Genomic DNA, 57671 nt, shown 5'->3' with positions numbered 1-57671 from the left:
GTTGCCGAGACCGCCTGCAGCTCGTCACCGACCGTGGCGTACGGGCGCTGCGTCAGCGCCAGCCCTTCAGCGGCCTGCTCCAGAGTCTCGTGGATGATGCGCTGCGCACGCCTGCGATCAGGGAGCTCGCGCGAGCGGATGATGTCTGCGATGAGTGCGTAAGAGGCATTCACGGCTTCACGATAATGCTTGTAATACCCCGAATACAAGGAATATCTCGGAGCGAGGGATGTTTCCTGGCACCCTCTCCTCGATCAGCCTTGTACTCCCGCCAGCACAAGCACAGTCCCGGAGCCCGGATCACCGGCCGGGAAGCCTCCCGCCTGCGGCGAGGTAGCACTGACCGCACAGCGACTCGTATGTGATGTCCTCGGAGTCGATGGCCACCTGATCGCCATCGAAGACGAAGGACTCCCCCACCTTGCGGGCATTGAAGACGGCCTTGCGCCCGCAGCGGCATATGGTCTTGAGCTCCTCGAGGGAGTGGGCGATCTCCAGCAGCCTCCGCGACCCGGGAAAGCTGATTGTGCGGAAGTCAGTGCGGATCCCGTAGGCCAGGACGGGCACGTCGTCCATCAGTGCGATCTCCATGAGCTGGTCCACCTGAAGGGCCGTGAGGAACTGGGCCTCGTCGACGAGCACGCAGTCAAGAACCTCTCGCAAGGACATGGTCCTCCGCGGAGCGGCGCCCTCGTGGCAGACGGGCCGCACACCTGCCAGGGCCCGGCGGTGCACCAGGGCGCGTAGGTCGTCGTCGGTGTCGACGAGAAGGTCAACGCGGCGCGACACCCCGAGCCGGGAGACCACTGAGTCCTCACCCTTGGTATCGACCACCGCCTTGAGGAGCAGGACGCGCTGACCGCGTTCCTCGTAGTTGTAGGCGGTCTGGAGAAGCCCGGTGGACTTACCGGAGTTCATGGCGCCGTAGCGGAAGTAGAGCTTGGCCAAGCGGGTCCTCCTGAGCCGGGTCAGATCACTCGGGCCGGATGCTACCCGCCGAGCGCCCCGGGCGCGGACAGGACGTGACGACGCCGCTCAGCCGCTCCATGGCGCACGCATAGCCTCATCCAGACCAGCCCGGATAACCTCCCCCTCATGCTCTCACTCGACCACCTGCCTCACACTTGGCGCACCAGGCAGGCCGGTGCACTGGCCGCGACCGCCGTCATCACACTGTCACTGTTCTCCTGGCTGGCCCTGACCACGAGCTCCGGGACGGGTCTGGCGCCTCATGACCAGAGCGTCACCACCTGGGCCGTGGATGAGCGCCACCCGGCTCTGACCGTCATCATGCAGGTGTTCACCGCCCTGGGATCCACCGTGGGACTGACGATACTGACCGCGATCTGCGCCGCTCTCCTCTTCATGCGGGACCACCGCGTGCGCGCACTGGTCCTGACCCTCACGATGGTCGGCTCCAGCCTGTTGACGGTAGCGCTCAAAGAGATTTTCAGGCGTACACGCCCCTCGACCGACACCCTTCTGGGCACCCCCGCCTCAACCACCTCCTTCCCCTCGGGGCACTCCTTCAACACGGCCGTCTTCGCCGGCATGCTGGCGGGGATGGTTCTGACATCAACTGCGGTGACCCTGTACCGGGCCTTGGCGATCATGGCGGCGGCGGGGGCGACCCTGCTGGTGGGAACCTCCCGCGTCTACCTGGGCTACCACTGGATGACCGACGTCCTGGCCGGCTGGTCCCTGGGGGTGGCCTGGCTGTGCCTGGTGACGCTGGCACTCCTGTGGCTGAAGGGACGACGGCGCCCGATCTCGATCCCTGCAGCCGGGCCATCCGATAGCTCCTCAGGAGTAGACGGCATCGAGCCACCACCGGCCTGATCGCACCAGCAGGCGGGGCGGCCCGACCTCAGTGACCACCTGGAGGTAGGCGCGACGCGAAGGCCCTCGAGAGGTCCACCAGCCCTCGTCGACCGGCCAGGGGCCGGCCCACAGGAGCACGGACTCCATCCGGGGCACGCTCTCAACAGCATCATCCTCAGCGTCATCCGCACCGTCGTCGACGCTGAGGAAGCCGGGGACACCGTCGAGCTGACCGTGGATGTCGACGCCGAGCTCTCTCCCCTGAATGTCGGTGAGGCACGCGGGAACCGGCCGGGGCAGGACGATAGAGGGCGAGGGCTCAGGCAGAGCCCCGCTCCAGGGCGCCGGTTCATCACCCGTGGAGTCACCTACGCCTCCGCTCTCACCCCAGGGAATCAGACGCACCCGTGAGCGCGGGTCTCGCCCGGGAATGACCTGGGGAACCTGGATGCTTCCGGCTCCGAGGAGGGACTCCACACGCTCGGCGGTGCGGCGGGCGCGTGCCTGGCCCTGGTGACCCGGCGCTTGCCACAGTCCCGTCTGGGAGGTCGTGGCCGGGCTCAGCTCGAGGGCCGTCAGGCTCAGGTGGGTCAGTCCGGAGGAGGGTGGGCGCCCGGAGCGTCCGGAGAGCCACCCCTCGAGCTGCCAGCGCACGCGCTCGGTGAGCTCGGTGGGGGTGGGAATGGCCTCCAGCATCCAGCTTCGGGCCAGGTCGGTGCCGTCCTCGCAGCGGGCGGCAACGCAGAGGCGTCCGACGGCGAGCCCTGCGGACAGGAGGCGGGCCGCCAGGTTCTCGGCGAGGTGGCGGGCGGCGAAGGCCGCGGTGTCCGCGCGCTCGACGGGAGGGTCGAGCTCGGAGGTGACGGTGATGTCCTGAGCCGGCCGGGGCATGGCGGGGGCCTCGTGGTGGGTGCCGGCGGCCAGCTGGTGGAGCCTGCTCCCCAGGGGGCCGAAGCGAGCGGTGACGTCTTTTCTGGGCAGGGCCGCCAGGTCCGCCAGGGTGCGCAGGCCGAGTCGGGTGAAGGTCTCCAGCAGGGGGCGGGCGTCGCGTCGTAGGCGGCTGAGGGGCAGGCAGGTCAGGAGTGCGTCCAGGGGCCAGGGGGCGAGGAACTCCGGGGTCCGTCCTGGTTCGACGATGATGCCTTGGCGGGCGGCCAGGACGGCTCCGGACAGGGAGTCGGCGATGCCGATCTGACACTCGACGTCGGCCTCCTGGGTGACGGTCTCCACGAGGGCCGAGGCGAGGGGCTCTTCTCCGCCGATCCAGGCGGCGGGTCCTCTGGCGCTGGACAGGGCCAGCCCGGGGCGGGCCACCGTGGGGTCTGCCAGGAGGGAGCCGAGGGCCTCCATGACGGTTTCGAAGGCGCGGCTCTGGCGTTCCTCCTGGGGAGGGAGAACGGTGAGCTCAGGGCACAGGGACCGGGCAGTGCGCAGTCGCATGCCCGTGGTGATGCCGGCGCGGCGAGCCGGGGCGGAGGCGGCGAGGACTCCGCGAGCGCCGACGACGGCGACGGGCTCGGTGGCCGGGTCCGGCAGGTGAGGGGCTCCTTGGCGTGCACGGGCGTGTCGACGCTGTTGGCGGGTCTCCAGGGTGAGGGCGACGACGGGCCAGTCGGGGACCCAGATGGCCACGAGTCTGGAGGCGGGCGGGTCGGACGGCGGGGTCGGCTGTGGCGGGTTCATCCGGTCGCCTCCTGCGGATTGGGGGCCGAGTCGACGGCGTTGCGAGAACCTGTGCGCAGTCCTTCGGCGGACAGTGAGAGCGTGAGCTCTTCGGTAGCGGTGAGCCGTGGGCGCTGCGGGTCGGTCAGGGCCCAGGTGAGGCGTTGGAGGTATCCGGCTGGCATCTCGATGGCTCGCACCGGGGAGGGTGAGCCTCCTCGCCCGATGGGAATGACGACGCCGTCGGCGGAGGGCCTTCCGGGGGCCTCCACCGGGTCCTGAGCGGGAGGTGTGTTCCCGGTTCCGGTGTCGGGGGCCAGGGGGCCGGCCTGGAGGATGCGGGCGCCTTCCCAGCGGGCGGGGGTCAGGATGAGGCGGCCGCGCTCGCGCGCCCGGGCCAGCAGGCGTCTGCGGTGCTGGGGGCGCAGGCGTTCGGCGACGGGGGCGCCGATGAGGAGGACATCGACGCCGTCGAGCAGGGCGGCGGTGACCGTCGGGGTGGAGGCGTCATCGAGGAGGGAGGTTGGGACGGTGAGGACCCGGTTGAGGTCGAGGCCGACCTCGGTGGCCGCGCACCAGCCCAGCTCGTCTCCCCCGATGACGCCGCACCAGCCGGTAGCGCCCTGGCGCAGGGCGAGGGCGGCCAGGAGGACGGTGGTGGATCCTTGGAGGGTGAGGACACCGGAACCCTGCCAGGCAGAGGGCGCCGCGGGGAGGGCGCGCTGCACTGTCAGGGCTGCGCAGTCGCGTAGTCCGGTGCGTTCCTCGGCCAGTCTCAGGGCGAGGCGGGCCTGGTTGAGGCGGTTCTGGGTGTCCGATGGCGCGCGCGTGGTCGAGGCTCTCATGACACCCCTCCTTCTGTACATAGGTTCGATGCCTGTCGTTCAGGATAACGCTGCGCTGCGACATCAATCGGGGGCGCCGGCAACAAGGAGGTCTCACAGCATGACGAGTCTGCGAAGTTCTCCCACAGGAGATCCACAGGGACGGGTCTGCGGAGTGGCGTCTACAGTGGGCCTGTGCCCTCATGGAAGGCCACCACCCCTATCCATCACCTGCCTGGAGGTACACCTATGACAGCCGACCTCACTCGCCCCCGCCCGCCGGCCCCTACCGGCCTCCTGCCCTCGGTCCCCTCCTTCACGCTGACCTCTGCGGACCTGACCGAGCGGGGACGGATCCCGGACATCTTCACCGGTATCCACGACAACGTCTCCCCCGCCTTGAGCTGGTCGGGCTTCCCCGAGCAGACGCAGTCCTTCGTCGTGTCCTGCTTCAACCCGGACGCTCCGACCATGTCGGGCTGGTGGCACTGGACCATCGTGGACCTGGACGCCTCGGTCACCTCGCTGGAGCGGGGCTCGGGGGCCAGCGACCTTCAGCTCGACGGTGCCGCCTTCCACCTGGCCGGGGACTCGGGCGACCACGCCTGGTTCGGCCCCTACCCGCCGGCGGGCGACGGCGACCACCGCTACGTCTTCACCGTCTCCGCCCTGGACGTGGACACTCTGGGCCTGAACGACGAGGCCAGTCCCGCCAAGGCGGCCTTCACCCTGGCACCTCACTGCATCGCCCGGGCCACGCTCACCGCCACCTACTCCGTGCCCGGGGAGCTCGGGGCCGCCGCCTTCCTCAGGGACGGCCAGTGAGTCCACAGATCGCCCAGGTCGACGCCTCGGCCTCCAAGGCCGGCCGACGTCGTCGTCAGGGGGAGTCCGTCCCCTTCACTCCCGCTCATGGATTCACGCGCGCCGGTTCCGGCCGCCACCAGCGCCGCCCCATCGCCCTGATCACCGGGGCGACCTCCGGGATCGGCCTGGCCGTGGCCAGGGACCTGGCCCGGGATCACGACCTCATTCTGTTGGCCCGCTCCGTCAACGACCTGGAGGAGCTGGCGCTCGCACTGGAGGAGGAGTCCAAGACGGCAGTCCTCATCTGTCCGGTCGACCTGACCGACGACACGGCCCTGGCGAGGTTGGTCAGCCGGATCGATATTGAGAGCCTCGACGTGCTGGTGCACAGCGCCGGCATGGAGGCACCCGGTGCCGTTGACAAGATCACGCCCACGCGCTGGCGGGCGGTTCTGAACCTCAACCTGGTGGCGACGGCGTACCTGACGAGCCTGCTGCTGCCGGCACTGCGAGAGGCCCGTGGGCTGACGGTGTTCATCAACTCCGGCGCCGGAGTGAGCCCCCGGTCGGGCAACGCCCTCTACTCCGCCTCCAAGGCGGGGCTGAAGTCCTTGGCTGACACGCTGCGTCAGGAGGAGACGGGCAAGGTGCGGGTCACCTCGATCTACCCGGGTCGGGTGGACACCCCTATGCAGGAGCGGTTGCACGCCTTCAATGCGGCGCGCCTGCGCACCGAGGGGATCATGGCCACCCCCGCCTACCGGGCTGCGGACCATATGGCGCCGCAGTCGGTGGCAGCGGCCGTGCGCCTGGCCGTGAACACCCCGATGGACGCGGTCGTGGAGGACCTGGCGATCCGCCCCGCCGGCATGCTCTGAGAAGGCGGTTGAAGCAGGAGCTCAGGCTCCTCCGACGAAGCCCAGGGACCGCCAGGCCTCGTACAGGCCGATGGCGGCGGAGTTGGCCAGGTTGAGGGAGCGGTTGCCCTCCACCATGGGGATGCGCAGGTGGGCGCTCACCCGCGGGTGGTCGAGGATCTCCTGGGGCAGGCCGGTGGGCTCGGGGCCGAACAGGAGGGCGTCGTCGCCGTGCCAGTCGACCTGGGTGTAGAGGCGCTCGGTGTGGGAGGTGAAGGCGAAGATGCGTCCGGGGATCTGCTCGAGGCACTTCTGCCAGGTAGCGTGGACGCGCGTGCTGGCCAGGTCGTGGTAGTCCAGGCCGGCGCGGCGCAGCTTGGCGTCATCCATGTCGAACAGGGGGTCCACGAGGTGGAGCATGGCACCGGTGTTGGCGCTCAGGCGGATCGCCGCCCCGGTGTTGCCCGGGATGCGCGGGGAGAAGAAGATGACGTGCAGCACGGGGACAATGAGACCACATACTGAGGCGTCCCGACGGCGACTGCGCCACGGCTGCCATGCTTGAGGCATGAGCACTACCGAGTCGCACACCCCCTCCCCCGTTCTGACCTGTGGCGTGCTGAAGGGCGACATCGTGCGCCTGGAGCCACTGCAGCCCCAGCACGTGCCGGGGCTGCAGCAGGCCGCCGAGGCAGCCGCGACCAGCCCTTTCGCCACGGTGCCGGCACCGGAGACGGTCGAAGACTATGTGGCTCATAGCCTGGCCCGCCGGGACACAGGTACCTACGCGCCGTTCGCCCAGGTGGAGGTCGCCACCGGCCGCGTCGTCGGGCACACCGCCTACCTGACACCCCGATGGATGCCGGACGGGCGGCTCTTCGCCGTCGAGGTCGGCTCCTCCTGGCTCTCGCCGGCTGTTCGCGGCACCGCCGTCAACCCGGCCGCCAAGCTCCTGCTGCTCACACAGGCTTTTGAGGAGTGGGGCGTGGACCGCGTGGACATCAAGACCGATGCGCGCAACGAGCTGGCTCGCGGTGCGATCGCGGCGCTGGGCGCGACCTTCGAGGGGATCCTGCGCGCCTGGCAGCCCTCCCTGGCTCCCGGCGAGGAGGGGCGCACGCGCGACACAGCCATGTTCGCCATCACCCCGCAGCAGTGGCCCGGGGTCAGGACCCGTCTGGTGGAGCGCATCGAGAGGCGCTCGACGTCGTCGAAAGGATGAGAGGAATGAGTGTTCTGCGCGACCCGGCTGAGGTCTTCGCCGCGGAGATCGGCTGGCAGCCGGCTCTGGAGCGTACCGATCTGCTCGCTGAGCCGGTGGCCGCCGCGCTGCGGGCGCTGGAGGCGGCCTCGCCCGAGGGCGCGGACCTGGTCCGTCAGGCGCAGGTGGTTCCCATTGACCCGGCCCACTCCGACACTGACGCCCTCAACGCGCACTATGACCTGGACCCCGAGGCGACCGGGAACTGCGTGCTCGTGGCCGGTAAGCGCACCGGCCAGGAGCGCATCGCCGCCTGCGTCGTGCGCGCCACCGACTTCGCTGACGTCAACCACGTCGTCAAGAAGCGCATTGACGTGCGTAAGGCCTCATTCCTGCCGGTGGAGCGGGCAGTGGAGATGAGCGGCATGGAGTACGGCGGGATCACACCGGTCGGTCTGCCAGAGGACTGGAGGCTCTTCATCGACGGCGCCGTGGCGGACCGGACCACGGTGCTCATCGGCTCGGGTGTGCGCCACTCCAAGCTACTGGTGCCCGGAGCACTGCTGGCAGCACTGCCGGGGGCCGAGCGCGTCGAGAACCTGGGGGTGCGCCCCGCCTGAGCGGGTCGGTCAGACCGTTCAGGCGGGGCCCGGCCTCAGGCTCTCAGCCCAGGGAGTCCAGGACGATGTTGAGTCCCTCGCTCATGGTGGGGTGGGTGATGACGGCGTCACGCACCTGCTGCCACATCAGGCCACCCAGCATCGCCATCTGGATGCTGGTGACGACCTCGCTGGCCTCGGCACCGATGATGGCGGCGCCCAGGATGAGGTCGGTGCGGGCGTCGATGATGACCTTGAAGAAGCCCTCGGTGCGGCCCAGGGTCTTGGCGCGCGGGACGGCCGCCGTCGGGGTCTTGGCGACGCGTACCTCGTAGCCGGCCTCGCGGGCCTCGGTCTCGGTCAGGCCCACGTGCCCGAGCTCGGGCGTGGTGAAGACGGCCCAGGGGATGAGGCGTCCGGTAGTGGATGCCTCCTTGCCGGCGAAGAGGTCGCGCAGGACGCGGAAGTCGTTCCAGGAGGCGTGGGTGAACTGGGGCGTGCCGGCCACGTCACCGGCGGCGTAGACGTTCTCGGCGGTAGTGCGCAGGTGGTCGTCGACACGCACGAAGCCGCGCTCGGTCAGCTCCACGCCCGCGGTCTCCAGGCCGAGGCCGGCGGTGACGGGGGTGCGTCCCAGGGCGACGAGCAGGTGGGATCCGCTCACCTCGTGACCGTCGGCGGTGGTGACGACGACGCCGTTCCCGTCAGCCGCGGCGGCGACCTTCGAGGCGGGCGCACCGGTCAGGACCGTGACTCCCAGGGCCTTCAGGCCGGCGGTCACCTCAGCGGCGACGTCCTCGTCCTCGCGGTCCAGGATGTGCGGCCCGGCGTGGACGATGGTGACCGGGACTCCGAGGAGCCCCATGAGGGAGGCCATCTCGACGCCGATGACGCCGCCGCCCAGGACAGTGAGGCCACTGGGAAGCTCGGGCAGGGTGAGCAGGTCCTCGCTGGTCCAGTAGCGCACGTCGGACAGGCCCTCGATCGGGGGAACGGACGGCGTGGTGCCGGTGTTGATGAGGACCTTGGCGCCGCGCACGCGCCGCAGGCCGCCGTCGTTGAGGGCGATCTCGACGGTGCGCTCGCCCACGAAACGTGCGGTTCCCTTGACGAAGTCCATGCCGGAGGCGGGGAACATCTTCTCGTGAGCGGCCACCATGCCTCCTACGATGGCCTCCTTGCGGGCGCGGAAGGAGGCCAGCTCGATGCGGGCCTGGGACAGGGTGTCGGCGCCGCCGTCCTGTTCGGGCAGGGTGACGCCGTAGGCCTGTGAGCCCTGGACCTCACGAAGGACGCGGGCGGCGGAGATGAGGGTCTTGGTGGGGATGCAGGCGACGTTGATGCAGGTGCCGCCCACCTTGTCCCGCTCCACCATGACGACCTTGTCTCCGGCCTTGGCGCGCAGCATCGCCAGGGACTTGCCTGCCTTGCCGCCTCCGACGACGAGAAGGTCGACCTCCTCGACCGGGACGTCTGTCTGGTTGGTCGCGTCACTGTTGACGGTGGGCTGGGACATGAGTGCGCATCTCCTTCGGCGGTCGCCGCTCGGCATGATCTGAACGCCAGGGCAACGGGAAGCGCAGGGCCGCTATTCCGGGGCGACTGCCCAAGGTCTCAGCGGATCACCGACAGCAGCCGGGAAGGCCTCACGCAGCTCTCCCCTCCCAACCGGTCATTGGGGCGACTTATCCTTTCGTCCTCACTGATACCTGGCAGCCCTACTGCTCGCCGAGAGCAACCAGGGCGGCGTCCAGCAAGTCGACGAGCGTGTCGAAACTCACGTCAATGGGTGCGGCCATGGCAAAGCCCCCGTGGACGGCGGCCGACCAACACAGTGGAATCGACCACTGGACTTCCGAACACGATCCGAATAGCATGTTCGTATGGCACTCACCGTTGATTCCCCACTAGCTGTGCGCCGCTCATCCGACCTGAGCAAGCATTCAGCTGAGGTCTTCGCCGAGGCGGAGAACCACCCCGTCACTGTGACCCGCCGCGATGGGGAATCCCTTGTCCTCATGTCTCAGCGCGAGGCAGATGCTCGAAATGAGCTCTTGAACATCGCCGCCACCCTCATCACGGTGTCCCTTGAGGATGGCCCACTCACTGATCGGATGGCCAGCCGATACCCGTGGATGTATGCACTGACGCCTCAGGATCAAGAACAGTGCGCCCGCGACCTCATCGACGCAGCGCGAGCCTCCTTCTCAACACTCCAGCCGCACCTGGCGATCGCCAAGTTGACCAGCTGGCGTGAGACAGCCGCGGCAATCGCTGCAGGTCTGAGCCCACATCCGGTCGAGTGGCTCGACGACGATGACGAAGCAGTCGTCAACCGACCCTGACCATGTCCAAGGAGAGCCTCGTTCCACGGCCGACGAAGAAGTCGGAGTTCCTGGTGAAGTTCGCCACGAAACAGTCCGAGAAAGGGTGGCGTGACCTGGTAGCCACCATGAGGAATCCCATGAGCGACACCTGGGACTTCCTGACTCACTCACCTCTCGCGATGACCCCGACCAATTACCCGCTCGAGGGGTCGCTACGTGCGGTAACCCGAGGTGGTCGCACTTTTCAGCGATGGCAGCACAAACCTACTGCCAAGGGTACTGCCCGCATCTGGTTCTATATCGATGGCAATACCGTCTACCTGGAGCAGGTTCACACCGCTCATCCCAACGAGACCAAGTAGTCCCGTCGCCCCGCTCAGGAGCTGGCGAGCTGGCGCAGCACGTACTGCAGGATGCCGCCGTGGCGGAAGTAGTCGGCCTCGCCGGGGGTGTCGATGCGCACGACGGCGTCGAAGGAGGTCTCCGAGCCGTCGGCCCTCTGCGCCTTGACCGCGACGGTGCGCGGGGTGGTGCCCTCATTGAGCGCCGTCAGGCCCGTGACGGAGAAGATCTCGGTACCGTCCAGACCGAGCGACTCGGCGCTCTGGCCGGCCGGGAACTGGAGGGGCACCACGCCCATGCCGATGAGGTTGGAGCGGTGGATGCGCTCGAAGGACTCGGCGATGACGGCCTTGACGCCCAGCAGGGCCGTGCCCTTGGCGGCCCAGTCGCGTGAGGATCCCGAGCCGTACTCCTTGCCGCCCAGGACCACCAGCGGGATTCCGGCGGCCTGGTAGGCCTGGGAGGCGTCGAAGATCGACTCCTGCTCGCCGGTGAGGAAGTTGCGGGTGTAGCCGCCCTCGACGCCGTCGAGCAGCCGGTTGCGCAGGCGGATGTTGGCGAAGGTGCCGCGGATCATGACCTCGTGGTTGCCGCGGCGCGAGCCGTAGGAGTTGAAGTCCGCGCGGGCCACGCCATGCTCGGCCAGGTAGCGCCCGGCCGGGGAGTCGGCCTTGATGGCACCGGCCGGGGAGATGTGGTCGGTGGTCACCGAGTCTCCCAGCAGGGCGAGCACCCGGGCGTCCTCGATGTCGGTGACCGGGGTGAGCTCCATGGTCAGCCCCTCGAAGAAGGGGGCCTTGCGCACGTAGGTGGACTCCTCATCCCAGGCGAAGGTGTCCCCCTCGGGAGTGTCCAGGCCCTGCCAGCGCTCGTCACCGGCGAAGACGTCGGCGTAGTCGCGCGTGTACATCTCGCGGTCGATGGTGGTGTCGATGACGGCCTGGACCTCCGTCGGGTCGGGCCAGATGTCGGACAGGAAGACGTCGCGGCCCTCGGGGTCCTGGCCCAGCGGCTCGGTGGCGAAGTCGATGTCCATGGTCCCGGCCAGGGCGTAGGCGATGACCAGGGGCGGGGAGGCCAGGTAGTTCATCTTGACGTCGGGGTTGATGCGCCCCTCGAAGTTGCGGTTACCCGAGAGCACCGAGACCACGGCGAGGTCGGCGTCGTTGACCGCCTGGGAGACCTCAGCCGGCAGGGGCCCGGAGTTGCCGATGCAGGTGGCGCAGCCGTAGCCGACAACATTGAAGCCCAGCTCATTGAGGGCGGGCCACAGCCCGGCCTTCTCGTAGTAGTCGGTGACGACCTGGCTGCCCGGGGCGGTGGAGGTCTTCACCCAGGGCTTGGAGCGCAGGCCCCGGGCCACGGCGTTGCGGGCCAGCAGGCCGGCGGCCATCATCACCGAGGGGTTGGAGGTGTTGGTGCACGAGGTGATCGAGGCAATGGCGACGTGCCCGTGGTCAAGCTCGGTGGCGGTGCCGTCGGCCATGGTCACCGGCGTCGGCTCGGAGGGCTGGGCCGCGTAGGTGGGCAGGACCTCCTGGAAGGACTCCTTGGCCCGTGACAGGACGATGCGGTCCTGGGGGCGCTTGGGGCCGGCGATCGAGGGCACCACCGTGGACAGGTCCAGCTCGAGGTACTCGGAGTAGACGGGCTCACGGGCCGGGTCGTGCCACATGCCCTGGGCCTTGGTGTAGGCCTCCACGAGGCGCACGCGCTCCTCGGAGCGGCCGGTCAGGCGCAGGTAGTCCAGGGTGACCTCGTCGATCGGGAAGATCGCAGCGGTGGAGCCGAACTCGGGGCTCATGTTGCCGATGGTGGCGCGGTTGGCCAACGGCACCTCGGCGACGCCCTCCCCGTAGAACTCGACGAACTTGCCCACCACCCCGTGGGCGCGCAGCATCTCGGTGATGGTCAGGACCACGTCGGTGGCGGTGGCGCCGGCGGGGATGGCGCCGGAGAGCTTGAAACCCACCACCTTGGGGATGAGCATGGAGACGGGCTGGCCCAGCATGGCGGCCTCGGCCTCGATGCCGCCCACGCCCCAGCCCAGGACGCCCAGACCGTTGACCATGGTGGTGTGGGAGTCGGTGCCCACGCAGGTGTCGGGGTAGGCCTGGGTGACGCCGTCGGCCTCATGGGTGAAGACGATGCGCGCCAGGTACTCGATGTTGACCTGATGGACGATGCCAGTGCCCGGCGGGACGACGCGGAAGTTGGACAGCGCCCCCTGCCCCCAGCGCAGGAACTGGTAGCGCTCGGCGTTGCGCTCGTACTCGCGCTCCTTGTTGCGCTCCAGGGATCCGGGCAGACCGAAGGAGTCGATCTGCACGGAGTGGTCGATGACCATCTCGGCGGGGTTGAGGGGGTTGATGACCTCGGGGTCACCGCCGAGGTCGGAGACCGCCTCTCGCATGGTGGCCAGATCGACGATGCACGGCACACCCGTGAAGTCCTGCATGACGACGCGGGCGGGGGTGAACTGGATCTCTGTGTCGGGCTCGGCGGCCGGGTCCCAGGCGGCCAGGGCGCGCACGTGGTCGGCTGTGATGTTGGCACCGTCCTCGGTGCGCAGCAGGTTCTCGGCCAGCACCTTGAGGCTGTAGGGCAGACGCTCCAGGCCGGGGACGGCGTCCAGGCGGTAGATCTCGTAGTTGCGGCCTTCGACGTCGAGGGTGCTGCGCGAGGCAAAGGTGTTGAGGCTGGTCACCGGGGCTCACTTCCAGTTGTCGTACCGATCCGGCCTGCTGCGCCATCGCAGGTCTGTCACGCTGACGTGCAGTGACAGCCAGGCGGGCGGCTGCGCGGATACTCCGGTGTGGACCGTAGCCCACGGCATGTCATCCGTTGTCAACACGTAGGGATGCCCCGCCAAACCTGAAGGTCGGAGTGGTTGCCAACACGGCAATTAGGCAAGGCCCGCCGCACACATAGGGAGACGGCACCCGTCGAGGGCCGCACACCCACAAGAGACCGCGCACGCGCAATCATCCGATCAACAAATATACCAATACGGCAACGCAATGGTTACAAAACGTTATTTGCGTGCCCTCCGTTAAGACTCACCCCATAGTATCTTGACGGATTCCTGTAATTCCCCACAACACAGGAATGTCAACCCATGAAGATGGAGATAACGAATGCACCTACAGCACCTCTCTGTGCATCGCAAGTACGTGGCGACTCTGCTCGCCGGCGTACTGCTGGTCGCACTGGGTAGCTTTGTTGCGCTATTAGCACCTCGTGCGAGCGCAGACCAGAACACCGGAGTGAAGATTTCCTTCAGTCCCCTCATCCTCGCTGACAAGGATGGAACTGAGTTTCCGGGTAAGCCTGCGCACCTCGAGGACCCGGTTCGCATGAAGTTCGCCTGGGACGCCTCTAGCGCCGATCCACAGCCGGGCCAGTCCTTCAGCATCGGCCTTCCGGAGGAGTACCGGTACCGCGAGATCGGTCGACACGACGATCTTGTTCTCGGGAACGGCACCAAGGTGGGTGACTGCGTCACGACCACCGAGACCCTCACCTGCACCTTCAACACCGCGATCAGCGCGGCCAGCGACCTCAAGGGGTCGGGCAACCAGATGATCGTGGCCCAGAAGGTGACCCAGGTCAACAAGACCACCTTCGACGCCAACGGCACCGGCACCGAGGTCTTCCACCCCAACAACGAGCGGATTCTGCCTATCGCCTGGGTTGAGAAGGACCTTGGCAAGTACGCCAACTCCCTCAAGCGCGACTCCAGCAGTCTGAACTGGCACATCCAGTTCAGTGGTACCACCATCGCCAACCACCTGGAAGCGGAGGCGGGTAGCATCAACAGCGTCACCTTCAACGACGTCTCCGGGGGCGGGCAGAAGCTCAACCCGGATCTCGGCTCCTGGTACGTGCGGGTCAACCCCGAGGAATTCGGCGGTGGCGCCGACGGCTACTTCGACGTCGCCAAGGCCGATGGCACAACCATGAACACCGACCACGGAAAGTTCACTCTGAAGCCGACCATCGGCGCCGACGGGACCACTGCGTCCATCACCCTGTCCCGTACGGACGGCAACTTCGCCAAGAACGCGAACTACGAGATCGTCTACCAGTCCCTGGCCGAGGGCGGCAAGATCGTCCCGGGCAAGGTCTACACCAACAGCGCCACCCTGAACGGCGGTAAGAACACCACGGTGTCCGCACAGATGGCCTACAAGGACCCGATCTCCTACGACGTACAGCTGACTCAGGGCTTCGGCTCATTCGGGGTCAAGAAGTACATCACCGGCGCTCACCAGAACGACGTCCCTGCGGACACCAAGATCCGCGTGAACGTCGCCTACGAGCTCCCCAACGGCACGACCGAGGCCAACTACCCGACCTGGGCCAACAAGCCGGCATCGAACCCCTACACCGTTGAGGTGGCCGCGGGCCAGCAGCAGGCCGGGGACACCCTGCGCGAGTTCCCCAAGGGAACCAAGATCACGCTGACGGAGGACACGTCCGCAGCGGCCCTTCCCGGGGCCCTTGGCTGGGGAGGCAAGACCTTCTCCATCAACGGCACTGAGACGCCGGAGACCGCGACGTTCTCGGTCGATTCCTCTGTGCAGGCTGTGGGCCTGTACAACGAGGTCATTGAGAAGACCGGTTCCTTCTCCGTCGTGAAGAAGGTCGAGGGAAGCAACAAGGAGGCCTTCTCCAAGGAGACTTTCCAGATCTCCTACACGTGTGAGAACGGCTCCGAGGGCACCCTTGAGGTGAAGGGCGACGGCACGCCCGTCGACGGCCCGTCCGTACCGGTGGGTACCAACTGCGAGGTCACCGAGAAGGAGAAGCAGGCTGACGGCGGCGCTGAGCGCGAGGGCTACACGGTCGACACCAAGATCGACAACGGAGCCTTCACGATCAAGGAGGGCGATGCCAGCGCCACCCTTGTCACGGTGACCAACACCTACACGGAGGTCCCGAAGCCCACGCCGACGCCGACCCCCACCGAGGAGCCCACGCCGACGCCGACCCCCACCGAGGAGCCCACGCCGACGCCCACTCCCACCGAGGAGCCCACGCCGACGCCGACCCCCACCGAGGAGCCCACGCCGACGCCGACCCCCACCGAGGAGCCCACGCCGACGCCGACCCCCACCGAGGAGCCCACGCCGACGCCGACCCCCACCGAGGAGCCCACGCCGACGCCGACCCCCACCGAGGTCCCCGCGCCGACGCCCACTCCCACCGAGGAGCCCACGCCGACGCCGACCCCCACCGAGGTCCCCACGCCGACGCCCACTCCCACCGAGGAGCCCACGCCGACGCCGACCCCCACCGAGGTCCCCGCGCCGACGCCCACTCCCACCGAGGTCCCCACGCCCGGCACCTCGGCCAGCACGCCACCAAGCAATAGCGGCAGCAACCTGGCGAGCACCGGCTCCAACGCCATGCCAGTCATCGCAGCCATGGCCGCATTCCTGGTGACGGGATATGTGATCCTGGCCGTCCGTCGTCGCGCATCGTGACCGACCATCGGCTGACTAGGCTCCTTCCCGGAGCATGAGATGGGCCCCAGTCCGTGAAGGACTGGGGCCCATCGCCTTTGCCGTCGATTGGCTCAGGATCTGTCAAGCACCGCGATCGTCTCGAAGTGGTGCGTGTGCGGGAACATGTCCAGGGCACTCATGGACCCCAGCACATAGCCGGCCCGCAGAAGGGTTCCCAGGTCCCGAGCCAAGGCCGCCGGGTCACAGGCCACCAGGACGATCCGTTCGGCTCCCAGGGCGCTGACGGCCTCGATGACCTCGCGCCCGGCCCCCTGCCTCGGTGGATCGAGGACGACGACGTCGGGGCGACCGCCGGTGAAGGAGCCGGCGAGCTCGCGCACCGAGCGGGCGCTCACGCGTCCCGAAGCCAGGCGTGCGGCGGGGTGGTCGTGCAGTGTGCGGCGGGCGTCGCGAACGGCCTGCTCATTGCCCTCCAGGGACAGGACCTGACCGCCGGCCCCCACAAGAGAGGCCAGCGGCAGGGTGAACAGGCCGGCCCCCGAGTAGAGTTCCAGGACGCGGCGGCCGGCGGCACGTTCAAGGTTCTCCCCCAGGACGCCCCGCACGACGCGCTCGACCAGCACCCGGGGGGCGTCGACGTGCACCTGCCAGAAGCCCTCGGCATGGACGGAGTAGGTCAGCTCCCCCAGCCCCAGGGCGGACGCGTCCACGACCTCCCGGACCCGGCGCCGCCCGGTGCTGCGGGCCTGTGCGGTCAGAAGCCGCTCGTCGAGCAGGACCACGGGCTCACTGCCGCTGGGGGCGATGGCCTCGATGCGCATACCGGGCCGGTAGTGGGCGCGCCAGCGGGAGCGCTCCAGCAATCCGATCTCGGTGATGGCGGGGACGGCCAGGGGCAGGCGACGCAGGGGCAGGACCGTCCCGGAGCGGAAGGCGTGCATGCCAGGTCTGCCGTCCTCACTCACCGTCAGGCTGATGCGGGTGCGGGTGGCGGTCCCGGCCAGGGCACGCCGTCGAGCACTGGTGGAGGCCTGGGCCACGGCGTCAGTGGGCATGGGCTCGATCGGCACGGCGGCTGCGGCGGAGGCCTCGGGCAGGGAGGCGACGGCGTCGGCCACCTCCTGCCCACCGATTCGACGCAGGCAGTCGGCCAGGACCCAGCGCTTCCAGGTGCGCTGGGCGTCCAGGGCCACGTGGGCGAGCTCTCCCCCACCTACGCCCGCTGGGCCGGCGTCGGGCCAGACGGACGCGACGCGGTCCGGTGATGCCTGGAGGATCTCAACGGCATCGGCGCGCCAGGTCCGCGAGGTCATCTCGGTCAGGCGGGCCCGCACCGTCTCACCAGGCAGGGCGTGACGCACGAAGATGACGCGGCCGCCCGGATCGTCCACGGGGCGGGCCACGCAGTGCCCGCCGTGCGCAGGCGCCCCCACTGCCAGGGTCAGCTCGCGCGGCTCGCCGCGACTCTGGACGGGCGGTTCTCCGGTCCGGCTGGGCTGGGGGCTCATCGAATCTCCTGGGGGTCTGCATCGACGCCGCCGGTAGTGGAGCGGCTGTGCTGGTCGACGTGACGGCGCATGGCGACGTCGGCGTCGATGATGCCCTCGGCGGTGCGGGCGCGCACGCCGTGGTGGAAGTGCCGTTGACCGGGAAGCCCCAGCTGCCAGGGCACGGAGGCCACGACGACACCGGGGGTGAACAGCAGGACGGTCTTGAGGCGCAGGGCGGTCTGGTTGTGGAGGATCTGCTCCCACCAGTGGCGCACGATGTACTCGGGCAGGAAGACGACGACGAGGTCGCGAGGGGACTCGCGGCGCACCGAGCGGACATAGTTGATGACCGGGCGGGTGATGTCCCGGTAGGGAGAGTCCAGGACCGTCAGGGGCACGGCGATGTCAGCCTCCTCCCAGGCGTCCAGGAGGCGTTCGGCGCCGCCGTCGCCGGTGTCCACCGTCAGGGCCTCCAGGGCGGTCGGGTGGGTCGACTGGGCGTAGGTCAGGGCCCGCAGCGTGGGTTGGTGGAGGCGGGACGCCAGGACGATGGCGTGGACGTGGGCCGGCAGGACGCGGGCGTCGTGGAGGTCGGAGATGGCCACCTCCTCACTGACTCTGCGGTAGTGGCGGCGGATCCGGTTCATCACCAGGTAGAGCAGCGCCATGATCGTCAGGGTGATCCAGGCTCCCCGGGTGAGCTTGGTGAGCAGGACGATGACGAGGACCGTCCCGGTGCCCAGCACACCGATGGAGTTGATGATGCGGGCGCGGTGCATGCGTGAGCGGGCCTTGGGCTCGGTGGCGATGGTGAGCTCGCGCGTCCAGTGACGCACCATGCCCACCTGGGAGAGAGTGAAGGAGATGAACACGCCCACGATGTAGAGTTGAATGAGGCGGGTCGTATTGGCCTCGAATCCGATGAGGAAGGCCACGGCCCCCAGCCACAGGACGATGATGCCGTTGGAGAAGGCCAGGCGGTCGCCGCGCTGGGAGAGCTGGCGGGGCAGGAACTCGTCACGGGCCAGGACGCTGGCCAGGACCGGGAACCCGTTGAAGGCAGTGTTGGCGGCCAGGACCAGGATCAGCCCGGTGACGGTGGCGACCAGGTAGAACATCGGGCGGAAACCGGAGAAGACGGTGGCGGCGATCTGTCCGATCGCGGGGTCCTGGTGGTAGCTGCCCCCAACCGGGGCGCCGTTGCGCAGGAGCTGGTGGGCAGGGTCCTCCACCATGCGCACGCCGACGGCGCCGGCCAGGTGGATGACGCTCATGAGCATCAGCGCGGCGATTCCGCCCAGGAGCAGCAGCGTGGTGGCGGCGTTACGGGACTTGGGGCGCTGGAAGCTGGGAACACCGTTGGAGATCGCCTCCACGCCGGTCAGGGCCGCGCACCCCGAGGAGAAGGCCCGCAGGACCAGGAAGCCTCCGGCCAGGCCGGTCAGGCCCTGCTCCCAGCCGGCGTGGGTGAGGACGTCGAAGCCGGCGGACTCAGCCCGCCCGAGGGTCCCGGTCAGCTCCTGGACAAGGCCGACGACGGCCATGATGCCGATGACGCCCATGTACAGGTAAGTGGGAATGGCGAAGGCTCGACCCGACTCGCGCGAGCCGCGCATGTTGAGCACGGCCAGGACGGTGACGACCGCGACGGCGATCTCCACCTTGTAGGGGACCAGGGCGGGTAGGGCGGCCGCGAGGTAGGAGGTGCCCGAGGACACCGAGACCGCAACGGTCAGGACATAGTCGCTCAGCAGGGCCGACGCCACCAGGAGGCCGGCGTGGGAGCCGAGATTGGCCGAGACCACCTCGTAGTCGCCGCCGCCCGAAGGGTAGGCGTGGACGGTCTGACGGTAGGAGGCCACGACAACGGCCAGGACACCGACGACGGCCAGAGCGACCCACGGGGACAGTGAGGTGGCGACGACGCCGGCCACGGCCAGAGTGATGAGCACCTCATCAGGGGCGTAGCCCACGGAGGACAGGGCGTCGGAGGCGAAGACTGGAAGGGCGATCCTCTTGGGCAGGAGCGTCTCCCCCAGAGCACCGCTGGGGACGGGACGGCCGACGAGAAGCCGCTTGATGCGGTCTGCGAAGTCACGCACGTCTCCAGATGTTACGTCCGCGGCCCGACAACGGAGTACCGTCCTCCTCGTGCACTTCGTCATCATGGGCTGTGGCCGCGTCGGAGCGTCCATGGCTGTTCAGCTCGATCGTATGGGGCACTCGGTGTCCGTCATCGACCGCTCCTCGGACTCCTTCCGCCGCCTGCCCTCGGACTTCAACGGTCGCAAGGTCAAGGGGGTCGGCTTCGACCGCGACGCCCTGGAGCAGGCGGGCATCGACGAGGCCTATGCCTTCGTCGCGGTGTCCAACGGGGACAACTCGAACATCGTGGCTGCGCGCGTGGCCAGGGAGAGCTTCGGCGTGGACAACGTCGTCGCCAGGATCTACGACTCGCGGCGCGCCGACGTCTACGAGCGCCTGGGCATCCCCACGGTGGCCACCGTGCGCCAGACGGCCGACCAGATGATGCGCCGTATCCTGCCGGGATCCAGCGCCCGCGAGCTCGAGGACCCCTCGGGCACGGTTGCTCTCATCCAGCCCAACGCCTCCCCGCAGTGGGTCGGTACGACGATCGGGGTGCTGGAGGACCGCCTGAGGGTGCGGGTGGCCTGGATCTCACGCGATGCCACGGCGATGCTGCCCGAGGCCGCCACCGTCATCCAGGAGCACGACCGGCTGCACCTGGCGGTGAGCACCGACCGTATCGGCCAGGTCCGCCGTGCCCTGTCACTCGCCCCGACCCAGGAGGCCTGAGCCATGCAGATCGTGATCGCCGGAGCCGGATCCGTGGGCCGTTCCATCGCCCGCGAGCTCATCAGCCACGGCCATGAGGTCACCCTCGTCGACCGTTCCGCCGAGGCCATGCGCATCGCCTCGGTCCCGGAGGCCGACTGGCAGCTGGCGGACGCCTGCGACATCGACGCCCTGGAGCGCGCCGGGGCCGAGACCTGCGACGTCATTGTGGCCGCCACCGGGGACGACAAAGCCAACCTGGTCATCTCTCTGCTGGCCAAGACCGAGTACGGGGTGCCCCGCACGGTTGCGCGCATCAACAATCCCAAGAGCGAATGGCTCTTCGATGAGACCTGGGGCGTGGACGTGGCTGTGTCGACTCCGCGCTTCATGACGGCCCTGGTGGAGGAGGCCGTCAGTGTCGGCAGCCTGGTGAGCATCTTCCACTTCCACCAGTCGGGTGCCTCCATGCACGAGCTGACCCTGCCGGAGGACTCACCGGTCATCGGCGAGCTCGTCACCGACATCGAGCTGCCGCCCCACACGGTGCTGGCTGCGATACTGCGCGACTACCGCCCCATCACACCGGACCGTGACGAACGCTTCGAGCGTGGCGACGAGCTCATCTTCCTCACGGCGCGCGAGGGAGAGTCCAGCCTGGAGGAGCTGCCCCTCATCTTCACGTGACGGTGGGCGGCGGCGCTACCGCTCGGTGAGAGCCTGGGCCTGGGCGATCCGGCTGGGAGCTACCAGCAGCCAGATGAACCACAGGGTCACGGCGTACAGCGGCACGCCCAGGATGAGGCGGGCCGCCCCGAGGTAGGACACGGCCTGAGCGCCGGCCAGGTAGAGGGGTACCTCGACGACGAGCCGCAGGGCGAACATGAGCGTCAGGACCCAGGTGCCGGCGTGGTAGCGGCGCCTGACATGGCGCAGGGCCGGCTCGGTGCGCCAGGCCGAGGGACGCGCGGCAGGATCATCGTCGACCTGCGGCTCCTCGGTGCTGTCCGAGTGCTCGCTCGCGTCGTCGCCTCCACTACGGTCCGACTCGTCGGTGACGCGATGCCACAGAGTCATGAAGGCGCCCACCATCGGCCAGCCGATGAGCAGCGAGACCAGGCAGGCGACCAGCCAGGCCGCGTTGATCATGAGGCCGGTGGCGTAGAAGTTGGTGGCGTCGCCGCTGCGCCAGGCCCACAGTGCCGAGACGAGGACCAGCACGATCCCGCCGACGACCTGGGCCGGGGACTGGCGCTGCATCAGGCGGGTCATGAGGCCGATGGCGCTGATGGCCAGGGAGGCGACCAGGGCCGCCACCAGTGCGGTGGGCCGCACCGCCATGACCAGGACGAACATGAGGGTGGGCACGACGGACTCGAGGATGCCGCGCCACCCGCCCACGGCGGCCAGGGCGTCGAAGCGCTCGGAGTCGATGGCCTCCAGGCCCGTACGGGCGGTTCCAGTGGAACGGCTGCTCATTCATAGGTCCTTCCCGCAGGTGGCTGCCGGTTGCTACTGCCCCGGCCCCAGCAGGCGATAGGCGGGGTTGTGGATCTGCTGGCGGTGGGTGCCGTCGGCGACCCGCCCCTCAGCGAGGAGATGGGCTCCAGGCTTGATTCCGGGGATGCGTCGCCGGCCCCACCACACCAGGTCGATGCTGCCGGTGCCGTCGTAGAGCTGTCCGACGAGGATGGGCTTGTCCTGGCTCGAGCGGTAGGTGACCGCCTGCAGCACACCTGAGACGCGGGCCCGCTGTCGCGAGGTCAGTGCCCCGATCGGATCGGTGCCCCGCCGGCTGGCGGAGCGCTCCTCCTCCTCGGCCTTGAGGTGCTCACGGCTGGTGCGCAGCGATTCGTAGAGCCGCTTCACACGGGCCGACAACGCCCCCATCTAGCGCACTTCGGCGATGGTCGGGCCGGGCGCCAGCGGGTCGATGCCGGGCAGGTCCTCGGCCTCGGGGCCGGTCACGGCTCCGGGCGCGTGCAGGGGCAGGATCTCCCGCGGTGGACGGGCCTGGCCGTCACGGACGACGACGATTCCGCGCAGCACTTCCCGCAGTGCCTGGGCGGAGTGCTCGGAGGAGGCAGCAGGTCCCTGGAGGACGCCGCGCAGGAACCAGCGGGGGCCGTCGATCCCCAGGAAGCGGATCGTGCCGGTCGTCATCGTGCCGTCGGGACCGCGCATGGGCAGGTGAGCGACCAGCTCGGTGCCGTGCTCCCCGAGGCTCTCCTCGTAACGGGCACCGTTTCCGGCGAGCTCGTTGGCGATGTCGCCGCGGAGCTCGTCCCAGATGCCAGCGGTGCGCGGCGCGGCGAAGGCCCGCAGCTCGAGCGCCGAGCCGCCCAGCGCCAGGACGACGGCGGTGACGGTGCCGTCGGGCGCCTGCTCCAGGCGCAGCTGCATCCCGTCAACGGCCGGGACCTGCAGCGCGCCCAGGTCGATACGGGGCACCTCCTCCTGGTCCTCGGGCAGCTCACTGAGGTCCCACGGACCGGAGGCGGCGGCTTCGCCGAGGTCGTCCTTGACGGGGTCGCGCTTGAGTGTGGACACGTCGGAATCGGTGGTTGCGTCGTCACGACGGCGCGAGAACAGTCCCATGGGGATCTCCTGAGTTGGGTGGGAGCGTCAGCCGGCGCAGTCGGCGCACACCGGAAGACCGGTCGCCTCGTCGACGAAGGCCAGCTGGCTGCGGTGATGGACGAGGAAGCACTCTGAGCAGGTGAACTCGTCCTCGAGCTGAGGCACGACGTGAACGCTCAGCTCCTCACGGGACAGGTCCGCCCCGGGAAGCTCGAAGCCCTCGGCGGCCTCGTTCTCATCCTCCTCGATCGCGGCGGAGGACTGGTCCTTCTGCCGCGAGGTCAGCTCTTCGATGGAATCGGCCTCAGGCTCGTCATCATTCTTGCGCGGGGCGTCGTAGTCGGTCGCCATGGCCTCGTCACTCTTTCTGTCGACGGCTCTCGGGTGCCCCTCGGAAGACGGGAGCCGATCCGTGCACGCGCACAGGCGTCGTGCCGACGATTCGGCATCCCCGTCCCGGAAGGCACGCGCACAATAGCACCGCCACGTGGCCCGTCAAGCCAAATCGCCCGACGAAAGAACACGATTCGCTTGCAGTGCGCCCGACCCGAGGGTTTTCACGAGGGTATTCACACGTGCTTCACATGTGGCACACCGCTGCGCCTCCCACGGCTCGACGCCTGCGGATGGCAGGCTGTGGGCCACAGTGGAGCATATCGTGCTGACACGGGATGAAGGAGGCCCCGCCCATGGTCGAACTCGAGCTGCTGGGTGCCAACGGTGACACGATTGTCATGACAGACGAGGACGGCGAGCGTTACAGCATCGTCGTCGACGACGCCCTCAGGGCCGCGGTGCGCCGTGACCGCGGAGCGATCCTGCCCCCGTCGGGGACGGTCTCCGAGGCGCCGGCACCCCTGCGCCCCCGGCAGCTCCAGGCCTACATGCGTGCCGGTGCGACCGCGGCCGAGGTCGCGATCAGCACGGGCATGGACGTGGAGCACGTGCGCCGTTTCGAGGGGCCGGTGCTCGCGGAGCGTCAGTGGGCCGTCTCGCAGGCCCAGTCCTGCCGAATCGGTTGGGAGAAGGACTCACCCCTGCTCGGCGAGCTGGTGGTGGACCGACTGGCCACGCGCGGCGTCGACCCTTCCAGCCTGGAGTGGGACGCGCTGCGCGAGGGCCGCGACCCCTGGCTCATCATGGTGACCTTCGTACAGTCCGCCGAGGAGAAGCAGGCACGTTGGTCACTGGACCTGACGGCCCGCGCGGTTCATGCCCTGGACGATGAGGCGCGCTGGCTCACGGAGGCCGGTGCGGGAGCCAAGCGCCCGGCCGTCTTCGACCAGGACTCGAAGGCCCCCGGAGCGTCAGCCTCAGCGCCGTCGGCCCAGTCGGGCCACTCCCCCGCGGCCGCGGATTCAGCGGCCAGTGGTGCGGTCTCAGCCGTCTCCGCCCCGGCCGCGGCCTCCGGCGAGCCCTCCGGCCTGGCCGTCGAGATGCCCGCCGGGATGCTGCCGGTTCGGGAGTACGGACGCCCCATCAGCGGCGCCATGTCGGCGAACGACACCGACGCGCTGCTGGCCGACCTGGCCTCCAGCCGGGGCCGGCGCGTCGAGGTCGAGATGCCCCGTGACAACGACCTGAACGGTTTTGCCGGCGAGGGCAACGACGATGAGGACGCCTTCACCGATCCTCACGGCATCGACTACACCAGCAGTCCCGAGAGCCCTGAGGTCCCCTCACCCCCGGCCCGGGGCATCGAGGAGCGCTGCGCCGAGGCCGGCGCCGGAGCCAACGACGAGCCCTTGGAGCAGGCCGCGGGCCTGAGTGCACAGGTCTACTCGATGTCAGAGCGCAGGCGTCTGCACACCGGCAACCACCCGGCCGGCACCAGGCTGGTGACGGCCTCCAGCGCGCCCTCGGCAGCACCGTCGGCCCCGAGTCCCACTGTGGAGCGAGTCCCCGTGGGGCGTCGGGCTCCGTTGGCGGCGGACAGTCCCACCGAGCCGGTGCCGGAGATCCCCATGCCCTCTCGCTCCGAGGTCCTGGCCAAGGCCTCCCCCGGCCCGTCGGCCGCCTCGGAGGCGGGCACGCAGGAACCCCTGCCCGATATGCCCCGGACATCTCCGGCCAAGAAGAAGTCCCGCCGTCGCTCACGGCGCTCCGTACCCTCCTGGGACGAGATCGTCTTCGGCGCCAGGCCCGAGTAGCCGGAGGCCAGGAAGCTCCCAGAGAGCTCTACGAGCCCTGCAGGGCTCGTAGAGCTCTCGGGCCCCTCAGGTCTCGGTGATGAGCAGCGGCACCTCGGTCTCGGCCGGAGTGAAGGATCCGTGGACACCGGGCATGGCGATGGCGGACTCGGAGTGGACCCGGGGGTCCACGAGGACCCAGGTGTCGGCCATGGCCACGACGACGTCGCCGACGACGCCTCGTGCTCGGGGGCCGAGGGCGCCCAGGTGCTCACCCGTCTGCTCCCTGGTCCCGATCCACATCGCGCGCTCTCCCAGGACGCGGCGGTACCGCTGGGCGACCTCGGCGGCGAGGTCCGCGTCGCCGTCAGCGACATGCAGGTGCGTCAGCCTGGGCTCGCCGGCCACGGCGACGACGTCGCGAACGAGCTCGCGGTGGGCGCTCAGGTCGATGCGGTGGTCAGGATCAGTGTCGACCATGCCGTGGTCGGCGCTGAGGATGATCCTGGTTCCGGCCGGGACACGGCGGACCAGCTCAGCCATGGCGGCGTCGAGGCGCTCGAGCTGGGTAAGCCACTGTTCACTGAGCCATCCGTGCTTGTGACCGGTTTTGTCCAGCTCGCCGACGTAGAGGTAGACCAGTGGCGTGCCGCGGCGCAGAGCGCCGGCGGCCAGGCCGGGCCGGTCCTCCAGCCGGTCGGCTCCCAGGTGTGTGGCACCTCGTAGAGCGGCCTCGGTCAGACCGGAACCGGCGAAGCGGGTTGGTCCGATGCTCACCGCGCTCCCGGCCGGGAGCCGTTCGAAGATCGTGGGCACGTCCTGCCAGGACCTGGGGCTGGGGACGTTGTCGCCCTTCCAGGTGATGAGGCTGAGGACCTGGTCGGGGCCGGGGACGGCGGAGGCGTCAAGAGCGGACCCCAGGAGGGGGTTGAGCACCGAGTAGCCGACCATGCCGGTGGTGCCGGGCAGGGCGGAGGTCCCCAGCATGGTCAGGGCCGCAGCCGTCGTCGAGGGCCGGCAGGTACGGATCGCGTTGCCGCCACCGGCAGCGCCGGCCTCGCACTGGCCCAGCCACCGGCGCAGGGTGGGGGTGTGTCCGCGGCGCCGGCGGAGCATCTCCAGGCCCAGCCCGTCCACGAGGACGACGACGGTTCCCGGGCAGCCACCGGCTTTCCCGGGTTCGCCGACCGGCTCGATCCCCCAGCCGCGGGCAACCATGCGGGCCCGGGCGTCGGAGACGACAGGTTCAACGTCGAGGCTGAGGTCGGTATCGCCATCGTGCCCGGCGTCGGACAGGGGCAACCCGGCGCTGACGGCACCGACCGCCAGGACGTAGCGGAGCGCCGGATCCTGTGGGGAGTCCAGGGCGGGAAACGATGCGGGTTGCCCGCTGACGGTCCGGGGTCCCATCATCGGTACCCGTCACAGGGAGGCGGCGCGGGCCGCCATCTGGGAGAGCCGGCCGGCGAAGGTCTCTGCGCGGGCCAGGGCGGCGGCGCCCTCCACACCCGCGGCCACGCGGATGACGACGTCGTCGGGCACGGACACGCCGGTCATGCCGTGGTCGGCCTGGCAGTCGGGGTCGCCGCAGGTGGCCGGCTCCATGTCGAGACGGCGCACCGAGCCCCAGGAGACCGCGATCGTCATCTCGGTGAGGGTGCCGCCGCCCTGGGCCGGGTCGGAGACGCCGCGAGTCAGGGCCATGGAGCGGATACGGCTGAGCGGAACGGCCTCGCTGGTGGCCAGTGCGCCGGGGCTGCCGTCGTCGCGGGGGGTGTCGTCAACGTGGACGATGATGAGACGGGTGGGGGTCAGGGCCAGGACGGTCAGGTGGCGGTGGACCGCCTCGGCGAAGGTGGTCTCGGCCTGGACCATGCCGGAGAGGATCTCCTCCTCGCCCGCGGCCAGGCGGAGGGTGTCGAGCACCAGCTCGGGATAGTAGCCGGCGAGCTCCACCTGCTGCACCAGGTCGGCGAAGGCCTCCTGCGACGCCTCGCACGAGGCGGTACCGGCGGCCGAGTTCTGGCCAGAGTGGGTCGTCATGGTCGCCATTGTGCCATCGTCCGCCCCTTCATCGTCGAGCGCCGGTATCCCCTCGCTCAAGGTCGGCCGGCCGCTCCGGGCAGAAGCGTCTGACCTGTCACGCCCGGGTGTCGTGGTTTGTTTTCGGCCCGATTCCTCGGAGAATGCGCCCATGCCGAAGTCTGCCACCACCCGGACTCCTCCCCCGACAGACGGGGAGATCGTCGATCTCGACCTGTCCACGGAGATGCGCACCAGCTTCCTGGAGTACGCCTACTCCGTCATCTACGCGCGTGCCCTGCCCGATGCCCGTGACGGGCTCAAGCCGGTTCAGCGTCGCATCCTGTTCCAGATGGATCGGATGGGACTGCGTCCTGATCGTCCGCACGTGAAGTCCTCCCGGGTCGTGGGCGATGTCATGGGGCGGCTCCACCCCCACGGCGACACCGCGATCTACGAGGCGCTGGTGCGCCTGGCCCAACCCTTCACGATGCGGCTGCCGCTCATCGACGGTCATGGCAACTTCGGCTCCCTGGACGACGGCCCGGCGGCCCCCCGCTACACCGAGGCGCGCCTGGCCGCATCGGCCCTGGCGCTGACGGCGGACCTGGATGAGAACACGGTCGACTTCGCCCCCAACTACGACTACACGCTCACCGAGCCCGAGGTGCTGCCGGCGGCCTTCCCGAACCTGCTGGTCAACGGCGCGGCAGGTATCGCGGTGGGTATGGCCACGAACATGCCACCACACAACCTCGTGGAGGTGGTGGCCGCCGCCCGGCACCTGCTGACTCACCCCGAGGCGAGCCTGGAGGACCTCATGGCCTTCGTGCCGGGGCCGGATCTGCCCGCCGGCGGCATGATCGTGGGCCTGGACGGGATCCGAGAGGCCTATCGCACGGGACGGGGGAAGTTCCTCACGCGGGCAACCGCTCACGTGGAGTCCGTCTCCCCGCGCCGCAAGGGCATCGTGGTCACGGAGCTGCCCTACATGGTGGGACCGGAGAAGATCATTACCCGTATCAAGGAGGCAGTGGGATCCAAGAAGCTCCAGGGCATCACCGACGTTGCTGACCTCACTGACCGCAGGCACGGCACCCGCCTGGTCATCAGCGTCAAGAACGGCTACAACCCCGAGGCGGTCCTGGCCCAGCTCTACAAGCACACACCGTTGGAGGACTCCTTCGGCATCAACAACGTCTCCCTCGTGGACGGCCAGCCCCACACCCTGGGGCTGCGGGAGCTTCTGGATGTATTCGTGCGCCACCGCCTCACGGTGGTCACCCGGCGCACTCGGTTCCGCCTGGGCAAGCGTCGCGAGCGCGCCCACCTGGTGGACGGCCTGCTCATCGCCATCCTCGACATCGACGAGGTCATCGCCGTCATCCGCTCCTCCGACGACGCCGCCACGGCGCGCACCAGGCTCATGCAGGTCTTCGACCTCACCGAGCCGCAGGCCGGCTACATCCTTGAGCTCCAGCTGCGCCGGCTCACGAAGTTCTCGGTCATCGAGCTGGAGAAGGAGCGCGACGAGCTGGCCCGCGAGATCGAGGCCCTCGAGGCGATCCTGGCCGATGACGTCCTGCTGCGGCGCGTGGTCTCCCGTGAGCTGGCGGACGTGGCCGAGCAGTTCGGCACCCCGCGGCGCACGGTGCTGCTGGAGGCCTCCGGTGAGCCGGTGACGTCGTCGGCCGGCAGCGCAGCGACTCCGGACGATGCCTCCACCGCCTCAGGTGGAGGTGAGAAGCGTACCGGCGCCTCCGCTCAGCCGATGACGCTCATGCCGAGCGCCTCCCCGGTACCGCTCACTGTCCCCGACGACCCGTGCCGGGTGGTGTTGTCTGCCACCGGGCTGGTGGCGCGTATTCCCGGCGCCGAGCCGGTGGCCCGCACCGGCCGGCGCCAGCCCCACGACGCACTGACCTCCCAGGTGTCCGCCACGGCGCGTGGACGGATCGGCGCGGTCACCGACACCGGCCGGCTGGTACTGCTCGACGTCGTCTCCACTACGGAGGTGCCACGCACCGAGGGAGCCCCGGGGCTGGCCGGCGCGACTCAGGTTCGCCAGCTGGTGGACATCGAGCCGGAGGAGAAGGTGGTGGGTCTGGTTCCGGTGGGATCGGCCGACAACCCGCCGATCGTCCTGGCCACGGCGGAAGGTGTCATCAAGCGGGTCAAGCCCGGAGACGAGCCCCGGAACGCCGAGAGCTGGGAGGTCATCTCCCTGTCCGAGGGCGACCGGGTGGTCTTCGCGGGCACCGCGGCGGACACGGACTTCCTGACAATGGTGACCTCTGACGCCCAGCTGCTGCGGTTCCAGGCCGCCAAGGTGCGTCCGCAGGGCCGTGGTGCCGGCGGTATGGCGGGGATCTCGCTGCACGAGGGCGCCCGGGTCATCGCCGGTGCGGCGGTTCCTGAGGAGCTGCTGGCCGAGGCGGTGGTGGTGACGGTGACGGGCTCCGAAGGCTCGCTTCCGGGCACTGGCGGAGGCAGCGTCAAGGTCACCCCGTTGGATCGCTACCCGGCTAAGGGCCGGGCCACGGGCGGGGTTCGTTCTCACCGTTTCCTTCGCGGTGAGGACGAGCTGATGGTGGCCTGGGTGGGTGTGGCCCCGCCGCGGGCCCTGCGCGAGGGCGGTCAGCCGGTCACGCTGCCGGAGCCTGATGAGCGGCGCGACGGCTCCGGCTCACCGCTGCCGGCTCCCATCATCGGAATCGGCTGACAGGGCCTCCTCTGGTAGGAGTGCCCCGGAGATCCACTGCGAGCAGGGAGGATGTGCCTAAAGTGGCCCATGGCCGATCACCCCTCCGCAGACCTGCTCATCAGGGACGTCCGTATCGTCCCCTTCCGGTTCCGTACCGAGCTGGGGGCGCTGCGCCGGGGTCGCTCGGCCCCCGGCGCCCTGGCCGCGCCGCCACCCTCACCTGAGCCCGTTGATGTGCGTATCGAGGCCGGCCGGGTCGTCGAGGTGGGGCGGGGGCTGAGTGCTCCTGGGGTACGGGTCCTTCAGGCCGATGGTTCCTTCCTCATTCCCGGTCTGTGGGATGCTCACGCCCACCTGGACATGGAGGCGGCGCGCTCGGCACGCATCAACACGCTGGCCACACGCAGTGCCGAAGAGGCTCTGGAGCTGGTGGTCCAGGCGCTACGGGATCGTCCGGCCGGTTCGCAACCGGCCACGATCCAGGGATTCGGGCACCGTCTGTCCAACTGGCCCAGGGTGCCCACGGTTGCTGAGCTCGACGAGGTCACCGGGGAGACTCCCACGCTCCTCATCTCCGGGGACGTGCACTCCGGGTGGCTGAACTCAGCGGCGCTGCGGGCTCTCGGCCTGCCGGGGGCCAGTGCCCAGGACCCTGGGGCACCGATGAAGGAGGACCCGTGGTTCGCTCTGCTGGACCGGCTCGACGAGGTGCCGGGGATACGCGAGCTGCGGGAGTCCGGCTACCGGCAAGTCCTGGCCGACATGCTGGCTCGGGGCATTACCGGCGTGGTGGACATGAGCTGGTCGGAGGATCCCGATGACTGGCCGCGGCGCATGCGGGCCATGACGGCCCAGGGCGTTCTTCCTGAGGTGCTGCCCCGTATCCGTATCGGGGTCTACCGCGATAAGCTGGAGCGGTGGATCGCCGGCGGCCTGCGCACCGGGACCGCGCTGGCCGGCTCCCCGTACCTGCCCGACGGCTCCCCGGTGCTGGTTCAGGGGCCGCTCAAGGTGATCGCCGACGGCTCGATGGGCTCGGGCAGCGCGCACATGTGCGAGCCCTACCCGACTGAGCTGGGCCTGGAGCACTCCCACGGCGTGGTCAATATCGACCGGGCCGAGCTCATCGACCTCATGGCCCATGCCGCCCGGCAGGGTTACGAGATGGCCATCCATGCCATCGGGGACGCGGCGGTCGACGACGTCGCCGCCGCCTTCGCGCACTCGGGAGCCACCGGGCGCCTGGAGCACGCCCAGCTGCTGCCGGCCAACGCCCTCGACGAACCCGACGGGGCGCTCAGGCGCCTCGTGGGCTGCGGCGTCGAGCTGTCGGTTCAGCCGGCCCACCTCATTGATGACTGGGCGGCCGTGAGCCGGGTGTGGCCGGGTCTGGAGGAACGCACCTACGCCTTCGGGGACATGGTGTCCGCCGGGGCCCTGCTCCAGCTGGGCTCGGATGCGCCGGTGGCGCCCCTGGACCCATGGCTGGCCATGTCGGCGGCAGTGGGGCGTCGGACGCCGGATGGCTCGGTGTGGTCGCCGGACCAGCGGCTGACAGCCGAGGAGGCGCTGGCGGCCAGCGTCAACGGGGCAGGCCCGGTGGCGGTGGGATCCCCGGCCGACCTGGTGCTCCTAGCCGAGGACCCCCTGCGCCTCGGGGCTGAGGAGCTGGCGGGTGTGCAGCCCGTGGCCACCATGGTGGCCGGTGCCGTGGCCCACCTACGAGGGTGAACCGCCCGAGCGGAAAGTACCCCGCTCAGACGTCGAGGGCGTAGAGGATGGTGCCGCGGGTGGGCACGTAGCCCAGGGACTCGTACAGGTCCACGGCGCCGCTGGGGTTGTCGGTGTCGACACCGGCGGCGGCATACTCCATGCCGTCGGCGGCGTAGGCGCGCATGGCGGCCACCAGCAGCGCGGGCCCGATCCGGCGATGGCGGTAGTCGCTCAGGACCCCAAGCACGTCGGTATAGCCCTCGCGCCAGCCCAGGGCCTCCCAGTCCTGCTCATAGCGGCCCGAACGCAGGTAACCGGCAACGCGGGCCCGGTCCCCGGATCGGTCCATGGCCACGAAGCTCCACTGGGGGGCGAAGTAGGCACTGCCCGCGGTCCAGTCCTCAGGAGTGACGTTCTCCGTCTCCCAGGTCTCGGCCATGGCCTGGTTGTAGGCACGGCGGACGTCGTCGTCGATCTCGGGCGTCCACGGGTCGATGGTGATGAAGCCGTCCAGGTCCACCTCGGGGATCTCGTCACCGAGGAAACGGCGCACCTCCCGGTACCAGCGCATCGGCTTAAACCCCATGTCCGTAAGATGCCCCTGCATGCGCTTGTCGTCCTCCAGGACGGTGGTGACCACATGGGCGGGGACCTGGGTCGATTCCCTTCCCGGCACGGAGCCGGCCCGTTCAGCACCTACGAGATGGCGGGCCCGCTCGGCCTGCCAGTGCAGAAGGGCGCGTCCGATGCCGCGCTTACGCATGGCAGGATCAACGGTGCCGGTCATGGAGGCGTAGATCTCGCCGGCCGGACGCAGCCGCACCAGGCCGAAGGCCCGCATGACACCGTCAACGTCGCGGCCGGCGACCCCGGAGTAGGTGGGGTCAAGGAAGTACTCAGCCGTCTCCTGCTCACTGGTGCGGTAGGGAGGGTTGTCAACCTCCTCGGCCCGGGCGATGAGCGCGGCCAGCTCGTGGTTGTCCTCCGGGCCCAGAGGCCGCCAGGCCAGCTCCCGCGACAAGGACGAGCGGGGCCCCGCGCGCAGAATGGGCCACGGCGAGGATCCCGCCCGGCGGGTACCGTAACCGGGTGCCAAAGCGCACCTCCCTCATGAGGACGAAGAATGACGATCAGTCAGCGAACAGCGCGCCTCGACCTCTGGCGGGCCGTGACACGAAGGTTACTGACACTACCTGAAGGAGCGGCCGATACCTGGCGCGTTGGTCAGGCGTCGATGCGCTCGCGATCAACATCACGGGCGCCCTCGACGATGAAGTCGCGGCGGGGCTCGACCGACGAGCCCATGAGGAGCTCGAACACGGACTCGGCCTCCATGACCTGGGCCTCATCCTCCAGTGTGATGCGCCGCAGGGTGCGGTGCTGGGGCTCCATGGTGGTCTCGGCGAGCTGATGGGCGTCCATCTCCCCCAGGCCCTTGTAACGCTGGGGCTCCTTGAAGCTGCGGCCCGCGCGCTCCAGGCGGCGCAGGGTGGTGACGAGCTCCTCGTCCGAGTAGGTGTAGATGATCTCCTTCTTGCGCCGCCCCGATCCGGAGACCTCGATGCGGTGCAGGGGCGGGACGGCCGCGAATACCCGACCCGCCTCGATCATGGGGCGCATGTAGCGGAAGAAGAGGGTCAGCAGAAGGGTGCGGATATGGGCGCCGTCGACGTCGGCGTCGGTCATGAGAATGACCTTGCCGTAGCGTGCGGCCTCCAGGTCAAAGGTGCGTCCGCTGCCGGCACCGACCACCTGGATGATGGCCGAGCACTCGACGTTACGCAGCATGTCGGCCTGGGAGGCCTTCTGCACGTTGAGGATCTTGCCGCGGATCGGCAGGAGCGCCTGGAACTCGGAGTCGCGGGCGTTCTTGGCGGTTCCCAGGGCGGAGTCGCCCTCGACGATGAACAGCTCAGAGGCGGCGACGTCGTCGCTGCGGCAGTCGGCGAGCTTGGCCGGCAGGGAGGAGGTCTCCAGGGCCGTCTTGCGGCGGGTGATCTCCTTGTGCAGGCGCGCCGAGACGCGGGCGCGCATCTCGCCGACGATCTTCTCCTCCAGGGCGCGCGCCTGGGTCTTGAGGTCCCGCTTGGAGGATGACAGCAGGGCGGTGAGCTCGCGCTCAACCACCTTGGAGACGATCTGGCGCACGGGCCCGGTGCCCAGGACCTCCTTGGTCTGGCCCTCGAACTGGGGCTCGGGCACGCGCACGGTGATGACGGCGGTCAGTCCCGCCATGATGTCGTCCTTCTCGACGCGTCCGTCCTTGGAGGTGAGCTTCAGGGCCCGGGAGTCGGCCTCGATGCGCTTGCGCAGCACCTTGGTGAGTGCCTGCTCGAATCCGGTCAGGTGGGTGCCGCCCATGGGGGTGGCAATGATGTTGACGAAGGAGCGCTCCGTGGTGTCGTAGCCGATCCCCCACCGCAGCGCGACATCGACCATGCAGGTGCGCTCGACCTCGACGGGCCGCAGGTGCCCGCTGGCGCGGTCGAGCTGCTGGACGGTCTCGGTGTAGGAGCCCTCACCGGTCAGACGGAAGGTGTCGGTGACCGAGCCGTCGGAGGCCAGGAAGTCGACGAAGTCGGCGGTTCCGCCCAGGGCCTGGAAGACCTCGACGCCGTCGTCAGTACCGGTGTCGAACAGGTCGCCGCGGTTCTCGGTGGTGTTCTTGGCGGCCGCCCGCAGGGTGACCTCGTGGACGGCGTCGTCGGTCTCGCCGGCGTCGGCGGCGGGCGTGGTGGAGGCGGCGATGGCTTCGGCCTCGGGGCGCTTGTCCTCCAAGCGCAGAGTGAGGCCCGGGACGAGGAAGCTGGTCTGCCGCAGCCGGGCGCGCAGGGCGGCGGCGTCGTACTCGGTGGGCTTGGGGAAGATCTGGGGGTCGGCCCAGTAGCGCACCCGGGTGCCGGTCACACCGCGACGCACCTTGCCGACGACGCGCAGCTCGGAGGCCTTCGTGAACTCGGTGAAGAGTGAGGAGGGGCTGCGCCCGGCGGAGTCGTCGAAGATGCCGGGCTCGCCGCGGTGGAAGCTCATGGCGTAGGTCTTGCCACCGCGGTCGACCTCGACGTCCATGCGCTCGGCCAGGGCGTTGACGACGGACGCCCCCACTCCGTGTAGGCCGCCGGCGGCGCCGTAGGAGCCACCGCCGAACTTCCCGCCGGCGTGCAGCTTGGTGTAGACGAGCTCAACGCCGGTCAGGCCGGAGGAGGGCTCGATGTCCACGGGCACGCCGCGCCCGTTGTCGCGCACCTCGATGGAGCCATCGTCATGGACGGTCACCGAGATGTCGTCGCCGTGCCCCTCGAGGGCCTCGTCGACGGCATTGTCGACGATCTCCCACACGCAGTGCATGAGACCGCGCTGGTCAGTGGAGCCGATGTACATTCCCGGGCGCTTGCGCACGGCCTCGAGCCCCTCTAGGACGGAGAGGTGACGGGCGGAGTAGTCGCCCCGGCTGGTCTTGTTCTCGGATGAGGGCACGCTGGGAATCTAGCCGATCAGCGCCGTCGGCGCCTTGTGCCCCGCCGCGGCAGGCGTGTGGCGTCAAACGTCATGCAGCCGATGTCCGGGGCCCTTGGGACCTCTATTCAAGCGGGAGGGCGGGGCTCACCCGCGCGCTGCCGATCCCTCGGTTCGCCTTGCCCAGCCGGAAGCGTACGCGCTTCTTGAGCACGGTGCCGGAGACGGCCCGCCCATCGACCAGCCCCTCGGCGGGGAAGAGCGTGAAGGTCCACCGCTCGGCGTAGTCGGAATCGGGGACGAGTCCGGGCGGGCACTGCAGGAGGCGGGCTCCCCAGATCTGACGGGTCATGAGGGCTCGGGTATCGACGCCGTCGACTTCGAAGAGCTCCGCGGGAGCGGCGGTGACGTCCTCATGGCTCCCCGCCGAGATTCCGTACAGGCCGACGACGCCGGCCACCACCATCCAGCCGTCCTTGCCCAGGGTGGTCCCGGCAGTGCCGGTGGAGGCGGCGAGGTCAGCCCCCTCCCCCAGGGCCGGGTCGACGAGGTCGTCGATCAGATCGGGCTGCTGACCGCGGCGGACGCGGAGGTCCATGGCGCCGCGGGTGTCGAGCCGGTCGACGGTCGGGATGGCCAGGAGCCCGTAGTCGACGTCGTCGGAGAAACGGAAGGGGGCGAAGCACTCCCTTAAACGGGCCACCGCGCGCTCGGCCCGCGCCCAGCGAGCACCGACCTCACCTCCGATTCCCGTGCCCTCATCCAGGCACTGGGCGACGACCTCGGCGGGCGGCCGCAACCCCACCGCCTCCAGCCGCCGGCGAAGGGCCTTGTTGGTCACCCAGCCCGAGCGCTCCAGGCGTGCGATCTCACGATCGCGGAACTCCTGCACCACCGACATCCTGCGTGTCCCCTCCCGATTCCTGCGCATTGACTCGCCGCTACGACTCGCCGCTACCGCCTTCCAGCATTCACCCGATCGGTCGACTTCACGGTGACGTGCCCCATGGCAGGGGTGCGCCGTGGGCGAAAGCGCGTGCGCCTCAGGCGGAAACGGCCGTCTCGGACGGGTGGGAGCGGCTGCGTCATGATGCAATGCGTTCCATGAGCACAACCGGAACCTCGACCGCCACCCAGGCGGTGACCCCCCTGGACGAGCAGACCACCCCTGCCGCCGACTCCGCCGAGCGCCCGCTGACCACCGCCGACCGCTGCGACGTCTGCGACGCGCAGGCCTATGTCCGAGTCGTCATGCTGACCGGCGAGCTCTTCTTCTGCGGCCACCACGCCCGCAAGCACGGAGAGAACCTCAAGGAGGTCGCCCTGCTGTTCCAGGACGAGACCGCGAGCCTGACCGCCGGCAGCTGATGCCGCCGGCAGCCCCGGCCGACGTGGACTTTTTCACTGACGTCGGCACTGCGGTTCACTGAGTATCACAGCCCTTTTCTACCGGATGCCGCATATCCTCGTTCCTGAGGCCCTGCTCCTGTTCCCGCCCCGAGTCCCCCGGCACAGAGCCTTACGCTGATTGAAGCATTCTGCCCCTCATCCAGGCTCGACGAAGCCGCGTGATACCCCAAAGGAACTGTCTGTGAAACGCCCCCTCCGCGTCATGACCGCCTCTGCCCTGCTCGTCTTCTGCGGCGCGCTAGCGCTTTCCGGATGCTCCGGATCCACCGGCTCCAGCGCCTCCCCCTCAGCACACACCGCCCCGGCGGACGCGAAGGCCACCGGCCCCGTCGTTATCATCGACCTGCGTTCGGCCGAGGATTTCAAGAAGGGGCACCTGGAGGGTGCCGTTAACCACGACTTCTCCTCGGGTGATTTCTCCAGCCAGATCTCGAGCCTGGACCGCAGCTCCCAGTACCAGCTCTACGGCTCCGCCGACCAGCCCAAGATGGCCAGCGCCGTCATGCGCAACGCCGGCTTCGCCGGCGTCACCGAGCTGGGGACCCTCGACGCCGCCAAGAAGACCACCGGCGCCAAGGTCGTCACCGGCTGACGTCAGGGCCAGACCGGGCGGGCACCACGACCTTCTGCCCGGCCGCGTCACTCATGTCAACGGCGTCGGCCCCGGAACCCATGCGGTTCCGGGGCCGACACCGTTGTTGACACGTGTGAGCCGGACGCTCCTTCGCCCGGTGAGTCCACTCAGTCCAGGTAGTCGCGCAGGACCTGGCTGCGCGAGGGGTGACGCAGCTTGGACATGGTCTTGGACTCGATCTGGCGGATGCGCTCCCGGGTGACCCCGTAGACCTTGCCGATCTCATCGAGGGTCTTGGGCTGACCATCGGTCAGACCGAAACGCATGGAGACCACACCGGCCTCACGCTCCGAGAGGGTGTCCAGCACGGCGTGGAGCTGCTCCTGCAGAAGGGTGAAGCTCACCGCGTCGGCCGGAACCACGGCCTCGGAGTCCTCAATGAGGTCGCCGAACTCGGAGTCCCCGTCCTCACCCAGCGGCGTGTGCAGGGAGATCGGCTCGCGTCCGTACTTCTGAACCTCGACCACCTTCTCCGGGGTCATATCCAGCTCGACGGCCAGCTCCTCCGGGGTGGGCTCACGTCCCAGGTCCTGGAGCATCTGGCGCTGCACGCGGGCGAGCTTGTTGATGACCTCGACCATGTGCACCGGGATGCGGATGGTGCGGGCCTGGTCCGCCATCGCGCGGGTGATGGCCTGGCGGATCCACCAGGTGGCGTAGGTGGAGAACTTGAAGCCCTTGGTGTAGTCGAACTTCTCCACGGCGCGGATGAGGCCCAGGTTGCCCTCCTGGATGAGGTCCAGGAAAAGCATGCCACGCCCCGTGTAGCGCTTGGCCAGGGAGACCACCAGTCGCAGGTTGGCCTCCAGCAGGTGGTTCTTGGCCCTCTGGCCGTCCTGGGCCACCCAGTGCAGCTCGCGACGCAGCTTGGCCGGCAGGTCGTTGCCCTTCTCAGCCAGGCGGTGCTCGGCGTAGAGACCGGCCTCGATGCGCTTGGCGAGCTCGACCTCCTGCTCGGCGTTCAGCAGCGCGACCTTACCGATCTGCTTGAGGTAGTCCTTGACCGGGTCCGCGGTGGCACCGGCGGTGACGACCCGCTGGGCGGGCTCGTCGCCCTCGTCGGAGTCGGAGACGGTGAAGGAGCCGTCCTTGTCCTGGGACTTGCTGCGCTTACCGGACCTCTTGGAGGCGGCCCTCTCCGCTTCCTCCCGGCGCATGCGCTCGAGCTCACCGGTCAGGGCCGCGATGGAGGGCTGCATCTTGATGCCCTTGATGACCCAGCCGCGGAAGATGTAGCCGTTCTGCGCGAGGTAGTCTCGCGCCACCATCGGGGCGGAGTCTCCCATGACGAACCGGGGCACCGGGCCATGGCCGTAGGGAGCCAGCGTGATGGGCTCCTCGAGGGTGCCGTGGCCGGCGATCTCCAGGTTCTCCACGACCGTGCGCGAGCGCACGAAGAGAGTCGCCCCCGGAGCCAGGCGGACGCCTTTGAGCGAGGCGGGGTTGTTGAAGGGGCTGCGCTTGGAACCGTCGCCGTTCTCCTCCAGGCTCACATCCAGGTAGTAGTCGCGCAGCTCGGGAGCCGGGCCGTCATCCTCCTGGACGGTCTGCGCCTCGGAGTCATCATCCTGGTCCTCGTCCTCATCAGAGGAGTCCTCGTCGTCCTCGTAGTCCTCGTCGTCGTAGTCGGTGTCGTCTCCTTCGTCGTCGAGGTCGAAGTCCTCGTCGTCGAGCGGGGTCTCGTCGACGTCGTCAGTGAGCTCGGTACTGGAGCGCGTCACTGTGGAAGAAGCCACGGAGTTCCTTTCGCGTGGGCGGGCGGACAGCCGGTGACGGGGTATGGGAACCCGATCCGGCACAGCAGGCAACCCCAGAATTGTAGCGTTTATTCCCCAGGATCTCCGCACCGATGACTTAGTGCGACCTCATCTTGTTCGCAGTCGGCGTCGCGCTGCGGCAAAACCACTGCCGGAAGAGTCACCGCCCCTCCTGACGTCTGCCCTGGGTCTACCCTGGCGGTCATGAGTGCGCTGCCTGCGGCCCTGGGCCGTATCCGTCCCGCCGTCGAGCACCGTCTGACAGAGGTCCTGGAGGACTGCCGCCGGCGTTGGGAGGACCTGGGACAGGCCGCGCCGGAGCTGCTCGGGGCCGCCAGCAGCGTCCTGAGCGGGGGCAAGCGCATGAGGGCCGTCCTGGGAGCCATCGGCTGCGCGATCCTGAGCGCCCCGGAGCAGCGAGCCGAGTGCCTGACGGGTTCCGACGCCGTCCATCTGGGTGCGGCGCTGGAGCTCTACCAGGCCAGCGCCCTGGTTCACGACGATCTCATGGACGGCGCCGACACTCGGCGGGGTATGCCCGCGGCGCACCGCGCCTTCACCCGGGACCATGAGGCCCGAGGCTGGCTGGGACGCCCGCAGACCTTCGGGGCCAATGGCGCCATCCTGCTCGGCGATCTCCTGCTGTCCCTGGCCGGCGAGGAGATGAGTGCGCTGTCGCAGTCGCGCGTCTCCTGTGAGACCGGAAGCAGAACGGTCCAGTACGCCCGGACGGCCTTCGACGCCATGACCACCGAGGTGGCCCTGGGCCAGTTCCTCGATGTGCGCAGCGAGAACCTGCCCCTGCCGTGGGACCGGGAGCCGGGCGCCGCGGCCAGGCGCATGCACGACGACGCCCTGTCGGTCGTGCGTCACAAGGCGGCCCGGTACTCGGTGCGCCACCCGCTGCTCATCGGCGCCCTCTTAGCCGGCCTGGACCCGAGCGGGCCCACCGCCGAGCACCTGGCCGCCTTCGGAGAGGACGTCGGTATCGCCTTCCAGCTGCGCGACGACGAGCTGGGCGTCTTCGGCTCGCCGCAGGCGACTGGAAAGCCGGCCGGAGACGACCTGCGCGAGGGCAAGCGCACGGTGCTGCTGGCCCTGACCTGGGGGCGCTGCGGCGACGCAGGCCGGCGGCTGCTCGGCAGCGTCCTGGCCAATCCCGAGGCCACGCCGGAGCAGATCGGTGAGGTCGCCGCTCTCATCGAGGACTGCGGTGCGCGCGCCGCGCACGAGGAGATCATCACCACGCACCGCAATGCCGGAAGCCGGGCGCTGGAACAGCTCCGGAGCGAGGGCGTGGTGAGCACCGCATCCCTGGAGGACCTGACGGTCCTGGCGGACCTGCTGACACACCGAGTCTCCTGATCCGGCAGAGGAAACGAGGACAGCCCACCGGGTGGGCAGTACTACCCGACTACGCGCCTGATCCGGCGTGCGGCTGTCACCTCACTACCGGCATCGTAGAATCGCGCCCGTGGTCACAGATCCCCTCATTGGTCGGCTGGTCGACTCTCGCTACGAGATCGTCGATCGCCTTGCGCGCGGCGGGATGGCCACCGTCTACCGCGCCCATGACCGTCGCCTGGACCGGACCGTGGCGCTCAAGCTCATGCACGCCCACCTGGCCGACTCCCCCGACTTCGTCTCGCGCTTCCGCCGTGAGGCCCGGGCCGCGGCACGCCTGTCCAACCCCGGCGTGGTGGCAGTCTTCGACCAGGGCAGCCTCGACGGGGTGGCCTACCTCGTCATGGAGTATGTCGAGGGGCCCACGCTGCGCGACCTCATCGCAGCAGGACCGTTGTCGGTCAAGGAGGCCCTGGGCCTGGTGGCCCAGCTGCTGCGCCCGCTCGGCGCCGCCCATCGGGCCGGCCTGGTCCACCGCGACATCAAGCCGGAGAACGTCCTGCTGCCCTCGGACGGCTCTGTGGCCAAGGTTGCCGACTTCGGCCTGGCCCGAGCGGTCACGGAGGTGACGCAGACAACGACGGGCAACGTGCTGGGCACGGTCGCCTACCTGGCGCCCGAGCTCATCACCTCCGGGGAGTCCACCTCTCGCGCCGACGTCTTCTCCGCCGGAGTGGTCCTCTACGAGCTCCTCACCGGCGAGCAGCCCTTCACCGCGGACTCCCCCATCCAGATCGCCTTCCGCAATGTCCACGAGGACGTGCCCCTGCCCTCCAAGCTGGTGCCCGAGATGCCGGCCGACGTCGATGAGCTCGTGGCCACCATGACGCGCCGTGAGCCGCAGGAGCGCCCGGCCGACGCCGACGAGGCACTGGCGCTGCTGCGGAACGTCGTCGACGAGCTCACCGACTCCGAGCTCTCCGTGCGCCGCGGAGGCGGAACCGGCTCAATCCGCACCCAGGAGGTCATGACGGCCAACGCCCAGGCCGCACGCTCCGCCATCGGTGACGAGTCCCAGGACGATGCCGACGACTCCTCAGCTGAGGACTCCTCGTCGCACGCCGGTATGCGCACCGTCTCCCTTCCTATCGGTTCCATCGGCCCGGACTCCAAGGGGAGAACACGTGCGCTCTCGCGCAAGGCCGTGGCGGCCGATGCCCAGAAGACCACCACCGTCCCCACCCGGAGGAAGGGCACCGGCGGCCTCAGTCGCCGTCGCGCCGTCATCATCGGGCTGCTGGCCATGGCCGGGACCGGGGCGAGCGCAACCTGGTACCTGACGGCCGGTCCGGGCAGGAGAGTTGCCGTACCCGACATTGTCGGCATGTCTGAGGACCAGGCGCAGCTCGCCCTGGAGAAGCAGGGGCTCGACTGGGGTACGCCCGAGCGCGTCTACTCCGACACGGTACCGGCCGGCAGCATTGTCTCCTGCCGCCCGAAGGCGGGACAGAAGGTGGGACTCGGCCAGGTCGTCACCACCGCTGTCTCCCGAGGCGTGGAGACCAAGACCGTTCCCGACGTCGTCGGGAAGACCAAGGACCAGGCCACGGCCGCGATCAAGGCCGCCGGCCTGACCCCGGGGGACGTCACCGAGGAGTACTCCGCCAGCGTTGACTCGGGCAAAGTCATCTCCTCCGACCCCAAGGCCGGCAAGGTCATCAAACACACTGAGAAGGTCGCGCTCGTCGTCTCCAAGGGCAAGGAGCCGGCCACGATCCCCGACGTGACCGGTCTGAGCGAGGACGAGGCCAAGAAGGCGCTGGAGGACGCCGGCCTGAAGAAGGGCAAGGTCGGCAAGGGCTACTCCGACTCCGTGGCCAAGGGGAACGTCATCTCCTCCTCCCCCATCGCCGGGGCGTCGGGCTACTACAAGGGCGACTCGGTGGACCTGACCGTCTCCAAGGGGCCGGAGAAGGTGACGATCCCCGACGTGACCGGCAAGAGCCAGGATGAGGCCAAGAAGATCCTCGAGGAGGCCGGGCTGAAGGTGGAGGTCAACAAGCGCCTGGGAGGCCCCTTCGGGACGGTGCGTTCCACCGACCCCGCACCGGGCTCCAGCGTCAAGCCGGACTCCAGGGTCACCATCAACATCTTCTGACGGCTGTGGTCCGGTTCCGCCGAGGCGGACCGGGCCACGTTTCGCCGGCCCCCGCAGCGCGGGCGGGTTCTCGGCGGAGGTTTTCAGCCCTTGAGCATCTCGGCGATCTCGAAGGCGACCTCGAGGGACTGCTGGTGATTGAGGCGCGGGTCGACGAGGGTCTCGTAGTGCTCAGCCAGGCCGGCCTCGTCGATGTGCTCGCCCCCACCGAGGACCTCGGTGACGTCGTCGCCGGTGAGCTCGACGTGGATGCCGCCCGGGGCGGTGCCCAGGGAGCGGTGCACCTCGAAGAAGCCTCGGATCTCGTCGAGGATCGTCTCGAAGCGGCGGGTCTTGTAGCCGTTGTCCGAGGTGATGGTGTTGCCGTGCATGGGGTCAGCGATCCAGGTGACGGGACGCCCGTCGGCTCGCACCGCCTCCACCAGTGCCGGGAGGGCATCGCGGATGCGGTCGGCGCCCATGCGGGTGATGAGGGACAGGCGTCCGGGAAGACCGTCGGGGTTGAGACGCTCCATGAGCCGGGTGACGTCGTCGGGGGACGTGGAGGGGCCGACCTTGACGCCCACGGGGTTGTGGACGCCGGCGAGGATGGCGACGTGGGCGCCGTCGGCCTCGCGGGTGCGCTCCCCCACCCAGAGCATGTGGGCGGAGGTGTCGTAGAGGCGCCCGGTGCGGGAGTCCTCGCGGATCATGGCATCCTCGTACTCCAGAAGGAGGGCCTCGTGGGCCGCGTAGAAGTCGACCTGACGCAGGGCCTCGAAGTCGACGCCGGCGGCCTCCATGAACCGCATGGCCCGGTCGAGCTCGTCGGCGAAGGACTCGAAGCGCTTGTAGGCGGGGTTGGCGGTGAAACCGCGGTTCCAGGAGTGGACCTCGCGCAGGTCCGCGTAGCCACCCATCGTGAAGGCTCGGATGAGGTTGAGGGTGGTGCCCGAGCGCAGGTAGGCGTCCAGCATGCGCGTGGGGTCGGGGATGCGGGCCTCGGAGGTGAACTCGTGGCCGTTGACGGAGTCGCCGCGGAAGGCGGGCAGGGTGACCTCACCGCGGGTCTCGGTGTCCGAGCTGCGGGGCTTGGCGTACTGGCCGGCCATGCGGCCGATCTTGACCACGGGCGTGGAGGCGCCATAGGTGAGGACCGCGGCCATCTGGAGGATGGTCTGGACCTTGAGGCGGATGTTGTCGGCCGTGTTGTGGGTGAAGGACTCTGCGCAGTCCCCACCCATGAGGACGAAGGCATCTCCGGCACTGGCCTGGGCGATGAGCTCACGCAGGGAGTCGACCTCTCCGGCGAAGACGAGCGGGGGCCGACGGCGCAGATCCGCCACCACGTCGGCCAGCGCAGCCTCATCGGGATAGGCGGGCTGCTGGAGGGCGGGCAGGTGGCGCCATGCGGGGGCCTGGGCGTCCGTACGGGCGGCGGAGAGCTCGTTCATCACGCCCGTCAGTATAGGCCAGTCGGGATATTGCCCGGGATCGGCGCCGCATCGCGAAACGAGTGGGGACGCTCTCAGCGTGGCCGCACTTCACCCTAGGAGAGATCCATCTCTCCATATTTTCTCGGGTAACGAATTCCCCGGTCCAGGAACCGGTTGTCAGCAAGTCTAGGAACTATCTCAGAACAGAACCAATCACCCTCGAGTGAAGCGCGTTTGAGCAGAACATCAAGGACAACTAAAATGCAATACACAGATCTTGGATCGAACTTACCGTATTCGCGTTCTACCCGCTTCCTAGCCTTTCTTCCGCCGGGAAGCGCTGGCGCATCAAGCACGGAGTGATTCCAGATCCTTGCATGATGAGCTATGCGGTTACGCAGATACACGAGCGATTTAATTTGACCAGGAAGAATTGATTTCGACACATTTATCGAACCGGCAATATCATTGAGTACTCCAGAGTCAACAGAGGCTTCGACGCAGCGAGACAAGACACCAAACGAGAGAACTTCAGCCGCAACCCACACTGGAAGATCACGGTATGCGTCAACAGTGAAGACTCCATGACCATCGACCTCGCGATCATCGCGGTAGCGGCCAACGAATGCCTCTTTGCTCCGGTTGAGGTCTCGTAGAACATGGGCACCGACATCTGAGCGATCTATGCCTGAAGGAGAGGCAAGTCCCTCACCTCGCACAAGATTCCACCCCGACCCCACACGCTCTCCGTAGAAGTATGAAAATCTGGTTCGAAGAAGGATCTCAAAACGCCTTATCGCAGCAAATACGACGTCCGCAACCTCACCCTCCTTGCGATATACATCTTCGATGACATCTACATGCACACCCTCGAGGAACCGATCATCACCATACATCGGATCCTTCTGCCAGTAACGGAAGTAACCCGAAAAACGATAATAACTGACCTCAGAAAGAAAACGCTCACAAGCGTCGGCATTAGCAACAACAAGACCTCGTTCTTGAAGTCGAGAAACTTGTTCCTGGTAGCTCAACCACTCTTTAGCCATACCCACTCCAAAGGAAAAGGCCCCGGCCTAGTCTGCCTCATGACGAGGCCTGGCCGGGGGGCGATTGTCTTAAGTCTAGCAACATAGGAGTCTCATGTCATGCGGCGCGCGTCTCGAAGTTGCGCCCCCGTCAGACGGACACTCATTCAGTCGCACAGAAAACTCGCCTTCGAGGTCAGTGATGTTCCTCATGTCACTGACCTCGAAGGCGAGCGCACCACATGACGCGAACTCAGCCTCAGTGCTCGGGGGCGACCTCGGCCGGCTCGACCTTCTGGCCCAGGTCGGCCATGAGGTCGGTGAACCACTGCTGGGTGATGTCGAAGGGCTTGGCGCCGGCGATGCGCGGGAAGGCGATCGCGGTGAGCTCGTCGTTGTTCTCCTCGTCCTGGCCGATGACGCCGGACTCGCCGCGCAGGGCGCAGTCGACGGCCAGGTCGCACATCCTCTTGATGAGGGCGAGGTCCTCGGCATTGGCGTGAGCGGCCCGCGAGTAGTAGCCGGACTTCTGGACCATGACCTTCTCGGCGCCGATGAGCTCGGCGAACTGCTTGGCGAACCACTGGCCGGGGTTAATGGTGTCGAGCTTGACGTGGCCGAAGGGATCACGCTGGACCTCCTGGCCGGCGGCCTCCATCTCCGCGATGATCTCGGGGACGCCGGCGCCCTCGGACAGGAAGATGTTGACGTTGCCCTGCTCGTCCATGATGGCCTTGAGGCGCTCGGCCTCGGCGGCGATGTCGAGCTTCATCTCGGGGATGAAGACGGCGTGGACGTCCCAGCGCTCCTTGGTCAGGCCGAGGGAGGGGGCCCACTGCTTGGTCTGGAGCAGGTCATGGTAGCGGCGGGCGGTCTCAGCGGTGAGGTAGCCGCAGTTGCGGCCCATGCACTCGTGGACGATGAGCATGCGGGGGTTGGAGCGGTGCTCGCCGATGATGTTGAAGGCGAAGCCGGCGCCCTCGTCGGCCGCGGTCCAGGCGCCCAGGGACTGGCGGACCGGGACGACGTCGTTGTCGATGGTCTTGGGCAGGCCGACGACGGTGAGCTCGTAGTCGTTCTCGTGGAGGTAGGCGGCCAGGTCCGCTGCGGTGGTGTTGGTGTCGTCGCCACCGATGGTGTGCAGGACGTCGACGCCGTCCTTACGCAGCTGCTCGGCGGCGAACTCCAGGGGGTTGACGCCCTCCTCGACGAGGCCGCGCTCGACGAGGTTCTTGGCGTTGGTCAGCTTGACGCGGGAGTTGCCGATCGGGGACCCGCCGAAGTCGCGCAGGATGCCGGCGTTCTTGCGGGCCTCGTCATCGATGACGATGTAGTTGCCGGTGAGCAGGCCGTGGTAACCGTACTGGTAGGCGATGATCTCGACCTCGGGAGCGACCTGCGTGTAGCGCTCGATGAGGTCGCCGACGGCGGCGGACAGACAGGGGGCGAAACCGCCAGCGGTGAGCAGGGCGACGCGACGAATCGACATCGGGAACCTTTCGGGTTGTGGGTACTCGGGGTCAGCGCCCCGGCCGGATCGTGCGGCACGGGCCGCACCGGGCGTCAGTCTACGTGCCATTGGTAGCCGCTGACAGGGACCCACCGGACAGAATCAGGAGGCCGGGATAGCTGCCCGTCCCTCAAGTCCCTACTCGGCGCCGGGGTCGGCCTCGTCGTCGGCAGTCTTGTCCTTCTTCTTGTCCTTGCCGCTCTTGTCCTCGGGCGGCTCGGGCACGGAGACATCGGGGGCGGGGCGGCCACCGGGCGCGGCCACGGGGGCGGCCGAGGGCCGGGCCTGCGCCTGCGCGGCGAGCATCTCGGTGACGACCTCGTCGGCGGTCTTCTTGTCCGTGTCCATGGCCTTCTTGACGTCGGCGGCGTAGAGGTCCACGTACTCCTGACCGGAGAGGGCCATGAGGGCGTACATGATCTCGTCGGTGATGGAGCGCAGCACGAAACGGTCGTTCTCCAGGCCCTTGTAGCGGGAGAAGTCCAGCGGCTCGCCGATGACGATGCCCACGCGGTGACGGGTGGAGGGGATGGACTTGCCGATCGGCTGGGCCAGGTTGGAGCCGATCATCGCCACGGGCACCACGGGGGCACCGGTGGCCAGAGCGATACGGGCCACGCCGGTCTTGCCACGGTAGAGGCGCCCGTCGGGGCTGCGCGTGCCCTCGGGGTAGATGCCGAAGAGCTGCCCCGAGCGCAGGCGGTCGATGCCGGCCTGGAGCGCCGCCTGGGATGCCTTGCCGCCGGAGCGGTCCACGGGGATGGTGCCCACGGTCTTCATGAAGTTCTTCACCGCCCAGCCCTTGACGCCCTTGCCGGTGAAGTAGTCAGCCTTGCCGATGAAGGCGACCTCGCGGTCCACCAGCAGCGGCAGGAAGAAGGAGTCGATGACCGCCAGGTGGTTGGAGGCCAGGATCGCCGCACCCTCGGCGGGAATGTTCTCCTCACCGCGGATCCAGGGCTGATAGAGCATCTCCAGGGCCGGGCCGACTGTTGCCTTGATGGGTCCGTATCCCACGCGGGGCCTCCTGTGAACTGCTGGCTGGGCGGCCACCACACGGTCCTGCACCATCGGAGACGGACGGCACCGGAGCCGGCGGTGCCGCTCGGGTATGGGGATGATTCTAGGGTGCTTCCCACCCTGCTCGCACCGACTTCCCGACTGCCAGAGAGGATGCGCGTCACTGCCATCCTCTAGCCTGCGACGGTGAGCACCGTCGGGACCCAGGTGTCCTTCGCAGACATGGGCACGCCCCTGGAACGGGCGACCTTCGTCGTGGTGGACCTGGAGACCACCGGCGGGGCGCCGGGCGCTCGCTCCCTCACCGAGATCGGGGCCGTCAAGGTACGTGGCGGGCAGGTGCTGGCGGACTTCTCCACCCTGGTCAACCCCGGCGTCGCCATCCCCGCCCAGATCACCATGCTCACCGGCATCACGAACGCCATGGTGGCCGGCGCCCCCGGCGTGAGCACCTGCGTGGAGGCCTTCCTGTCCTGGGCGGACCTGCTGGCCGACGACGTCGTCCTCGTGGCCCACAACGCCCGCTTCGACGTCGGTCACCTGCGAGGCGCTGCGGCGGCCCTGGGCCTGGAGTGGCCAGAGCCCCGCGTTCTGGACACGCTGGCGCTGGCCCGCAAGGCCTGGACCCGCAGCGAGGTGCCCAACCACAAGCTGGGGACGTTGGCCGCCTTCGTGGGATCCCGGACCCGTCCCTCGCACCGGGCCCTGGATGACGCTCGCGCCACCGTGGACGTGCTGCACGCGGCCCTGGAGGTCATGGCGCCGCTCGGCGTCACGCACCTGGAGGACCTGGCCACCGCCTCCGACCCGGTCCCTGCCAAGCGCCGGGCCAAGAGCCGCCTGGCCGACGCCCTGCCCAGCGGCCCCGGCGTCTACCAGTTCCGTTCGGCGGCCGACCAGGTGCTCTACGTGGGCAGCGCCGTGGACCTCAAGCGCCGGGTGCGCTCCTACTTCACCGCCGCGGAGAAACGCCGCCAGGTGGCGCAGATGCTGGACACCACCGTGAGCGTGCGGCACATCGCCACACCCACGCTCATCGAGGCGCGGGTGCGCGAGCTGCGGATGATCGCCGAGCTCGACCCGCCGGTCAACCGCCGCTCCCGGGCCCCGCGGCGCCGGCCCTGGCTTCACCTGGCCCAGGGCTCAGGCCCGGGGGCCGAGCCGCGGTTGACGCTCACCACCGTGCTGCCCACGGAGGAGGTCGGCCATGCGGTGGGCCCCTTCGCCTCACGTGGCAGGGGTCAGGATGCCCTGCGCGCCGCCGAGTCGGTGCTGCGTCTGGGCCGCTGGGACGGGCGCGCGCTGCGCCGGGTGCGCCGCGACGACGTCCCGGCTGAGCCGGCCGAGGTGCTGGCCTGCCTGTCGGGCGAGGTCGACCGGGTGGCCGCTCCCCTGCTGGAGCGCATCGCGGCACTGTCCCGGGCCGAGCGTTATGAGGAGGCCGGGACCTGGACGGCCCGTCTGCGCTGCCTGCTGCGGGCGGTGGACCGGGCCGAGCGGGTGCGGCCCCTGCTGGCCTGCCCTCATCTCATGGCGGCCCGCCGGCGCGAGGTCGGAGGCTGGGAGCTGGTGGTGGTGCGCTGGGGCGTGCTGGCCGGATCCATGACGACCGCGCCGGGTGCCGACCCGCGTCCCGCCGTCGAGCTGCTGCGCGCCAGCGCCCGGGTCGTTGAGAGGCCCGGCCGGGTCGGTGAGGTGGCGAGCATTGAGGAGACGAGCCTGCTGGCCGACTGGGTCCTGGAGGAGGGCGCTCGCATCGTGGAGATCGACGGAGACCCAGCCGTGCTCACGTGGCCGATCGGTGCGGCCGTCCGCCATCGCAAGGTCCTGGCCTCGGAGGAATGAGGGCTCGGCTCCTTGTAGGCTCGGCGCAATGAGCTCCAGTCATGTGTGGTCGGCCTACAGCGCTCGCGCTGAGGAGTACGCGGAGGCGCTTGGCCATATGGCGGCGACGGCGCAGGAGGATCGGCAGCTCATCGCCCGATGGGCGCGAGGGGTGCAAGGACGGATCGTTGATCTGGGGTGCGGGCCGGGGCACTGGACCGCTTATCTTCATGGCCTGGGCCTGGAGGTCGAAGGAGTGGACCCGGTCGAGGGCTTCATCGAGATCGCCCGCGCCCAGCACCCGCACGTGACCTATCGGCAGGGCTCCTCCGGCTGTCTGCCCGCGAGCTCCTATGGTGCCGTCCTGGCCTGGTACTCCCTCATTCACATCCCGCCTCAGGAGCTGCCCGGAACGCTGGCGTCCTTGAGAGACAGTCTCCAGCCGCGAGGGAGCCTGCTCATCGGGTTCTTCGCCGGGGACCGGGTCGAGGCGTTCCCGCACGCGGTCGTCCCGGCCTACTACTGGCCCCTGCAGGACCTGGGCTCGCTTCTGGAGCGCAGCGGGTTCGATGTCCTGGACGCGGAGCGTCGCAAGGTCGCCGGCGCACGCGACCACGGCAGCATCTCCTGCCGCGCGGTTTAGAAGGCCGCTTCAGCGCACGCGGAACGAAGGCGACGCGGTTACGGCCAGATGGGTCAGGCCGGCTTCGACGTCGGACAGTCGGGGCGGAGCCGAGCTCAGCCGGCGGGGGTGACGGTGCCGCGGCGGGCGGTGAGGGCCTTGGTGACGCCCTCCTGGAGGCTCAGCGGGTCCAGGGGCCGGGGCACGACGACCTCCGCCTTGGCCCAGGCGGCCAGCCAGTCGTCCTGGGGGCGGGCGGTCAGCAGGACGACGGCGGGACGCTCGTCGAGCTCGGTGAACAGCTCGTGGGCCAGGCCCATGCCGCCGAGCTTCTTGGCCTCGGCGTCCAGGACCAGTGCGTCGAAGGGCGGCCGGTCCTCCTTCTCACGGTCCTTGATGGCCATGCGCACACCCTCGGCGGTGGCCGCCTCGGTCCAGGTCACCAGTGGCAGGCCCTTGGCCGGTCGGCGCCCGACACCGTCAATGACCTCCTGACGCACGGTGGCGTCGTCGGAGAAGACGAGAAGCTCGAGGCGGGCGGAAGCAGCCTGGTCGGTCATATCGGATCCTTCGTGGACGGGTACGGACGGCAGTGTTTCCGCGGTCAGTGTAATCACATGGAGGCTCACTATCCCTCTTCCGGCCCCCCGTCTAGCATGAGTCATGTTCAGGACTTCAGTCCTAACGAGCCCTGCTGAGACGGGACTGAAGCCACCTCACTCACCGAAAGGCAGTCCTTGATGGCCGTGTACACCCTTCCCGAGCTCCCCTACGACTACGCCGCCCTGGAGCCCCACATCTCCGGCAAGATCATGGAGCTCCACCACGACAAGCACCACGCCGCCTACGTCACCGGCGCGAACGCCGCCCTGGAGGCCCTGGCCGCCGCCCGCGAGGCCGGCGACCTGGCCGCCATCAACCTGTGGGAGAAGAACCTCGCCTTCAACCTGGGCGGCCACACCAACCACTCCATCTTCTGGAAGAACCTCTCCCCCAATGGCGGAGGTCAGCCCGAGGGCGAGCTCGCGGAGGCCATCAAGGACTCCTTCGGCTCCTTCGAGAAGTTCCAGGCGCAGTTCACCGCCACCGCCATGGGCATCCAGGGCTCGGGCTGGGCCGTGCTCGCCTACGACTCCATCTCCGGAAAGCTCGTCACCTTCCAGCTCTTCGACCAGCAGGGCAACGTGCCCGTGGGCACTATCCCGCTGTTCATGGTGGACATGTGGGAGCACGCCTTCTACCTCGACTACCTCAACGTCAAGGCCGATTACGTCAAGGCCGTCTGGAACATCGCCAACTGGCAGGACGTCTCCGAGCGCCTGGCCGACGCCGTCGCCAAGGCCCAGGGTCTCATCGTCCGCTGACGCCGAGCCCCGGCAGCGTACGAGAAAGGCTGTGGCCGCGCCCCTTGAGGGGCGCGGCCACAGCCATGTCTGGCGCTGCTAAACAGCTCTTGCTAGAAAACCTTCTCAACGTCCATGACGTAAGCCGACGCCGGGATCCCCTGCTGCTGGCCCGTAGCCTGCACCGGCGGCATGAGCACCACGATTCGGGAGCCTTCCGGCACACCGATCAGTCCCGGAACGGACTGCTGTGCCTGCGCCATGTTGATCGACTCGGCGGCGTGCTGCTCCCAGGTGTTGGACGGCTGGGATCCGTCCCAGTAGTTTCCGGCAATGTTCATCACGGCCGTGGAGCTCTCCTTGATGGCCGGACCGGAGCCGCGCGCCAGCACGATGACCTCGGACTTGGCCGGCTGGGCGGCATCGGCCCCGATGGAGAGCTTCGCCGGCTGGCCGAGCTCACCGCTGACCGTGATGCCGCGCTGACTGACGGCTTCCTCTCCCTCCATCGTGGCCGAGGCCGAGCCGCCGGAGATCTTGCCGCTGACGCCGTCGACGATCTCGACGACGAACACGAGCGTCCCGGCCGGGTTCTGCTGCCCCTGCTGCTGGGCGCCGCCGGCCTGGGCGGCCTGAGCATCCTGGGCCGCCTTGTTGCCGTAGGCCAGCTCCGGGGGAATCGACATGACGACCCGGTCACCCACGTGGTGCCCGGCCAGACCGCACTTCCATCCCTGGATCACGTTCCCCAGCGGGAAGGTCACCGGTGCGCCGCTCTTGAAGGAGGTGTCGAAGGGGTCGGTGCCGTCCCACTGCCAGCCCGTGTAGTTGGCCTTGACCACACCGGCGGCGTCGATCTCAGCCCCGTTCCCCTTCGTCAACGTCTTGACGGTGAGGTTCTTAGGTGCCTGCGCATCCTTCTTCCAGGTCACAGTGGGCTGTTTGCCCGCGTCACCACCGACGGCCGGCAACGACTCGGAGTCGGAGTCGATCGTCAGGGTGGAGCAGTCCACGGGCGCCGTGGCCGCCGGCACCGGGGTCTCGGAGGCAGCGACCTTGGACGCCGATGCTGAGGAGGAGGACGACCCCGAGCAGCCGGCCAGCGCGAGGCAGGCGGCCGCGGCCAGGGCAGTCAGGGTCAGGGATGTGCGGCGCACATGAGCTCCTTGCGTGAGGGAGGGCCTGCGCGGGAGGGATCAGTGGAAGGACTCGCCGCAGGCGCAGCTTCCGGCGGCGTTGGGGTTGTCGATGGTGAAGCCCTGCTTCTCGATGGTGTCGGCGAAGTCGATGGTGGCGCCCGACAGGTAGGGCACGCTCATGCGGTCGACGACCACCTCAACGCTGGCCATCTCGTCACTGCCCGTGGGGAAGGCGCGCACGGCGTCGCCGTCCAGGAGCCGCTCGTCGAAGTAGAGCTGGTAGACCAGGCCGGAGCAGCCGCCGGGCTGGACGGCCACGCGCAGGCGCAGGTCGTCACGCCCCTCCTGGGCCAGGAGGCTGGCGACCTTCGCGGCGGCGGTCTCGGTGAGGATGACCTCGTGCTCGGGGGCCTCGATGTCAGTGGTGTCGGTCAGGGTGGTCTCTGCCATGGTCATCTCCTGGTCTGGTATGCCTACGTGTATCCGCGGCGCTCAGTGTGGCGCCGCCGAAGGTCCTGCGGCGGCCCTCCTGACGAGAGCCGTGAGGATCCACCGGAGCCAACGCTCCATCCGGATGCCTTGTTCCTGGTGACAACCCTACGCGGTCCTCGCCCCGGAGCCGGGGTGAGGGGACTCACTGTGTCCGACGGCGTCGCCTCTGGGGCGGGAGGGAGACGATCACATCCTCAGGCCAGGGCCACCAGCTCGAGGTACTCCGGCCCCCACAGGTCCTCGTCGCCGTCGGGCAGCAGGAGGACCCGGTCGGGGTTCAGGGCCTCGACAGCGCCCTCATCGTGGGTGACCAGGACGACGGCACCGGCGAAGGTGCCCAGCGCCCCGAGGATCTCCTCGCGGCTGGCGGGGTCGAGGTTGTTCGTGGGCTCGTCGAGCAGGAGGACGTTGGCGCTGGAGACCACGAGCATGGCCAGGGCCAGGCGGGTCTTCTCCCCTCCGGAGAGGACCCGGGCGGGCTTGTCGGCGTCCGAGCCCGAGAAGAGGAAGGATCCCAGGACGCTGCGCACCTGGGTGTCGTCCATGCCGGGGGCGGCGCGGCGCAGGTTCTCCACGACGGTCGCCGCGGTGTCGATGGTCTCGTGCTCCTGGGCGTAGTAGCCGATCTTGAGGCCGTGGCCGGGGATGACCTCGCCGGAGTCGGGCTCCTCCACCCCGCCGAGCAGGCGCAGGAGCGTGGTCTTGCCGGCGCCGTTGAGGCCCAGGACCACGACCCGGCTGCCGCGGTCGATGGCCAGGTCCACGCCGGCGAAGACCTCCAGGGAGCCGTAGGCCTTGGACAGTCCGGCGGCGCGCAGCGGGGTCTTGCCGCAGGGGGCCGGGTCGGGGAAGCGCAGGTGGGCGACCTTCTCCACGGCGGCCTCGTCCTCCAGATCGGCCATGAGGCGCTCGGCCCGCTTGAGCATCTGCTGGGCGGCCACGGCCTTGGTGGCCTTGGCCCGCATCTTCTCCCCCTGGGCCCGCAGGGCGGCGGCCTTCTTCTCCGCGTTGGCGCGCTCTCGACGGCGCCGGTGCTCGTCGTCGGCACGCTGCTTGAGGTAGGCGTCCCAACCCAGGTGGTAGACGTCGAGGACCCCGCGGCCGGCGTCGAGGTACATGACCTGGTTGACGGTGTCACGCAGGAGCTCGACGTCGTGACTGATGACGATGAAGCCCCCGGCGTAGGTGCGCAGGTGGTCTCGTAGCCACAGGATCGAGTCGTGGTCGAGGTGGTTGGTGGGCTCGTCGAGCAGGAGCGTGTCGGGCTGCTGGAACAGGACCCGGGAGAGCTCGACCCGACGGCGCTGGCCGCCTGAGAGCGTGCCGATGGGCTGGTCGAGGACGCGGTCGGGCAGGCCCAGGGCGGCACTGATGCGAGCGGCCTCCGAGGCGGCGGCGTATCCGCCGGCCATGGTGAACTCGTGGTCCAGGCGCGTATAGCGGTCCAGGGCCTTGGCCTGGGCCTCCCCCTCGGTGACGGCGATGCGCTCCTCGGCCTTGCGGATGCGGGCCAGGAGCGCGTCGATGCCGCGGGCCGAGAGGATCCGGTCCCGGGCGATCTCACTGAGGTCTCCGACCTTGGTGTCCTGGGGCAGGTAGCCCACCGAGCTCGTGCAGGTGATCGTGCCCTCGTGCTCGACGGCCTCCAGGCCGTGGCGCTCATCGGCGTCGTTGACGGCGCGGCCTGCGCCCTGGGCCACGGAAGCGGCGGCGAGCAGCTTGGTCATGGTGGTCTTGCCTGCGCCGTTGCGGCCCACGAGGCCGATGCGCATCCCCTTGTCGACCCGGAAGCCGGCGTGAGCGACGAGCTGGCGGGCACCGATACGCATGGTGAGGTCCTGGACATTGATCACGCGCGCCATCGTACGGGCCTGCTGGTCCTGCCCGCCGCAACGGACCTATCAGTCCCACCACATCCACCAGCCGACCCCGCCGCCGGCCCACTCGGGCCGGGTGCGCACGATGTCGTCAGGAATGCACCTGGCGTCGAGCTCGTAACGCTCCTTGACCCTCTCCCACAGCGCGGAGCACTGACAGGCCCGGCTGTGCTCGGCGAGGACCTCGTAGCCCTGCAGGTCGGCGTCGGCGACCCACAGGGCCTCGGCGCTCAGACGCTCGTCCTCGCGCTGAGGGCCGATGCCGTATCCGGACAGGCGCACCTGCCCGTCCGCTCCGGCGCAGGCAGTCAGCATCGTCTTGAGGGTCGGGGCGAGGTTCTGGCGGTCGCTCAGTGCCGCAGCCGGCAGCCGCAGGAGCAGGTCGGCCGCCGTGGCGGCGTCCATCCCACGGAAGGGCACGTAGTCGCTCACCGGGGCGCCCAGGGCATCCAGGCGCAGTGGCGTCTCCCCCGGCAGGCAGCGCGGGGCATCGAGCCAGGGCTCAATCAGGCGCCACAGGCCGATGCGCACCGTCCACCCCGGTGGACCGTAAAGGCGCGGCGAATCGGGCGAGCCGGTCGAGGCCGGAACGGGAGGCGGAGTCGTGGTGGGTGGGCGAATCGGGATGTTCGCTAGGACCGGCGGTACCGGCTGTGCAGCCAGGGAGGTCTGCGCGCTCATGTTGAGCTCCTTCGCTTGAGGCGGGGTCAGTGCGCCTCAAGCGTGCAAAAACCACTCCGCCGACGCACCCACTGGTCTGAGTGCCTGTGCGCACAAAGAGCCTCACCTGCGCAAACAGGTGCCAGTGGATACCGGGATCGGGCAGATTCCGTGGCCGTCGGCCATCTCGAGCAGGGTACGGGCACCATCCGGACGGACTGTTCCCTTTTTGTTCTGAGCCGTGAGACAGTACCCTCTTCCTCAACCACCTTCTTTGCGCCCGCGTGGCGCACGAGGTGTCAGATCCCCACCACCGAGAGCGAGCCCATCGGGGACTCGGAGCGCACCGGGGTGCATCCACCGTCCTCGTCACCCTCGCTCAGTAGGAAAGGGCCCGAATGGCAACCACGACCTCAACCCCTGAGGCAATCCTCGACGCCGTGGGCGGCGCCGAGAACATCATCCATTTCACCCACTGCGCCACCCGACTGCGCTTCGAGCTCAAGGACGCCTCCGGCATCGACAAGGCGGCCGTCGAGACCATTCCGGGTGTCATGGGCGCCGTCCCCCAGTCCGGGGACCGCTACCAGATCGTCATCGGTGGTGCCGTGCAGAGCGTGTACGACGAGATCAACAACCTGCCGGCCATGAAGAGCCGGGGAGGATCATCCGGCTCGGATCAGTCCGACGCCGACGTCAAGGCCGCCGCCCGCGCCAAGGCCCGCGGCAAGAACGCCTACGTCGACGCCTTCTTCGAGTACCTGTCCGACTCCTTCCGTCCCCTGCTGCCGGTGCTGCTGGGCGCGTCGCTCATCATCGCCGGTCTTGCGGTACTGGATGCGTTCGGCGTCATCAATGCCAGTGATCCGAACCTGACGGCCGAGGACAAGCCCGCCGCACAGGTCTTCGCGGAAGCCATGTACAAGTCGGTGTTCCACTTCCTGCCCATCATGGTGGCCTACAACGCCGCCAAGAAGCTCAACATCGACCCCTGGGTCGGTGCCTCGGTCATGGCAGCGCTGATGACGCCTCAATTCGTTGACCTCAGCAAGGCGATCGGATCGACCTGCACCCACAACGCCACGTTGAACAAGGACCTGTGCGTCGCACATGTCGCGGGCGTTCCCATGCAGCTCAACGACTACAGCGGCCAGGTCTTCGTTCCCCTCATGATGGTCGCCGTCCTGGCCCTGGTCTACAAGGGTCTGGCCAAGCTCATTCCCTCCAACGTGCAGATGGTGTTTGTTCCGTTCTTCTCCTTCATCATCATGATGCCGGTGACGGCCTTCATCATCGGTCCAGTAGGTATCTGGGTCGGTACAGGCCTGGGATCCGGACTGGCATGGCTCAACACGAGCGCCCCGATCGTCTTCGCGATCGTCATCCCACTGCTCTATCCGTTCCTGGTGCCGCTGGGTCTGCACTGGCCCCTCAACGCCATCATGCTGGCCAACATCAGTACGCTGGGCTACGACTTCATCCAGGGCCCCATGGGCTCGTGGAACTTCGCATGCTTCGGCGCCACCGCCGGTGTGCTGGTCCTGGCCATTCGTGACAAGGACAAGGTCATGCGTCAGACGGCCTTCGGCGCCCTGGCCGCCGGCCTCTTCGGTGGCATCTCCGAGCCGAGCCTCTACGGTATCCACCTGCGCTTCAAGCGCATCTACCCGCGTCTGCTGGCCGGCTGTCTCGTGGGCGGTCTCATCACCGGTATCGGCGGCGGCATCAAGGCCTCGACCTTCGTGTTCAGCTCGCTGCTGAGCATCCCGGTCTTCACCCCAATGGCACTGTACGGCATCGCCATCACCGCGGCCTTCGCCACCTCGATGGCTCTCATCATTCTCACGGACTACCGCACCAAGGAGGAGAGGGCCGAGGCCCGTGCGGCTGCGGCCGCTGCCGGTGAGACGATCTCCTCCACTGAAGCGGAGCCTACTGAGAAGAAGCAGGCCGACGACGGCGCCGCTGCGGCTGCTGCTCCCGCTGAGGAGGGCGACCGGACTGCGAAGGCCCCCACGCCCAAGCCGGCGCTCGTTCCCGGCGCGGTCACTGAGATCGCCTCACCGCTCAAGGCCACGACCATGGACCTGGACAAGGTCCCCGACCCGGTGTTCTCCTCGGGCGCCGTCGGTCAGGGCGTAGGCCTGGAGCCCCAGGGCGACATCGTCGTCACGGCTCCGGCCGACGGCACCGTCGTCGTGGCCCCGTCCTCGGGGCACGCCTTCGGCATCACCCTGGACAACGGCGTGGAGATCCTCATCCACGTGGGTCTGGACACCGTCAACCTGGAGGGCCAGGGCTTCGACGTCAAGGTCTCCCAGGGCGATCGCGTCAGCGAGGGTCAGGAGCTCGTCCGCGTGGACCGCTCCGTCATCGAGCAGGCCGGCTACCCGCTGACCACTCCGGTACTCGTCACCAACACCGCCTCCTTCGCCTCGGTCGAGGTCGTCGGTGGTGATTCGGTTGAGCCCGGTGAGGCCCTCATCAAGGTCACCGCGCCCGAGGCCTGAGCTCATATGACGCCGTCGACCTGATCGGCCGCTGACACAACAGTGGGGCCGGATCCGTATGCTGACGGATCCGGCCCCACCATGTTGCTCACGTGCTGCTCGTCCGGCGCACGCTGGCGGCACCGGA

The 57671-nt window shown here is 68.8% G+C and carries 49 protein-coding genes (1 of these 49 only partly in view); 21 read left to right on the top strand and 28 right to left on the bottom strand.

Annotation, left to right across the window (positions count from 1 at the left end):
• Both FBF36_RS06110 and FBF36_RS06105 read right to left on the bottom strand, forming a co-directional pair.
• On the bottom strand, positions 1–173 hold the start of the coding sequence (locus FBF36_RS06110; RefSeq protein WP_138137289.1) for a SatD family protein. 526 nt of this gene lie to the left of the window's left edge; 173 of the gene's 699 nt are visible here — the first part of the coding sequence; it begins with the start codon at positions 171–173; the stop codon falls past the left edge of the window.
• Between the two features lie 127 nt (positions 174–300).
• Positions 301–948 carry a thymidine kinase gene (locus FBF36_RS06105; RefSeq protein ID WP_009733960.1) on the bottom strand — a complete coding sequence of 216 codons (648 nt, stop codon included), beginning with the start codon at positions 946–948 and terminating at the stop codon, positions 301–303.
• A 147-nt stretch (positions 949–1095) separates the two neighbouring features.
• On the opposite strand from FBF36_RS06105, the gene FBF36_RS06100 reads away from it, so the two are divergent.
• A complete protein-coding gene (locus FBF36_RS06100) occupies positions 1096–1839 on the top strand; it encodes a phosphatase PAP2 family protein (RefSeq protein ID WP_009733961.1) in 744 nt (247 codons plus the stop codon).
• Here FBF36_RS06100 and FBF36_RS06095 read toward each other — a convergent pair.
• Positions 1804–3504 carry a DNA polymerase Y family protein gene (locus FBF36_RS06095; protein WP_009733962.1) on the bottom strand — a complete coding sequence of 567 codons (1701 nt, stop codon included), beginning with the start codon at positions 3502–3504 and terminating at the stop codon, positions 1804–1806. The genes FBF36_RS06100 and FBF36_RS06095 overlap by 36 nt on opposite strands.
• Positions 3501–4328 (bottom strand): hypothetical protein, encoded by an 828-nt coding sequence (locus tag FBF36_RS06090; protein WP_034491946.1) that lies wholly within the window; start codon positions 4326–4328, stop codon positions 3501–3503. Before FBF36_RS06090 ends, FBF36_RS06095 begins: the two co-directional genes overlap by 4 nt.
• Positions 4329–4556: 228 nt before the next feature.
• Between FBF36_RS06090 and FBF36_RS06085 the strand changes: the two genes are divergently transcribed.
• Both FBF36_RS06085 and FBF36_RS06080 read left to right on the top strand, forming a co-directional pair.
• Entirely contained in the window at positions 4557–5132 is a 576-nt protein-coding gene (locus tag FBF36_RS06085) for a YbhB/YbcL family Raf kinase inhibitor-like protein (RefSeq protein WP_009733965.1), read from the top strand.
• Positions 5129–5992: an SDR family oxidoreductase gene (locus FBF36_RS06080; protein ID WP_009733966.1), complete on the top strand. Its 864-nt coding sequence runs from the start codon at positions 5129–5131 to the stop codon at positions 5990–5992. Before FBF36_RS06085 ends, FBF36_RS06080 begins: the two co-directional genes overlap by 4 nt.
• A 21-nt stretch (positions 5993–6013) precedes the next feature.
• Here FBF36_RS06080 and FBF36_RS06075 read toward each other — a convergent pair whose 3' ends face one another.
• Entirely contained in the window at positions 6014–6472 is a 459-nt protein-coding gene (locus tag FBF36_RS06075) for a tRNA (cytidine(34)-2'-O)-methyltransferase (RefSeq protein WP_009733967.1), read from the bottom strand.
• 67 nt (positions 6473–6539) lie between these two features.
• Here FBF36_RS06075 and FBF36_RS06070 point away from each other — a divergent pair, with 67 nt between their 5' ends.
• Together FBF36_RS06070 and FBF36_RS06065 are read left to right on the top strand one after the other, a co-directional pair.
• Entirely contained in the window at positions 6540–7193 is a 654-nt protein-coding gene (locus FBF36_RS06070) for a GNAT family N-acetyltransferase (protein ID WP_009733968.1), read from the top strand.
• Positions 7194–7198: 5 nt separating this feature from the next.
• Positions 7199–7792 carry a YbaK/EbsC family protein gene (locus FBF36_RS06065; protein ID WP_009733969.1) on the top strand — a complete coding sequence of 198 codons (594 nt, stop codon included), beginning with the start codon at positions 7199–7201 and terminating at the stop codon, positions 7790–7792.
• Between the two features lie 43 nt (positions 7793–7835).
• Here FBF36_RS06065 and FBF36_RS06060 read toward each other — a convergent pair whose 3' ends face one another.
• Positions 7836–9287: a dihydrolipoyl dehydrogenase family protein gene (locus FBF36_RS06060; RefSeq protein ID WP_009733970.1), complete on the bottom strand. Its 1452-nt coding sequence runs from the start codon at positions 9285–9287 to the stop codon at positions 7836–7838.
• Between the two features lie 367 nt (positions 9288–9654).
• On the opposite strand from FBF36_RS06060, the gene FBF36_RS06050 reads away from it, so the two are divergent.
• Both FBF36_RS06050 and FBF36_RS06045 read left to right on the top strand, forming a co-directional pair.
• Complete coding sequence (locus tag FBF36_RS06050; RefSeq protein ID WP_009733972.1) at positions 9655–10116, top strand: prevent-host-death protein; 462 nt, start codon at positions 9655–9657, stop codon at positions 10114–10116.
• 119 nt (positions 10117–10235) lie between these two features.
• A complete protein-coding gene (locus FBF36_RS06045; RefSeq protein ID WP_225792479.1) occupies positions 10236–10460 on the top strand; it encodes a hypothetical protein in 225 nt (74 codons plus the stop codon).
• Positions 10461–10474: 14 nt separating this feature from the next.
• Here the strand turns inward: FBF36_RS06045 and acnA are convergent, their stop codons facing one another.
• Positions 10475–13147: an aconitate hydratase AcnA gene (acnA, locus tag FBF36_RS06040; protein ID WP_009733974.1), complete on the bottom strand. Its 2673-nt coding sequence runs from the start codon at positions 13145–13147 to the stop codon at positions 10475–10477.
• A gap of 649 nt (positions 13148–13796) precedes the next feature.
• On the opposite strand from acnA, the gene FBF36_RS06035 reads away from it, so the two are divergent.
• Entirely contained in the window at positions 13797–15929 is a 2133-nt protein-coding gene (locus tag FBF36_RS06035; protein ID WP_225792478.1) for a DUF5979 domain-containing protein, read from the top strand.
• Positions 15930–16021: 92 nt separating this feature from the next.
• Here the strand turns inward: FBF36_RS06035 and FBF36_RS06030 are convergent, their stop codons facing one another.
• Both FBF36_RS06030 and FBF36_RS06025 read right to left on the bottom strand, forming a co-directional pair.
• Complete coding sequence (locus tag FBF36_RS06030; protein ID WP_009393357.1) at positions 16022–17419, bottom strand: class I SAM-dependent RNA methyltransferase; 1398 nt, start codon at positions 17417–17419, stop codon at positions 16022–16024.
• Complete coding sequence (locus FBF36_RS06025) at positions 17416–19503, bottom strand: APC family permease (protein WP_034490961.1); 2088 nt, start codon at positions 19501–19503, stop codon at positions 17416–17418. The genes FBF36_RS06030 and FBF36_RS06025 overlap by 4 nt, the downstream gene beginning before the upstream one ends.
• A 91-nt stretch (positions 19504–19594) precedes the next feature.
• On the opposite strand from FBF36_RS06025, the gene FBF36_RS06020 reads away from it, so the two are divergent.
• Both FBF36_RS06020 and FBF36_RS06015 read left to right on the top strand, forming a co-directional pair.
• The gene (locus FBF36_RS06020; protein ID WP_232272232.1) at positions 19595–20218 is read left to right on the top strand and encodes a potassium channel family protein; all 624 of its coding nucleotides are present in this window, start codon (positions 19595–19597) and stop codon (positions 20216–20218) included.
• Positions 20219–20221: 3 nt separating this feature from the next.
• Positions 20222–20884: a potassium channel family protein gene (locus FBF36_RS06015; protein ID WP_009393360.1), complete on the top strand. Its 663-nt coding sequence runs from the start codon at positions 20222–20224 to the stop codon at positions 20882–20884.
• A 15-nt stretch (positions 20885–20899) separates the two neighbouring features.
• Here FBF36_RS06015 and FBF36_RS06010 read toward each other — a convergent pair whose 3' ends face one another.
• Genes FBF36_RS06010 through FBF36_RS05995 form a run of 4 tightly spaced genes read right to left on the bottom strand, consistent with a single transcriptional unit; the run spans position 20900 to position 23128 of the window.
• Complete coding sequence (locus tag FBF36_RS06010) at positions 20900–21676, bottom strand: DUF3159 domain-containing protein (RefSeq protein WP_009393361.1); 777 nt, start codon at positions 21674–21676, stop codon at positions 20900–20902.
• 33 nt (positions 21677–21709) lie between these two features.
• A complete protein-coding gene (locus FBF36_RS06005; protein ID WP_009393364.1) occupies positions 21710–22087 on the bottom strand; it encodes an OB-fold nucleic acid binding domain-containing protein in 378 nt (125 codons plus the stop codon).
• The gene (locus FBF36_RS06000; protein ID WP_009393365.1) at positions 22088–22795 is read right to left on the bottom strand and encodes a DUF3710 domain-containing protein; all 708 of its coding nucleotides are present in this window, start codon (positions 22793–22795) and stop codon (positions 22088–22090) included. It lies immediately after the preceding gene.
• Positions 22796–22822: 27 nt separating this feature from the next.
• On the bottom strand, positions 22823–23128 hold the full coding sequence (locus FBF36_RS05995) for a DUF4193 domain-containing protein (protein WP_004565030.1): 306 nt from the start codon (positions 23126–23128) through the stop codon (positions 22823–22825).
• A gap of 320 nt (positions 23129–23448) precedes the next feature.
• On the opposite strand from FBF36_RS05995, the gene sepH reads away from it, so the two are divergent.
• A complete protein-coding gene (sepH, locus tag FBF36_RS05990) occupies positions 23449–24927 on the top strand; it encodes a septation protein SepH (RefSeq protein ID WP_138137285.1) in 1479 nt (492 codons plus the stop codon).
• Between the two features lie 66 nt (positions 24928–24993).
• On the opposite strand, the gene FBF36_RS05985 is transcribed toward sepH, so the two are convergent.
• Both FBF36_RS05985 and FBF36_RS05980 read right to left on the bottom strand, forming a co-directional pair.
• Positions 24994–26319: an alkaline phosphatase family protein gene (locus FBF36_RS05985; RefSeq protein ID WP_009393369.1), complete on the bottom strand. Its 1326-nt coding sequence runs from the start codon at positions 26317–26319 to the stop codon at positions 24994–24996.
• 9 nt (positions 26320–26328) lie between these two features.
• Positions 26329–26949, bottom strand: coding sequence for a DUF5998 family protein (locus FBF36_RS05980; RefSeq protein ID WP_034490981.1), 621 nt, complete (start codon positions 26947–26949; stop codon positions 26329–26331).
• Between the two features lie 151 nt (positions 26950–27100).
• Here FBF36_RS05980 and FBF36_RS05975 point away from each other — a divergent pair, with 151 nt between their 5' ends.
• Both FBF36_RS05975 and FBF36_RS05970 read left to right on the top strand, forming a co-directional pair.
• A complete protein-coding gene (locus FBF36_RS05975) occupies positions 27101–29650 on the top strand; it encodes a DNA topoisomerase (ATP-hydrolyzing) subunit A (protein ID WP_009393372.1) in 2550 nt (849 codons plus the stop codon).
• A 69-nt stretch (positions 29651–29719) separates the two neighbouring features.
• Positions 29720–31363 (top strand): amidohydrolase, encoded by a 1644-nt coding sequence (locus tag FBF36_RS05970; RefSeq protein ID WP_009393373.1) that lies wholly within the window; start codon positions 29720–29722, stop codon positions 31361–31363.
• Between the two features lie 25 nt (positions 31364–31388).
• On the opposite strand, the gene FBF36_RS05965 is transcribed toward FBF36_RS05970, so the two are convergent.
• From FBF36_RS05965 to FBF36_RS05955, 3 genes are all read right to left on the bottom strand, one after another.
• A complete protein-coding gene (locus tag FBF36_RS05965; protein ID WP_034490969.1) occupies positions 31389–32441 on the bottom strand; it encodes a GNAT family N-acetyltransferase in 1053 nt (350 codons plus the stop codon).
• Positions 32442–32569: 128 nt separating this feature from the next.
• Positions 32570–34822, bottom strand: a complete 2253-nt coding sequence (locus tag FBF36_RS05960; protein ID WP_009393376.1) for a DNA gyrase/topoisomerase IV subunit B — start codon at positions 34820–34822, stop codon at positions 32570–32572.
• Positions 34823–34925: 103 nt separating this feature from the next.
• A complete protein-coding gene (locus FBF36_RS05955) occupies positions 34926–35702 on the bottom strand; it encodes a hypothetical protein (RefSeq protein ID WP_009393382.1) in 777 nt (258 codons plus the stop codon).
• A 194-nt stretch (positions 35703–35896) separates the two neighbouring features.
• Between FBF36_RS05955 and FBF36_RS05950 the strand changes: the two genes are divergently transcribed.
• Together FBF36_RS05950 and FBF36_RS05945 are read left to right on the top strand one after the other, a co-directional pair.
• Positions 35897–36169, top strand: a complete 273-nt coding sequence (locus tag FBF36_RS05950) for a hypothetical protein (RefSeq protein ID WP_009393383.1) — start codon at positions 35897–35899, stop codon at positions 36167–36169.
• A 223-nt stretch (positions 36170–36392) separates the two neighbouring features.
• Positions 36393–36803 (top strand): rhodanese-like domain-containing protein, encoded by a 411-nt coding sequence (locus FBF36_RS05945; RefSeq protein WP_034490970.1) that lies wholly within the window; start codon positions 36393–36395, stop codon positions 36801–36803.
• 149 nt (positions 36804–36952) lie between these two features.
• On the opposite strand, the gene FBF36_RS13725 is transcribed toward FBF36_RS05945, so the two are convergent.
• Positions 36953–38581 (bottom strand): RNA polymerase sigma factor, encoded by a 1629-nt coding sequence (locus tag FBF36_RS13725; RefSeq protein WP_034490973.1) that lies wholly within the window; start codon positions 38579–38581, stop codon positions 36953–36955.
• A gap of 225 nt (positions 38582–38806) precedes the next feature.
• Here FBF36_RS13725 and FBF36_RS05935 point away from each other — a divergent pair, with 225 nt between their 5' ends.
• The gene (locus tag FBF36_RS05935) at positions 38807–39967 is read left to right on the top strand and encodes a polyprenyl synthetase family protein (protein ID WP_009393387.1); all 1161 of its coding nucleotides are present in this window, start codon (positions 38807–38809) and stop codon (positions 39965–39967) included.
• A 109-nt stretch (positions 39968–40076) separates the two neighbouring features.
• Entirely contained in the window at positions 40077–42104 is a 2028-nt protein-coding gene (pknB, locus tag FBF36_RS05930) for a Stk1 family PASTA domain-containing Ser/Thr kinase (RefSeq protein WP_009393388.1), read from the top strand.
• Between the two features lie 83 nt (positions 42105–42187).
• Here the strand turns inward: pknB and FBF36_RS05925 are convergent, their stop codons facing one another.
• The 4 genes from FBF36_RS05925 to FBF36_RS05910 all read right to left on the bottom strand — a co-directional run bounded on the left by FBF36_RS05925 (position 42188) and on the right by FBF36_RS05910 (position 47074).
• On the bottom strand, positions 42188–43537 hold the full coding sequence (locus FBF36_RS05925; protein ID WP_009393389.1) for a class II 3-deoxy-7-phosphoheptulonate synthase: 1350 nt from the start codon (positions 43535–43537) through the stop codon (positions 42188–42190).
• Between the two features lie 95 nt (positions 43538–43632).
• On the bottom strand, positions 43633–44568 hold the full coding sequence (locus FBF36_RS05920) for an Abi family protein (RefSeq protein WP_009393390.1): 936 nt from the start codon (positions 44566–44568) through the stop codon (positions 43633–43635).
• A gap of 238 nt (positions 44569–44806) precedes the next feature.
• Complete coding sequence (locus FBF36_RS05915) at positions 44807–46036, bottom strand: pyrophosphate--fructose-6-phosphate 1-phosphotransferase (RefSeq protein ID WP_009393391.1); 1230 nt, start codon at positions 46034–46036, stop codon at positions 44807–44809.
• A 159-nt stretch (positions 46037–46195) separates the two neighbouring features.
• The gene (locus FBF36_RS05910; RefSeq protein ID WP_034490977.1) at positions 46196–47074 is read right to left on the bottom strand and encodes a lysophospholipid acyltransferase family protein; all 879 of its coding nucleotides are present in this window, start codon (positions 47072–47074) and stop codon (positions 46196–46198) included.
• 189 nt (positions 47075–47263) lie between these two features.
• On the opposite strand from FBF36_RS05910, the gene FBF36_RS05905 reads away from it, so the two are divergent.
• Together FBF36_RS05905 and FBF36_RS05900 are read left to right on the top strand one after the other, a co-directional pair.
• Complete coding sequence (locus FBF36_RS05905) at positions 47264–48922, top strand: DEDD exonuclease domain-containing protein (RefSeq protein WP_412784063.1); 1659 nt, start codon at positions 47264–47266, stop codon at positions 48920–48922.
• Between the two features lie 28 nt (positions 48923–48950).
• Complete coding sequence (locus FBF36_RS05900; protein WP_009397809.1) at positions 48951–49544, top strand: class I SAM-dependent methyltransferase; 594 nt, start codon at positions 48951–48953, stop codon at positions 49542–49544.
• Between the two features lie 95 nt (positions 49545–49639).
• On the opposite strand, the gene FBF36_RS05895 is transcribed toward FBF36_RS05900, so the two are convergent.
• The gene (locus FBF36_RS05895) at positions 49640–50083 is read right to left on the bottom strand and encodes a hypothetical protein (protein WP_009397810.1); all 444 of its coding nucleotides are present in this window, start codon (positions 50081–50083) and stop codon (positions 49640–49642) included.
• Between the two features lie 180 nt (positions 50084–50263).
• Between FBF36_RS05895 and FBF36_RS05890 the strand changes: the two genes are divergently transcribed.
• The gene (locus FBF36_RS05890) at positions 50264–50887 is read left to right on the top strand and encodes a superoxide dismutase (RefSeq protein WP_009397811.1); all 624 of its coding nucleotides are present in this window, start codon (positions 50264–50266) and stop codon (positions 50885–50887) included.
• A 92-nt stretch (positions 50888–50979) separates the two neighbouring features.
• Here the strand turns inward: FBF36_RS05890 and FBF36_RS05885 are convergent, their stop codons facing one another.
• The 4 genes from FBF36_RS05885 to FBF36_RS05870 all read right to left on the bottom strand — a co-directional run bounded on the left by FBF36_RS05885 (position 50980) and on the right by FBF36_RS05870 (position 55055).
• Positions 50980–52023, bottom strand: coding sequence for an FKBP-type peptidyl-prolyl cis-trans isomerase (locus FBF36_RS05885; RefSeq protein ID WP_034493197.1), 1044 nt, complete (start codon positions 52021–52023; stop codon positions 50980–50982).
• 39 nt (positions 52024–52062) lie between these two features.
• A complete protein-coding gene (locus FBF36_RS05880) occupies positions 52063–52455 on the bottom strand; it encodes a HesB/IscA family protein (RefSeq protein ID WP_034493200.1) in 393 nt (130 codons plus the stop codon).
• A 236-nt stretch (positions 52456–52691) separates the two neighbouring features.
• Positions 52692–54350: an ABC-F family ATP-binding cassette domain-containing protein gene (locus FBF36_RS05875; RefSeq protein WP_192574998.1), complete on the bottom strand. Its 1659-nt coding sequence runs from the start codon at positions 54348–54350 to the stop codon at positions 52692–52694.
• Positions 54351–54398: 48 nt separating this feature from the next.
• Complete coding sequence (locus tag FBF36_RS05870) at positions 54399–55055, bottom strand: hypothetical protein (protein WP_138137281.1); 657 nt, start codon at positions 55053–55055, stop codon at positions 54399–54401.
• A gap of 377 nt (positions 55056–55432) precedes the next feature.
• On the opposite strand from FBF36_RS05870, the gene FBF36_RS05865 reads away from it, so the two are divergent.
• Positions 55433–57544, top strand: coding sequence for a glucose PTS transporter subunit IIA (locus FBF36_RS05865; RefSeq protein ID WP_009397822.1), 2112 nt, complete (start codon positions 55433–55435; stop codon positions 57542–57544).
• Positions 57545–57671 lie beyond the last annotated feature (127 nt).

Origin of the sequence: Actinomyces sp. oral taxon 171 str. F0337 (genome assembly GCF_005696555.1) — a bacterium.
Lineage (GTDB): Bacteria > Actinomycetota > Actinomycetes > Actinomycetales > Actinomycetaceae > Actinomyces > Actinomyces oris_E.
This window is presented reverse-complemented; position numbering and strand designations above follow the sequence as displayed.

Coding starts and splice junctions, on each gene's coding strand:
- FBF36_RS06100 (WP_009733961.1), top strand. CDS start 1,096: ATGCTCTCACTCGACCACCTGCCTCACACTTGGCGCACCAGGCAGGCC.
- FBF36_RS06095 (WP_009733962.1), bottom strand. CDS start 3,504: ATGAACCCGCCACAGCCGACCCCGCCGTCCGACCCGCCCGCCTCCAGA.
- FBF36_RS06090 (WP_034491946.1), bottom strand. CDS start 4,328: ATGAGAGCCTCGACCACGCGCGCGCCATCGGACACCCAGAACCGCCTC.
- FBF36_RS06085 (WP_009733965.1), top strand. CDS start 4,557: ATGACAGCCGACCTCACTCGCCCCCGCCCGCCGGCCCCTACCGGCCTC.
- FBF36_RS06070 (WP_009733968.1), top strand. CDS start 6,540: ATGAGCACTACCGAGTCGCACACCCCCTCCCCCGTTCTGACCTGTGGC.
- FBF36_RS06065 (WP_009733969.1), top strand. CDS start 7,199: ATGAGTGTTCTGCGCGACCCGGCTGAGGTCTTCGCCGCGGAGATCGGC.
- FBF36_RS06060 (WP_009733970.1), bottom strand. CDS start 9,287: ATGTCCCAGCCCACCGTCAACAGTGACGCGACCAACCAGACAGACGTC.
- FBF36_RS06050 (WP_009733972.1), top strand. CDS start 9,655: ATGGCACTCACCGTTGATTCCCCACTAGCTGTGCGCCGCTCATCCGAC.
- FBF36_RS06045 (WP_225792479.1), top strand. CDS start 10,236: ATGAGCGACACCTGGGACTTCCTGACTCACTCACCTCTCGCGATGACC.
- FBF36_RS06035 (WP_225792478.1), top strand. CDS start 13,797: ATGAAGTTCGCCTGGGACGCCTCTAGCGCCGATCCACAGCCGGGCCAG.
- FBF36_RS06030 (WP_009393357.1), bottom strand. CDS start 17,419: ATGAGCCCCCAGCCCAGCCGGACCGGAGAACCGCCCGTCCAGAGTCGC.
- FBF36_RS06020 (WP_232272232.1), top strand. CDS start 19,595: ATGGCTGTTCAGCTCGATCGTATGGGGCACTCGGTGTCCGTCATCGAC.
- FBF36_RS06015 (WP_009393360.1), top strand. CDS start 20,222: ATGCAGATCGTGATCGCCGGAGCCGGATCCGTGGGCCGTTCCATCGCC.
- FBF36_RS06010 (WP_009393361.1), bottom strand. CDS start 21,676: ATGAGCAGCCGTTCCACTGGAACCGCCCGTACGGGCCTGGAGGCCATC.
- FBF36_RS06005 (WP_009393364.1), bottom strand. CDS start 22,087: ATGGGGGCGTTGTCGGCCCGTGTGAAGCGGCTCTACGAATCGCTGCGC.
- FBF36_RS06000 (WP_009393365.1), bottom strand. CDS start 22,795: ATGGGACTGTTCTCGCGCCGTCGTGACGACGCAACCACCGATTCCGAC.
- FBF36_RS05995 (WP_004565030.1), bottom strand. CDS start 23,128: ATGGCGACCGACTACGACGCCCCGCGCAAGAATGATGACGAGCCTGAG.
- sepH (WP_138137285.1), top strand. CDS start 23,449: ATGAAGGAGGCCCCGCCCATGGTCGAACTCGAGCTGCTGGGTGCCAAC.
- FBF36_RS05985 (WP_009393369.1), bottom strand. CDS start 26,319: ATGATGGGACCCCGGACCGTCAGCGGGCAACCCGCATCGTTTCCCGCC.
- FBF36_RS05980 (WP_034490981.1), bottom strand. CDS start 26,949: ATGACGACCCACTCTGGCCAGAACTCGGCCGCCGGTACCGCCTCGTGC.
- FBF36_RS05975 (WP_009393372.1), top strand. CDS start 27,101: ATGCCGAAGTCTGCCACCACCCGGACTCCTCCCCCGACAGACGGGGAG.
- FBF36_RS05970 (WP_009393373.1), top strand. CDS start 29,720: ATGGCCGATCACCCCTCCGCAGACCTGCTCATCAGGGACGTCCGTATC.
- FBF36_RS05955 (WP_009393382.1), bottom strand. CDS start 35,702: ATGTCGGTGGTGCAGGAGTTCCGCGATCGTGAGATCGCACGCCTGGAG.
- FBF36_RS05950 (WP_009393383.1), top strand. CDS start 35,897: ATGCGTTCCATGAGCACAACCGGAACCTCGACCGCCACCCAGGCGGTG.
- FBF36_RS05935 (WP_009393387.1), top strand. CDS start 38,807: ATGAGTGCGCTGCCTGCGGCCCTGGGCCGTATCCGTCCCGCCGTCGAG.
- FBF36_RS05925 (WP_009393389.1), bottom strand. CDS start 43,537: ATGAACGAGCTCTCCGCCGCCCGTACGGACGCCCAGGCCCCCGCATGG.
- FBF36_RS05920 (WP_009393390.1), bottom strand. CDS start 44,568: ATGGCTAAAGAGTGGTTGAGCTACCAGGAACAAGTTTCTCGACTTCAA.
- FBF36_RS05915 (WP_009393391.1), bottom strand. CDS start 46,036: ATGTCGATTCGTCGCGTCGCCCTGCTCACCGCTGGCGGTTTCGCCCCC.
- FBF36_RS05900 (WP_009397809.1), top strand. CDS start 48,951: ATGAGCTCCAGTCATGTGTGGTCGGCCTACAGCGCTCGCGCTGAGGAG.
- FBF36_RS05895 (WP_009397810.1), bottom strand. CDS start 50,083: ATGACCGACCAGGCTGCTTCCGCCCGCCTCGAGCTTCTCGTCTTCTCC.
- FBF36_RS05890 (WP_009397811.1), top strand. CDS start 50,264: ATGGCCGTGTACACCCTTCCCGAGCTCCCCTACGACTACGCCGCCCTG.
- FBF36_RS05880 (WP_034493200.1), bottom strand. CDS start 52,455: ATGGCAGAGACCACCCTGACCGACACCACTGACATCGAGGCCCCCGAG.
- FBF36_RS05870 (WP_138137281.1), bottom strand. CDS start 55,055: ATGAGCGCGCAGACCTCCCTGGCTGCACAGCCGGTACCGCCGGTCCTA.
- FBF36_RS05865 (WP_009397822.1), top strand. CDS start 55,433: ATGGCAACCACGACCTCAACCCCTGAGGCAATCCTCGACGCCGTGGGC.